35 protein-coding genes, 2 tRNA genes and 1 rRNA gene (1 of these 38 running past the window's edge) are annotated in these 57,671 nt (G+C 49.8%); 22 read left to right on the top strand and 16 right to left on the bottom strand.

Annotated features, from left to right (window positions below):
• A 16S ribosomal RNA gene (locus H164_RS0111295) occupies positions 1 to 58 on the bottom strand; its annotated part reaches 315 nt to the left of the window's first position; the annotation flags it as partial.
• A gap of 592 nt (positions 59 to 650) precedes the next feature.
• Between H164_RS0111295 and H164_RS0111290 the strand changes: the two genes are divergently transcribed.
• Both H164_RS0111290 and H164_RS0111285 read left to right on the top strand, forming a co-directional pair.
• Positions 651 to 1,058: an energy transducer TonB gene (locus H164_RS0111290; RefSeq protein ID WP_019968717.1), complete on the top strand. Its 408-nt coding sequence runs from the start codon at positions 651 to 653 to the stop codon at positions 1,056 to 1,058.
• A 5-nt stretch (positions 1,059 to 1,063) separates the two neighbouring features.
• Positions 1,064 to 2,647, top strand: coding sequence for a tetratricopeptide repeat protein (locus H164_RS0111285; RefSeq protein ID WP_019968716.1), 1,584 nt, complete (start codon positions 1,064 to 1,066; stop codon positions 2,645 to 2,647).
• Between the two features lie 417 nt (positions 2,648 to 3,064).
• Here H164_RS0111285 and H164_RS0111280 read toward each other — a convergent pair whose 3' ends face one another.
• Positions 3,065 to 3,340 (bottom strand): HU family DNA-binding protein, encoded by a 276-nt coding sequence (locus tag H164_RS0111280; protein ID WP_008565848.1) that lies wholly within the window; start codon positions 3,338 to 3,340, stop codon positions 3,065 to 3,067.
• A 217-nt stretch (positions 3,341 to 3,557) separates the two neighbouring features.
• On the opposite strand from H164_RS0111280, the gene H164_RS0111275 reads away from it, so the two are divergent.
• The 4 genes from H164_RS0111275 (at position 3,558) to H164_RS0111260 (ending at position 10,023) form a co-directional block, all read left to right on the top strand.
• Complete coding sequence (locus H164_RS0111275; protein WP_019968715.1) at positions 3,558 to 4,517, top strand: rhomboid family intramembrane serine protease; 960 nt, start codon at positions 3,558 to 3,560, stop codon at positions 4,515 to 4,517.
• Between the two features lie 11 nt (positions 4,518 to 4,528).
• The gene (locus H164_RS0111270; protein WP_019968714.1) at positions 4,529 to 5,620 is read left to right on the top strand and encodes an endonuclease/exonuclease/phosphatase family protein; all 1,092 of its coding nucleotides are present in this window, start codon (positions 4,529 to 4,531) and stop codon (positions 5,618 to 5,620) included.
• A gap of 128 nt (positions 5,621 to 5,748) precedes the next feature.
• On the top strand, positions 5,749 to 8,745 hold the full coding sequence (gene secDF / locus H164_RS0111265; RefSeq protein WP_025830207.1) for a protein translocase subunit SecDF: 2,997 nt from the start codon (positions 5,749 to 5,751) through the stop codon (positions 8,743 to 8,745).
• 675 nt (positions 8,746 to 9,420) lie between these two features.
• Positions 9,421 to 10,023, top strand: a complete 603-nt coding sequence (locus H164_RS0111260; RefSeq protein ID WP_019968712.1) for an HU family DNA-binding protein — start codon at positions 9,421 to 9,423, stop codon at positions 10,021 to 10,023.
• A 102-nt stretch (positions 10,024 to 10,125) separates the two neighbouring features.
• Here H164_RS0111260 and H164_RS0111255 read toward each other — a convergent pair whose 3' ends face one another.
• The 4 genes from H164_RS0111255 to H164_RS0111240 form a co-directional block, all read right to left on the bottom strand.
• Positions 10,126 to 12,084, bottom strand: coding sequence for an alpha-L-arabinofuranosidase C-terminal domain-containing protein (locus H164_RS0111255; protein WP_019968711.1), 1,959 nt, complete (start codon positions 12,082 to 12,084; stop codon positions 10,126 to 10,128).
• A gap of 99 nt (positions 12,085 to 12,183) precedes the next feature.
• The gene (locus H164_RS0111250) at positions 12,184 to 15,369 is read right to left on the bottom strand and encodes a glycoside hydrolase family 2 TIM barrel-domain containing protein (protein ID WP_026356350.1); all 3,186 of its coding nucleotides are present in this window, start codon (positions 15,367 to 15,369) and stop codon (positions 12,184 to 12,186) included.
• 370 nt (positions 15,370 to 15,739) lie between these two features.
• On the bottom strand, positions 15,740 to 17,209 hold the full coding sequence (locus tag H164_RS0111245) for a DUF438 domain-containing protein (protein WP_019968709.1): 1,470 nt from the start codon (positions 17,207 to 17,209) through the stop codon (positions 15,740 to 15,742).
• A 19-nt stretch (positions 17,210 to 17,228) separates the two neighbouring features.
• On the bottom strand, positions 17,229 to 17,462 hold the full coding sequence (locus tag H164_RS0111240; protein ID WP_019968708.1) for a YecH family metal-binding protein: 234 nt from the start codon (positions 17,460 to 17,462) through the stop codon (positions 17,229 to 17,231).
• Positions 17,463 to 17,768: 306 nt separating this feature from the next.
• On the opposite strand from H164_RS0111240, the gene H164_RS0111235 reads away from it, so the two are divergent.
• From H164_RS0111235 to H164_RS15600, 5 genes are all read left to right on the top strand, one after another.
• Complete coding sequence (locus tag H164_RS0111235; protein WP_019968707.1) at positions 17,769 to 18,089, top strand: hypothetical protein; 321 nt, start codon at positions 17,769 to 17,771, stop codon at positions 18,087 to 18,089.
• 131 nt (positions 18,090 to 18,220) lie between these two features.
• Entirely contained in the window at positions 18,221 to 20,335 is a 2,115-nt protein-coding gene (locus H164_RS0111230; protein ID WP_019968706.1) for a TonB-dependent receptor, read from the top strand.
• Between the two features lie 15 nt (positions 20,336 to 20,350).
• The gene (locus H164_RS0111225; protein WP_019968705.1) at positions 20,351 to 21,991 is read left to right on the top strand and encodes a hypothetical protein; all 1,641 of its coding nucleotides are present in this window, start codon (positions 20,351 to 20,353) and stop codon (positions 21,989 to 21,991) included.
• A 197-nt stretch (positions 21,992 to 22,188) separates the two neighbouring features.
• Entirely contained in the window at positions 22,189 to 23,835 is a 1,647-nt protein-coding gene (locus tag H164_RS0111220; protein WP_019968704.1) for a glycoside hydrolase family 43 protein, read from the top strand.
• Positions 23,836 to 23,974: 139 nt separating this feature from the next.
• Positions 23,975 to 24,208: a hypothetical protein gene (locus H164_RS15600; RefSeq protein WP_154652153.1), complete on the top strand. Its 234-nt coding sequence runs from the start codon at positions 23,975 to 23,977 to the stop codon at positions 24,206 to 24,208.
• Between the two features lie 216 nt (positions 24,209 to 24,424).
• Here the strand turns inward: H164_RS15600 and H164_RS0111215 are convergent, their stop codons facing one another.
• The 9 genes from H164_RS0111215 to H164_RS0111175 all read right to left on the bottom strand — a co-directional run bounded on the left by H164_RS0111215 (position 24,425) and on the right by H164_RS0111175 (position 36,719).
• Positions 24,425 to 25,966 (bottom strand): YifB family Mg chelatase-like AAA ATPase, encoded by a 1,542-nt coding sequence (locus H164_RS0111215; RefSeq protein ID WP_019968703.1) that lies wholly within the window; start codon positions 25,964 to 25,966, stop codon positions 24,425 to 24,427.
• Between the two features lie 48 nt (positions 25,967 to 26,014).
• Complete coding sequence (locus tag H164_RS0111210) at positions 26,015 to 27,007, bottom strand: DUF4369 domain-containing protein (protein ID WP_019968702.1); 993 nt, start codon at positions 27,005 to 27,007, stop codon at positions 26,015 to 26,017.
• Positions 27,004 to 28,677: a tetratricopeptide repeat protein gene (locus tag H164_RS0111205; RefSeq protein ID WP_019968701.1), complete on the bottom strand. Its 1,674-nt coding sequence runs from the start codon at positions 28,675 to 28,677 to the stop codon at positions 27,004 to 27,006. Before H164_RS0111205 ends, H164_RS0111210 begins: the two co-directional genes overlap by 4 nt.
• A 26-nt stretch (positions 28,678 to 28,703) precedes the next feature.
• Positions 28,704 to 28,789: transfer RNA gene (locus tag H164_RS0111200), tRNA-Leu, on the bottom strand.
• A 23-nt stretch (positions 28,790 to 28,812) separates the two neighbouring features.
• Positions 28,813 to 28,885, bottom strand: a tRNA-Gly gene (locus tag H164_RS0111195).
• 689 nt (positions 28,886 to 29,574) lie between these two features.
• Positions 29,575 to 30,696 (bottom strand): DUF5115 domain-containing protein, encoded by a 1,122-nt coding sequence (locus H164_RS0111190; protein WP_019968700.1) that lies wholly within the window; start codon positions 30,694 to 30,696, stop codon positions 29,575 to 29,577.
• Positions 30,697 to 30,758: 62 nt separating this feature from the next.
• Positions 30,759 to 31,967: a SusF/SusE family outer membrane protein gene (locus tag H164_RS0111185; RefSeq protein ID WP_019968699.1), complete on the bottom strand. Its 1,209-nt coding sequence runs from the start codon at positions 31,965 to 31,967 to the stop codon at positions 30,759 to 30,761.
• Between the two features lie 35 nt (positions 31,968 to 32,002).
• Complete coding sequence (locus H164_RS0111180; protein WP_025830203.1) at positions 32,003 to 33,613, bottom strand: RagB/SusD family nutrient uptake outer membrane protein; 1,611 nt, start codon at positions 33,611 to 33,613, stop codon at positions 32,003 to 32,005.
• Between the two features lie 16 nt (positions 33,614 to 33,629).
• Positions 33,630 to 36,719, bottom strand: coding sequence for a SusC/RagA family TonB-linked outer membrane protein (locus H164_RS0111175; protein ID WP_019968697.1), 3,090 nt, complete (start codon positions 36,717 to 36,719; stop codon positions 33,630 to 33,632).
• Positions 36,720 to 37,005: 286 nt separating this feature from the next.
• Between H164_RS0111175 and H164_RS0111170 the strand changes: the two genes are divergently transcribed.
• The 10 genes from H164_RS0111170 (at position 37,006) to H164_RS0111125 (ending at position 54,355) form a co-directional block, all read left to right on the top strand.
• Complete coding sequence (locus H164_RS0111170) at positions 37,006 to 38,031, top strand: LacI family DNA-binding transcriptional regulator (protein ID WP_019968696.1); 1,026 nt, start codon at positions 37,006 to 37,008, stop codon at positions 38,029 to 38,031.
• 200 nt (positions 38,032 to 38,231) lie between these two features.
• Positions 38,232 to 39,575 carry an MFS transporter gene (locus H164_RS0111165; protein ID WP_019968695.1) on the top strand — a complete coding sequence of 448 codons (1,344 nt, stop codon included), beginning with the start codon at positions 38,232 to 38,234 and terminating at the stop codon, positions 39,573 to 39,575.
• 528 nt (positions 39,576 to 40,103) lie between these two features.
• Positions 40,104 to 41,927: a CocE/NonD family hydrolase gene (locus tag H164_RS0111160; RefSeq protein WP_025830202.1), complete on the top strand. Its 1,824-nt coding sequence runs from the start codon at positions 40,104 to 40,106 to the stop codon at positions 41,925 to 41,927.
• Between the two features lie 54 nt (positions 41,928 to 41,981).
• Positions 41,982 to 43,544 carry a DUF6377 domain-containing protein gene (locus tag H164_RS0111155; RefSeq protein WP_154652154.1) on the top strand — a complete coding sequence of 521 codons (1,563 nt, stop codon included), beginning with the start codon at positions 41,982 to 41,984 and terminating at the stop codon, positions 43,542 to 43,544.
• A 227-nt stretch (positions 43,545 to 43,771) separates the two neighbouring features.
• Entirely contained in the window at positions 43,772 to 44,767 is a 996-nt protein-coding gene (locus tag H164_RS0111150; protein ID WP_036873038.1) for a BACON domain-containing protein, read from the top strand.
• Between the two features lie 113 nt (positions 44,768 to 44,880).
• The gene (locus tag H164_RS0111145; RefSeq protein WP_019968691.1) at positions 44,881 to 46,353 is read left to right on the top strand and encodes a BACON domain-containing protein; all 1,473 of its coding nucleotides are present in this window, start codon (positions 44,881 to 44,883) and stop codon (positions 46,351 to 46,353) included.
• The gene (locus H164_RS0111140) at positions 46,346 to 49,327 is read left to right on the top strand and encodes a SusC/RagA family TonB-linked outer membrane protein (RefSeq protein ID WP_019968690.1); all 2,982 of its coding nucleotides are present in this window, start codon (positions 46,346 to 46,348) and stop codon (positions 49,325 to 49,327) included. Before H164_RS0111145 ends, H164_RS0111140 begins: the two co-directional genes overlap by 8 nt.
• A 20-nt stretch (positions 49,328 to 49,347) precedes the next feature.
• A complete protein-coding gene (locus tag H164_RS0111135) occupies positions 49,348 to 50,991 on the top strand; it encodes a RagB/SusD family nutrient uptake outer membrane protein (RefSeq protein WP_019968689.1) in 1,644 nt (547 codons plus the stop codon).
• Between the two features lie 40 nt (positions 50,992 to 51,031).
• Positions 51,032 to 52,582, top strand: a complete 1,551-nt coding sequence (locus H164_RS0111130; RefSeq protein ID WP_019968688.1) for a calcineurin-like phosphoesterase C-terminal domain-containing protein — start codon at positions 51,032 to 51,034, stop codon at positions 52,580 to 52,582.
• Positions 52,583 to 52,609: 27 nt separating this feature from the next.
• Positions 52,610 to 54,355, top strand: coding sequence for an alpha-amylase family glycosyl hydrolase (locus H164_RS0111125; protein WP_019968687.1), 1,746 nt, complete (start codon positions 52,610 to 52,612; stop codon positions 54,353 to 54,355).
• Between the two features lie 1,069 nt (positions 54,356 to 55,424).
• On the opposite strand, the gene H164_RS0111115 is transcribed toward H164_RS0111125, so the two are convergent.
• Positions 55,425 to 56,048, bottom strand: coding sequence for a DUF6563 family protein (locus H164_RS0111115; protein ID WP_238315257.1), 624 nt, complete (start codon positions 56,046 to 56,048; stop codon positions 55,425 to 55,427).
• A 295-nt stretch (positions 56,049 to 56,343) separates the two neighbouring features.
• Between H164_RS0111115 and H164_RS0111110 the strand changes: the two genes are divergently transcribed.
• Positions 56,344 to 57,630 (top strand): IS1380-like element ISBf12 family transposase, encoded by a 1,287-nt coding sequence (locus H164_RS0111110; RefSeq protein ID WP_026356349.1) that lies wholly within the window; start codon positions 56,344 to 56,346, stop codon positions 57,628 to 57,630.
• Positions 57,631 to 57,671: the final 41 nt, after the last annotated feature.

Below are 57,671 nucleotides of genomic sequence, written 5' to 3'. Positions count from 1 at the left end.
GCATGTGTTAAGCCTGTAGCTAGCGTTCATCCTGAGCCAGGATCAAACTCTCCATTGTAAAAATAGAAATCATAAGGTAAAATGCCAAAGAATAAAAAGCATGAATACTCCTACTCTCCCAATCTACCTCAAGTTAATCTGTCCAGAACGAATTCCTTCACTTAGTATCGAAGTCTAAAGCAAAACCTTTCCAAAATAATTGAACGGCTCGTTTCTTCTACCCAAGGTACGCACCCGAAAAGGCACGTACCTCGCTTCTTGTACTACTTCTCTGTTTATCTTAAATCCTATCAAAGAACGATGTTTCTATGATTGGCAAAAAGCCTTAACAAGACTTCCGCCTTGCTCTTGGAATTCTATAATCAACTTTAATAATTACGATTTCTTCCTGAAAGCGTTTGCAAAGGTATATATATTTTTTCAATCTACAAACATTTTAGAGATTATTTTTCAAAAAAACTCATTTTATATTGCTTTATAGCCTAAATTGCCAAGTTGGAACAATGGTATAGGCACGCAAATCGAAAAGAAAAAACAAGGACTTGTGTAAACCTGTGTAACGATTTACTTGACAGAAAACGCTGAAATTACTACTTTTGCATCGTCATGACAAGTAACATTAATTATAAAACCATCAATTTGAAAAGACAATGAAAACAAAAGCAACAATGAAAACCCTATTGACAATGCTCCTGATGACGCTCTGTTTCATAACAGCCGAGGCGAAAACGCAGGGAAAAGGTAAGGTGTATGACATCGTAGATGTGATGCCCAGCTTTCCGGGAGGCATGCAAGAGATGATGAATTTCCTTCTCACAAACGTGCAATATCCCAAGAAAGCTGAAAAGAAAGGCATAGAAGGAAGATGTATCGTGCGCTTCATCGTCGAGAAAAACGGCAGCATCTCCAACGTCAAAGTCGTGAGATCCGTGCACCCTTTGCTTGATGCCGAGGCCGTGAGAGTGGTGAATAGCATGCCAAAATGGACGCCCGGCAAGCGGGACGGAAAGCCGGTAAGGGTGAAATTCAACATACCCGTGCAGTTCAAACTCAAATAAGAACCATGCGAAAAGCTCTTTTCGGGCTGACAATTGCGCTCTTTTTTGCGGGCTGCTCCACGCGGAGCACCCGCAATCCGCTTCTCGCGCGCATCGACAGTCTGCAACGTATCGACCCCGACGCAGCGTTCAACCGCCTCTACGAGGGCAAGATAAGACTCGAATCTGCCGAAGACACGGTCTTTTACAACCTACTTTGCTGTGAGACTTACCTGCAGAAACCACTCTCTTTCCAAACGAATTCCCTTCCCAACCAACTCATCACGTACTATAAAAACCATGGGACACGCGCCCTGCTCTCGCGTGCTTATCTCTGCAAAAGCATCAACCAATACAAGCACGGCAACTATAAAGACGCACTCGCCAATGCCATTGCAGCCCAAGAAACCGCAGACAAGCAAGATGACTACCCCTATTGCAGGCTCCAACTCACCTTGGGCAACATCAATCTTGACAACGGTTGCTACCAACTGGCACTGCGGCAATTCCGCGAAGCACGCAAGGCCGCCCTCCGGTTCGACCGCAATCCCACGCTCATCGCACGGTGTTACCTCTTGGAAAGCAAGGCCCATAAGCGGTTAAACCATGTAGACAGCACCGTGAAATGCCTCAAACTCACGTTGCCTTTCATCAATAAAACCGACCCAAGCACCTATGCCGAGATACTGACAAGCCTTGGCGAGTGGTATTTCGACCGTGGGGATTACGCCCAATCCGGTGCTTATCTCGCCCGAGCCTACCCTTTTGACTACACTTACCGCACGGCTATGGCCATCGGAAACCTGTGGCAACACCGCAGAAACACGGCCATGGCAGCGGACTATTGGTACAAGGCAGCCAACTCAAACGAGCATGATATTCGCATGGCCGCCCTCGATTCGCTCCTGAAAATCAAGCCCGGAAACACGTTCCTGCTCCAAGAATACCACCGTGCCACAAAGGAATCGCCCAGCATCAACACCGACGAAATAGCCCGACTGCAGTCAGATTTCGAACAAAACGCCCTGCAGAAACGTGCTTATCAGCGCATCTCGGTGCTGCTCCTCGTCATCATCCTGCTGATGGTGGCAGCTTTCGTCGGCCGTCGCTACTATATAAATAAGGTGAAAAGGCTCTATCGCAACCTCAACAACGTCAATGCACGCTACGTGCACGACCTTGAAGCCTACCGATGGGCCAAAAATGAAATCAGCCGACTGGAAAAACGCATTGCAGATTATCAAGATGACCGGAAAGCTCCTGAGAAATGGAACATCGAAAACGAGATGCTGGCCACCGATTGCGTCATCACGCTGCACCGTCTCGCCTCGCGTGGCCGCCAAGCGCCTGAAAACAATCGCCAAGAACTCTATCAACTTGTTGCCAACCACGACCCTTCGCTGATGAAAACACTCCATCAAAGCCACCTGAACGAGAAAGAACGGCTCGTCTGCCTGCTCATTCGCTTGCGATTTATCCCCAGTGAGCTGTCTGTTCTGCTTGGAATCAGTCCGCAAAACGTGACCAACATGCGGCAACGTCTCCTGCAAAAGCTCTTCCATGCGCAGGGAGGAGCAAAGGATTTCGATGAACGCATCAGAAGTCTTTAACGACCAAGCCTTCAAGTTTTGATTTCGTTGGAAACTCGTTTCAGTCCAAATAAAATTAGGCATAACCATATTGCGTTTCAATCTCAGTCATTTCACCGTGCAACCTCAGCCATTTTACACGATGAAATGGGCCACTTTGCACGCTAAAATGACTGACATTGAAACGCAAAGTGTAAGTCGTTGAATTTCAGTTCGAATGCATGTAGGGACGCACGGCTCGTGCGTCCGCCCAAACTACCATGTGCTTATATTTCCATTCCAATGGAGCGGACCCACGAACCGTGTGTCCCTACACTGCCATTATGACTATATTATCTCGCAATACGGTTGAAACAAAACGGCAAATAAAAACGGGTCGCCAATGGGGGAAACCCATTGACGAACCCGTTTCGTTTAATCTATAATAAATCTTTACAATTATTTGTTCACTGCATCAGACAATTCAGCACCTGCCTTGAACTTTGCAACCTTCTTAGCTGCAATCTTAATCTTCTGCTTTGTAGCAGGATTGATACCCTCACGAGCTGGACGTTTGTTCACACTGAATGTGCCGAAGCCTACAAGCTGGATTTTGTCACCTGCAACGAGCGCCTTCTTGATGGCTGTGGTTGTTGCGTCCAATGCCTTTTTTGCGTCTGCCTTGGTCAGATTTGCACCTGCGGCGATCTTCTCGATCAATTCTGTTTTGTTCATAATTCAGTTAAATTAAAATGATTAATTGTTGAAAAATTGTTTATTGATTTGGCAAATATAGGCTATTCCTTTCAGAAAACAAAACAAAAAAGGAAAAAAAGTAAGATAAAAAGCAAAAAACGGCATGAATAAGCCTGTTTTAAGGCGAATTAAACAATATTTTTCGTATTTTTGTGCCCAATAACATCAAACATAGAACGATTAGAAACGATTACGAATGAGACGTATTCCGACAATAACAAAGAACCTGCTCATCATCAACGTGCTTGCATTTTTGATGATGTATGCATTGAGAACGGTGAGCTTTTCGGGCGCAGGTCCCGTCGACCTGAACGACATCTTCGGGTTACACTTCTTCATGGCACCCGATTTCCGCCTTTATCAGCTCGTCACCTACATGTTCATGCATGCCAGTCTGGAGCATATTTTCTTCAACATGTTTGCCCTATGGATGTTCGGCATGGTGGTTGAGAACGTATGGGGGCCGAAGAAGTTCCTCTTTTATTACATTGCATGCGGCATCGGGGCTGGTTTGTTCCAAGAAGCAGCCCAGTTTTGTTCGTTCTATCTCACGGTTGCGTCGCAATATCCTTCACTTTCCCTCGCGCAACTGCCCGAGGTGGCCCGTCATCTGGGCGATGCCCTGAACAGTTGGACCACGGTGGGGGCTTCGGGAGCCGTCTATGCCATCTTGTTGGCCTTCGGTATGACGTTTCCCAACGAGCGGCTGTTCATCATTCCCATTCCCATACCCATCAAAGCCAAATGGTTCGTGATGATTTATGCTGGGATTGAGCTCTTCTCGGCCATGTCCACCACCAACGACAACGTGGCCCACTTGGCCCATCTGGGCGGAATGGTCGTCGGTTTCTTCCTGATACGCTATTGGCGAAGCCACCCCGGAGCCGGATACGACCGTTCGGGCGGACAACAGTTCTTCGACAATTTAAAACGACGCTGGGATAACCGGGCACATCGCAACGAATTCGGGCACACCGGGACGCAAAACAACGGGAACGCCTACAACAATCGGCAGCAAGATTGGGACTATAACCGCCGGGAACGCGAAGATCAGGCCGAAGTAGACCTGATTCTCGACAAAATACGCAAGAGTGGTTACGATAGTCTCACGGCCGAAGAGAAGCGAAAGCTCTTCGACAGCAGCAAACGGCATTGACAAAGAGGCGTATGTTGCGTGGCATCAAGCGGTTTACCTTGCAAATCGTGGCCGGAGCCAATCTGGCTACTATCCTCATGATGACGTTCGTGGGCTTCTCCGACCGCTTTAATCCGGTGAAACATCAGCTGTTGGCCAATGTTGGCTTGTTGTTTCCCGTGTTCCTCGTCCTCAATTTCGGCTTTCTGCTCTTTTGGCTTTGCGTCAAGAAGAAGGGCGTATGGCTTCCCGTCGTGGGCTATTTGGTGTGCTATATGCCCGTCAGAGCCTACATTCCTTTCAATGTTCCGCACGATATTCCCAAGGATGCCATCAAAGTGATATCTTATAATGTGTGGAGCTTTGCCGGTTGGGAGCGACATGCTGACGGTAAGTTCCCTATTCTTGAATATATCAAGACACAGAAGGCGGATATCCTGTGCTTGCAGGAGGCCATGACCTACGAAATCGGGCAGGCTCGCGTGAATGCTGTGCTTGACAAGCTCTATCCTTACAAAGATACGCTGAAAGTTTCGCCCACAAGCGACTGCATAGCCATCTATAGCAGGTTCCCTATCCTCTCGCATGAGCGCATCGTCTACCCTTCACGGGGCAACCTCAGCGGTGCTTTTGAGGTGAAAATCGGCCGCGACACGGTCATTGTGGTCAACAATCACCTTGAAACAACCGGGCTTTCGAGCGAAGACAAACGCGAGTTCAAGCAGATGGTCAAGGGCGATTTGCCCACTCCGGAAGCCAAGCGAATGTCCTACAAGCTGGTGGATAAGCTCGGAGAAGCCTCGGCTAAGCGGGCTGTTCAGGCCGATGCCGTGGCCCGATATGTCAGCAAGCACGAGGGGCGCAGCATCATTCTCTGCGGCGACTTCAACGACAGCCCCATCTCATACGCCCGGCACACCATCGCTAAAGGGCTTACCGACTGCTACATTGCCAGCGGGAATGGCCCCGGAATTAGCTATCATAAGGGCGGAATGTATGTGCGCATCGACCATATCATGTGCTCCGATGACTGGCAACCTTACGCCTGTAAAGTGGACCGCAGCATCAAAGAATCCGACCATTACCCCATTATCTGCTGGCTGAAAAAGCAAGGAAAACAGTAAAAATTGTATATTTCACGCGCATAAATTTCATTTACTGCAAGAAAATTTGTATTTTTGCACGTCTATATACGATAGGTGAAGCTTTCGTATTGCGCAGCGAAAAACAATTATCAATAACAAATAAAAAAATGCAAAACAAAGGAATTGTAATTTGTACAGCCGTCCTTCTGACGCTTGCAAGCATTTTCTATCTTTCATTCTCGTTTGCCACACGCTACTATGACAGCGAGGCTGCAAAGCTCAAAGACCCTATTGCACAGCAGGATTACAAGGATTCTGTGAAGTATCTCGGGATTTATTCTTATCAGAAATGCTTGGAAACCCAGATTGGTCTGGGACTTGACCTCAAAGGCGGCATGAACGTTATCCTCGAAGTGTCTGTTCCCGACGTGCTCGAAACGCTGGCCGACCACAAGACCGACCCTGCTTTCACCAAGTCAATGAAGGAAGCTCGCGCTGAAGAGGAGACGAGTCAGAGTGATTTTATCTCGCTTTTCGTGAAGTATTATCATCAGAATGCACCGGGACACCGCCTCGCCGAGCTCTTTGCCACACAGCAGTTGCAAGGCAAGGTCAATCCTCAAAGTTCTGATTCTGAGGTAGAGAAAGTGCTCCGCGAGGAAGTTCAGGCAGCCATCGACAACTCTTTCAATGTCGTCCGCACCCGTATTGACAAGTTCGGTGTCGTTCAGCCCAACATTCAAAAGCTTGAAGGACAAACCGGCCGCATTATGGTTGAGATGCCGGGTATCAAGGAACCTGAACGCATGCGCAAGCTTTTGCAGGGTAGTGCGAACCTCGAATTCTGGGAAACCTACAACGCCGAGGAGATTATTCCTTATCTGCAGCAACTCGACAGTCGCTTGGCTAACGGCGAAACAACGGAGACGACCGACAGCACGGCTACCGAAACAAAGGCAAAACCAGCTGAAAAGCCGGCTAAGTTCAAGATAAAGAACGCCGACAAGAACGACGTTGCCAAGACAAGCAACGCACAAATGGAGGCTGCCAAGAAGCAACACCCGCTCTTGGCCATGCTGCAAACCACCGGACAGAACTCTCTTGCCCTCGTTGGTTACGCCAGCGTGCGCGACACGGCAGCCATCAGCAAACTCATCTACGGGCCGGTAGCCAAGCAAGTGCTGCCCTCCGACGTGAAATTGCTGTGGAGTGCCACGCCCGAAGACGGCATTCAGGCCAAGAACATCTTCGGGCTTTATGCCATCAAGGTCACATCTAACAACGGACAGGCACCGCTACAGGGCGACGTTGTAACCGACGCCAAGGACGAATTCAACCACGTGACGGGGCAACCCGAGGTCAATATGACCATGAACACCGAGGGAGCACGCCGCTGGGCAGCCCTCACGAAGGCCAATATCGGCAAAGCCATCGCCATTGTTCTTGACAATGCGGTCTATTCCGCACCGCGTGTGAACGGCGAAATCGACGGCGGTTCAAGCTCCATCTCGGGCAACTTCACCGTTGAAATGACCAAAGACCTTGCCAACACGCTGAAGTCGGGCCGCATGCCTGCGCCTGCCCGCATCGTTCAGGAAGAGGTTGTAGGCCCCACGCTCGGCGCCGCTTCCATTCAGCAAGGCATCATTTCGTTCGTCATTGCGTTCGTGCTGCTGATTATCTACATGGTGTTGATGTACAACTTCATACCGGGAATGATTGCCAATGCGGCACTTATCATCAACGTCTTCTTCACATTGGGCATTCTAACCTCGTTCCAAGCCGCGCTTACCATGTCGGGTATTGCAGGTATGGTGCTGTCGTTGGGTACGGCAGTCGATGCCAACGTGCTCATTTATGAGCGCATCAAGGAGGAACTCCGGGCGGGAAAAGGCATGAAACAAGCCGTCGCCGCGGGCTACGGCAACGCTTTCTCGGCCATATTCGACTCCAACCTGACCTCACTCATCACGGGTGTCATTCTCTATGTCTTCGGAACGGGACCCATTCAAGGCTTCGCTACCACGTGGATCATCGGTATCGTATGCTCGTTCTTCAGTGCCGTGTTCCTCACCCGCTTGGTTTATGAACACCAACTCAACAAAGACCGTTGGCAGAACCTGAAGTACTGGACCGGCATCAGCAAGAACCTCATGCAGGATAAGAACTACAAGTTCATGTCAATGTACAAGAGCACGTTCGGCATTGTTATCATTCTTTCCGCCGTGTTCATCGGAAGTTTCTTCGTACGCGGACTAGCACAGAGCATCGACTTCACGGGAGGCCGCAACTACGTCGTGCAGTTCGAGAAGTCAACCCAGCCCGAACAGGTGCGCGAAGTGCTCAGAACAATCTTCCCGAATGCCACGACGAGCGCGCTCTCGCTGGGTACCGACAACAAGACCATACGCATTTCGACCAACTACAAGATTGAGTCCAACAACCCGGCCGTAGACAACGAAGCCGAGAACATGCTCTATCAAGGCTTGAAGAAAGCCGGACTCGTCAGCCAGAAGAGCCTCGAGACGTTCAAGAACCCCGACCTTCGCGCCGGCGGCTCCATCATCAGCAGTTCGAAGGTAGGCCCCTCAGTGGCCAAAGACGTCACCTACGGCGCCATCATCAGCGTCATCATCGCGCTGGCAGCCATCTTCCTCTACATCTTGGTGCGCTTCCGCAACGTAGCCTTCTCGCTCGGCTCAACGATAGCCCTCGCTTTCGACGCGCTGACGGTCATCGGACTGTTCTCGCTCCTGCAAGGCATGCTGCCGTTCTCGCTTGAAATCGACCAAACCTTCATCGGAGCCGTGCTCACGGTCATCGGTTACTCCATCAACGACAAGGTGGTGGTCTTCGACCGTATCCGCGAGAACTTCAAACTCCACCCGAAACAGGACATTCAGACGCTCTTCAACGACTCCATCAACCAGACCTTGGCCCGCACCATCAACACTTCGTTCTCGACGCTGATTGTGTTGCTCGTCATTCTCTTCTTGGGCGGCAAGAGCATCCAGCCGTTTGCCTTCGCCATGACAATGGGCGTAGTCTTCGGAACACTCTCCTCCATCTTCATCGCCTCGCCCATCGCCTACCTCTTCATGGGCCGCAGCATCGAAGACCGCCGCTTGAACGAGGCAGCATTGGAGACCGCCGAAGCAAAATAAATCTCAAAGCTATATGATAGCATAAGATTAGTGAAGCAAAATAAATCTCAAAGGTATATTATATAATAAGGTGTAAGCCCCACGCCGGGCTTTACACACAACTGAAAAGGCAGGCCGGGGAACATTCCCCGGCCGCTTTTTTGCATGTAGGCATTCGAACGCGGCGCCACAACCAATACCGAGCGCCTACTTCTCCCCGCTTTTTGCATGTAGGGACGCACGGTCCGTGCGTCCGCTCAACACGGTCGACGCGTAAAGGTTGCCGAATAAACGGGCAATCCGAGCGGACGCATGCGCCGTTCGCCCCTGCTCCGAGTAGGTTTTAAGCCGCATCGTCCCACAACTACGTGTGAATGCACACGCTGTTCGCCTTTCCGAACGGACCGTTTCCCCCACTCTTTGGAAATATTAAAGCAGAATAAAAAGAAGATTAAAGGCGAATCATTTTGTTTCTTACGTAACTTTAATTATCTTTGCAATAGAGAAAATAATTTATCTCCGTGGAGAAAAATATTTTTCTCTACAGAGAAAACTTCTTATCTCCATACAGATAAATATTTTTCTCCACGGAGATAATTCAACGGAGATAGAAGGAAAAGGATAGGAGACCCTAAGAGAAATGTGTTTCCTCCCTAAAGGAATAATCATAAACAAGCTTTCATCAAACAGAAGACTATGGCAGTACCTTACAAACTATTGAAGACAAACGGGCGGATTGCGCACAGCAGAGCTTTCCGGGCCGTGATTAAAGAGCATGAAACGGTGGGGCTCAAACGGATAGCCCGACTAATTGAAAAGGCTACGGCAATGACCGTGGCCGACATCGTGGGCACGCTCGATGCCTTGACGTATGAGCTGGGCGAGCAGCTGATGCAGGGCAACCGCGTGTATCTGCCCGGACTGGGCTACTTCTCGCTGGCGGTGAAGGGCGAACTCTACGAAAATCCGAAGACGCACAAGTTCAGATTGCGCAACCCTTACGTGCGGACAGTGAACTTCAGGCCTGAGAAAGGGCTGATGAGAACGCTGCGGGAGACAAGCTTTGAGAACGTGACTTATCGGACGAAACCGCACGCCTTGCCCACGGAAGCAGAGGTAGAGGCTGCGCTCAAAAGGCTTTTTGCCGAGTCGGTCTGTATCTTTGTGGGCGACCTTCGGGCCGAGTTACACCTCTCGTCGACTGTGGCTTATCGGCTTGCACGCCGACTTGAGGCCGAAGGACGGCTGCGGAATGTGGGTTCGCCTTATAGAAAAGTGTTCGTGGACGGGAAGGCTTAGGCTTCCGTGCGCTGCGCAAGGCGGAAAAAAGCTGCCCATCAACCGGACGAGCGTCGGGAGATGGGCAGTTTGTGTTTGGCGGAATGCTGTCGGAGGGCGGTTTCAGAACCTGTAGACGGCGAAGGTTTTTGCCGGTATCGTCGCATGGAGTACGTTGCCGGAGGCCTCGATGTCGGTGGTTTGCGGCACGATGCGGGTTTTGTTGTCGAGCGTGTTCGTTGCGCGGGGGTCGCTGCTGTGGAGCGTGGTGAGACGGCCTTTGCCGAGACGTTTCAGGTTCGTAAAGGTGATGTCGACGCGCTGTTCCTTGTCGCCTGCATTGACTATCTTCACGATGTAGCCTTTCGTTGTCTTGTCGTATGCGGCCGAGGCGTAGAGCTTTTCATGGCCTTCGACGGGTTTTCCTCCTTCGGTGAGGTTCAGAATATGCGTGCCTCGGTTCGTGGCATAGAGCATCTGGACGTACCAATTGACCGTGCGGACGCTCTCGAGGTTGTTGAACCAGATGAGGTCGGGGCGCCATTGCCAGCCGTCGACGTGGGCGAAGAGGGGCGCATAGGTGGCCTGATGGACTATATCGGCGTTGCGTTCGAGGCCGGTCATGAATGCTGCTTCGGCAAGTGCGGCCTCGAAGTTGTTCATGGCCACAGTGGGTTGCTTGCCGAGCCGGGGAACGTGGGCGGCATATTCGCCTGCGAAGACCTTTGGGCCCTTGCGGTCGTAGGCGTCGTAACGGGAGGCGTTGTTCAAGAACCATTCGGGCGGCATGTAATAGTGCTCGTCTACGAGGTCGACGTTGAGCCTGCGCATCTGTTCCCAGCCATAGTCGAAGTCTTTTCCGCTTGCCGAAGGACCTGACGAGCCGCATATCTTGATGTCGGGATACTTTGCGCGGAGCTGTTTCACAAAGCGTTCGAGCCGTTCGGGGTAAAGCGGTCCCCATTGCTCGTTGCCTATGCCGATTTGTTTGAGGTTGAAGGGAGCGGGATGCCCCATTTCGGCGCGAAGACTGCCCCATTTGCTTGTGACGGGACCGTTGGCAAAGTCGATGAGGTCGAGTGCATCGTCGATGTAAGGCTGCAGGTCGTCCACGGCAACATGTGCGTTCTTATCGTTATCGGCGTTCTGAAACTGGCAGGCAAGGCCGCAACTCAAGACCGGAAGCGGCTCGGCTCCGATTCTTTCGGCAAGGAGGAAGAACTCGTAGAAGCCTAAACCGAGCGTCTGATAGTAGTTGGGGAACAGGCGATGGGGGAAGGTATAATTCCAACGGTTCTCGTTCAAGGGGCGGTTTTCTGCGGGTCCGACGGTGTTCTTCCATTGATAGCGCGTGGCGAGGTCGGTGCCTTCGACGATGCAACCGCCCGGGAAACGGAAGATGCCGGGGTGCAGGTCGGCCAAGTCTTTCACAAGGTCGGCGCGCATGCCGTGCCAATTGTCTTCGGGTATCAGGCTCACGTGGTCGATATCGACCGACTCTCCGGGCATGAGGAAGATACGCAGCAAGCCTTTCTCAACGGTTTTCTTGGATATGAGCGTTGCCGTGTGCTTCTGCCATTTGTTGTTTGTCACGGTGATGGTGTCGCGGCAGATGGGTTGGTTGCCTTCGTCGACAAGTTCTATGCGGAACTTTGCCTCTTTACCTTGCAAGGTGTGCAAACGAGCGTAGACCGTGAAGTCGTAACACATATCTTTTTTGAGTCCCATACCGAAGAAACCTCGGTTCTCAAGTCCCGTTTGTTTCTCGCGGTGTCCTGAAGGAGCAAGCGTGACGTAATGGGGGTTGCGGTCGAAAGCGGGTTTCAAGTCGCTCACGGTGACGTCGCCGAAAGTGTTCCAACCCATCAGTCGGTCGGGGAACTCAAACGAACGGTTCTCCACCATCTCGGCATAAAGGCCGCCGTCTGCCCCGAAGTTGATGTCTTCGAAGAAGATACCGTACATCGTGGGCTGTATCATCGGCCCGGGTTTCGTGTTGATGGTAAACTGATGTTGCGCGTTGACGCCTACTGCGGCCAGTGCCGTCAATAGTAAAGTTGTCAAGATTTTCTTTGTCTTCATTTGAGGTTGTTGTTAAAGAAACGGTGTTATGCTTGCAAAAATAAGGAAATCCACCCCCAAGGAGGTGGATTTTATGAGTTAAAAGGTGGATATTCGGAGTTATTCTACACGGGGACGCAGCAAGAACTCAAAGCTGCGGTCTTTATAAGAAAGGCGGTAGGGCCTCAAAGGCCACGAGCCCCAGCTGTCGGTTCCGCCCAATCCGCACTGTTCTTTGTCTATACAAAGGTTGGTAAATGGCGACTTAGGCACTTGATAGCTGTGGCGTTGGTGCTTCTTCTGTCCTTCGTCGAGGTCGGCAATGGCGTAGTGGAGAGCAGACATGGAGAGGTCGCCCGACAGGCCATGGATTTCAATTCCCGTGCCCGAGGCATTGGTTTGCTGCCACCACTTGATGTCTTGTTTCGTGCCAGTCTCCTGTGGACGGATGTAAGGGAAGAACTGTTGGTCGGCTGTTTGCTTATAGATGCCGATACGTGCAAATGCCTTGCGGTCGCTGTAGTTCTCTATCGGGCCACGGCCGAAATAGCGGCTCTGCTCCATGTCGTAGGGAAGCTGCATCACCATTCCGAAGCGCAACATGTCGCTGACTTTCGCCTCTTTGTCGGTTATAAGCTGCATTCTTACGTTCAGTTCGCCGCCAGCGAAGACGGTATAGGTCAGTTTCAGCTGCGCTTTCACGGCCGGCATGTCGTATATTGCGGTGACAACCGGGTCTTCAACGCCCTTGCCACGCTTAACCATTTGCGTGGTCAGCGACAAAAGATTCATTTCGGGACTGCACCAAGCAGCCAACTTCTTTTGGAATTCCGCGCCCATATCGTTATCTGTGACGGCACGCCAGAAGTTTGCCTTCAAACTTCCGCCGTCGGCAATCAGCTTGTTGCCTGCCGCTTCGTATTGTGTCAGCCATCCTGTCGCACGGTCGAAGCCGAGTTGGAAGTCTTTCCCAACAATGCGGAGCGTAGACTCGTTCTTTTTGTCGATGATCTTCACCTTCACGGGTAACGGCTCGTACATGGCATGTTCAACAAGGGCATCTGACATGAATTGTTGATGTGCAACAACCTGTCCTTTAGCCATGAGTGGCTCGGCTTCTTTCAGTTGATAGTCTACATTCAGATACATCAATCGGCTTGACTTTTCATCGAATGGCAACTGAATTTCAACTGTTTGCTGTGGCTGAACATTCAATTCTTCAATGTTTCCTGATGCAAGTTCCTGTCCGTATTCATCCAAAGCAGTCCACTTCAAGCGGTAGTTGCTGAGGTCACGGAAGAAGTATTCGTTCTTGATTCGTATCTTTCCGGCATCCAAGTCTACAGGCTCTGTCCATATATCTTGATACTGATAAGCCACTTCATAGGCGTGAGGATTGAGCTGACGGTCGGGACCTATGATGCCATTGCAGTTGAAGTTGTTGTCTGATGGGTCGTAGTTGTTGTAGTCACCACCGTAACAATACTCCTCTTGATTGCCTGTTCCGGGCTCCAACGAAGCTGCTTTTGCCTCGTAATCTGCCAACATTCGACCCGCTTTATAGTCGGGTTTGCGGTGCAATCCTTGGTCAACAAAGTCCCAATCGAAGCCTCCTTGGAACTTCGGATAGCGTCGAACAAGCTGCCAATATTCCGCAAGATTGCCTCCAGAATTACCCATTGTGTGATTGTATTCGCATTGAATAAGCGGCATGGTTTTCGTAGAATCAAGGCAGTACCTCTCACACTCTTTCACCGAATAATACATCGGACAGAAGATATCCGAAGCCTTTTCGCCACCCCAAATGGCCCGTTCATATTGCACAGGACGCGACGGATCTTGTTGCTTTACCCATGCGTAGGCCTTCACAAAGTGGTCGCAATGCTTGCTTTCATTGCCCAAACTCCACACGATAATGCTGGGGTGATTGAAGTGCATCGACACGTTATGCTGATTACGCTCCATGACGGGCGTGGCAAACATCGGGTCGGTCATCTTCGAATCCTTGCCATAGCCAAAGCCATGACTCTCTTGATTAGACTCTGAAACCACGTAAAGTCCATACTCATCACACAGGTCATACCAGCGTGGATCATCGGGATAGTGACACGTTCTGACGGCATTGATGTTCAGACGTTTCATGATTTTGATGTCTTGTATCATGCGTTCAGTGCTCACAACGTAGCCTCCATCGGGGTCCATCTCGTGGCGGTCGGCTCCTTTGACGAGTATCGGCTGACCGTTAACCAGCAGCTGTGAATTCTTGATTTCAACCTTTCGGAAGCCCACTTTCTGTGTGATAACCTCCTTTATCTGGCGCTTTTGGTTTTTCACCGTAGCCACCAGCGTATATAAATAAGGTGTCTCTGCCGTCCATTTCTTCACGTTTCGTACCACAAAATGCACGTTGCCTCTTTGTCGTCCCTTGAAGTTTGACTCGGTTTTCACCACTGCAATGCCATTTGCATTCAGCAGTTCAAAGTCGATAATCGGGTTACCTTTCGCCGTAACGGCAATCATTGCGTCGCCATCTGTGTATTGGTTTGTGAGGTCAGGTGTAATGCGTAAGTCATCAATATGCACGTTATTGTCGCGTGAATAAAGGTAGCATTCGCGCGCAACTCCGCTCAAACGCCAAAAGTCTTGGTCCTCACTATAAGAGCCATCGCACCAACGGAACGTTTGAAAAGCAATGAGGTTCTCGCCCGGTTTCAAGTATTTCGTGATGTCAAACTCGGCAGCTACCTTGCTGTCTTCAGTGTAACCAACATATTGTCCGTTGACCCAGAGATACATGTTCGACGTAACCGAACCGAAATGTGCTATAATCTGCCGACCGTTCCATGTATTCGGGAGCGTAATCACACGGCGATAGCTGCCCACATGGTTGTCTTTCACGGGAACTTCGGGGGGATTGTCCTTGAAATGGCCGCGCCAAGCGAAGCCTATATTCAGATAGACCGGGTCGCCATAACCGTTGAGTTCCCAACAAGCCGGAACGGCCATCCGTCCCCACGAAGCATCGTCGAACGCAGGCCGAAAAAAGTCGGTAGGTCGCTCATCGGCATTGGCCACCCAGCGGAACTTCCAGTCTCCTTCGAGCGAAAGATAGTTGTCAGAAAGGGTTTTGTCGCCCTTCAACGCCTTGTCTTTGGTTTCGAAAGCAAAGAAACTCGTGTGCAACGGAAAGCGGTTCACCTCGTTAACGGCGCAGTCGTGCCACTCGGTGAACGTAGGTTGCTGCTGGGCCCGGCTGCATAAGAAGCCTGCCAAAGCAAGCATTACCATCAAAAAATTCTTATTCATGTATCGATTGTTTGAAGTTTCTATAGGTATCTCAGCTGTGTGGCAAAGATAAACAAAAAAAACTTCACCTGCAAATAAACGCATGCAAAACAGGAAAAACGGTCATATCGGTTTTTCATATCAGCCATATTGCACGGTAAAATGGGCCATATTGCACGGCGAAATGGGTGAGATTACCGTGCAAAATGGGTGAGATTGAAACGCAAAGTGTAAGTCGTTGGTTATCACTGCGCCCGAGATGACGAACCGCTCGAACTTATGTAGGGACGCACGGTTCGTGCGTCCGCTCCAACAAACACGTGCGTTTGCTCCTGCAACCGTGTATACGGACGCTCATTCCCATGTGAGCGGACGCCCGAATGCCATGCACTTATCTTAAAAAATGCTGCTTGGCGAACTCCATATCCTGCACCACTTCGACCGTTCCCACGTAGTTTCCGGCCTTATCGCGCACAGCCATGTAGTTAACGAGCATCGTTCGGCCCAGCTTCTCCATCCACATCTGCACCTGATCGCGCTTACCCGACCGCAAATCGTCAATGATGCTACGCACCATAGGCTCTATCTTTGGCGGATGACAACTAAAGACTTCGCGGTCAATAGCCATTGAAGGACGTTTCAAAACCTTGGGACCTTCGTTGAAATAACGGTTGATGTTGTCGGCATCAACAAAGGTTATTTCGAGCGGAATCGTGTTGAGCATGGCCGTCAATTGGGCCAAAGTGAGGTGTCCACCGGGCATAACTATCTCGCCTTCTCGGCCATTTGGCGTCTCATTACGCTCGGCTTCGGCCCACACGAGCGGCTCCACACCGAGGCAAACCGCATAATCCTTGCCGTCGCGATAGATATGTTGCCACTCCGCCTGCGTGAAGTTGGCCGCGCAAATGGGCAACAGAATGTTGTTCTCCTTATAAATCATCTCCTTTGCACGGGTCAGAACAGCCTGCAATCTGCCCCACCATAGCTCGTCATGCACCGACTTTCGCGCAAGAATTCCCATCTCGTTGCGTATCTCATCATCGATGGTCCACATCACTTGTGAGGGGCCACTGATGTCATATTTCACCTTTAGATGCGGATAAAGCAGGTCACCTTTCTTGGCATAATGAATGGCTATCTCGCGCAATCGCGGCAACAATGCGGCCACTTGCTCACGGTCTTCGAGACCGAATGCCTCGTTGAGCAACGCTTCCATAGCCGCGTTCTCGCGCATGAGGGTCTGAATGGGATGCCCATCGATACGTGACAGGTCGGCCGCCCGCCCACTGTTGGCCTCGGCCATGGCGTGGATAGCGTCGTGATTGTGCGCATGTCCGGCTCCACTATGGCTCCCGGAAGTTTGTTCTTCGCCTGTTGCACCATGGAAAAGACCCGAATGAACGTCGCAAAGTCGCTGCACCTCTTCCAAAGGAACACCTTCTGCCATCAGTTCCTGCTCGGCCTGCATAATCTCAGAAGCCTCAACCTGACTGAAGTTCTCGGCAAATTCCTTGCGCACCTGCTCCAAGTCTTCGCCCTCGCCAAGCCGTTTTAAATAGCTTTTCAGGCGATTTGTGCGGTCGGCATGGGTCTCTTCGGGGGCCGATACGGGCGATGCAGACTGCGGAGCCTCGCCTTCCAACTCGAAACCATGGGCCATCAAGGTCGTCACAATGGTTGTCATATCGATGCCACGCATGGCAGCTCCCTTGGGAATCGTGACCAGTTTGCCTACCGAGTTGAGCAAGAACTTCTTCGTGATGTCGCTGAATCCGAGGCCCACCATGATGTCGATGAGTTCCGGATATTGCTTCGTGAGGTCGTAGACCGACCTACTTAAATCGAGTTTCTTTCCCATAAGGTCTTCCTTCGCAGCTTTAATGGTTACACATGCGCCCCAAATTCACCGTGAAACCTCCGTCAGGCGTGGACATGAACTTATCGCGATCGGCCAAGAAATTAACGAGTTCGGCAGCGTCAAGGTCCTCTGCAGAGCACGTGCAGAAGCGTTCTTCGGCCCCGAATTTGGCAATAATTGCATCAACAAGCTCCTGTTTTGAAGCGTAACTGTGTCCCTCCATCATGTGGAGAACTTCGTGTCCGTGTGTCATAATCTGTTTCTTTTAGATGTTATTATTGGGTGCAAAGATAGGAAAACGGCTCCCTATGAAGGGTAACATATGTGACGAAAGGGCGGGTTTTATTGTATTTTAACAGAAGAAAAGGGCGACATGGCTATTCAGTGATAGTAACATGGCCCTGCATTTCACCACCGCTGGACAGCCTGTTAACGCGCGTTAAATCTACTTATAAACTTAGAAAGCATGGTGAAAGATAGCATCTTTTTGCCTAATTTTACCGCGAATATATCGATTGCAACGTGATTTAGGCTATTGATATCAGGCATAAGGACAGAGATGAAAGCAAGACAAACGATAAAATGTATCTATGCTTGGACACTGATTGCAGTGTTCACATCGGTGCTTGCACTCAAAGCTGTCCATTTCCATGACACAAGTTACCACGGACAGGCAAAGGTTTCGGCCGGTCATCAGGCCTCCGTCGGACAGCTTTGTAGCGTCTGTGAATTCACGATGCACGAAGCCGCAGCGGTCAAGACCACCGTTTTTGTGCCCATTACTGTGGTGAAATGGGTCGTTCGTCCTACCAAATCCGAACAAATCGTTTATCAGACTGTTGCGTCCGTCAACAGCCATTCTCCCCCTACGGTGGGCTGATTCCCTTTTTATATAATAAGGTATAGGTGTGCACAGACGCAAGTGTGCGCAGTCATGCCGTAGCTTATAGGTGCCTTTTTCTACCGTTTTGTGGGTAGAAAAGGCGCAACAGAATTTCAAATTTACAAGATATGATGCTCAATTTTAAGTCAGGCATCCGTCGGCTGATACCCGTTTTCGGCGTATATATGGTCGGTTGTATGCCTATAGGGGCACAAGATATGAGCCCCAAAAAGCCCGTTCACGACTCCATTTGCCTGCATGAAGTCGTGGTAACCGCCCAACGTTCGGTGTTGGGAGCCAATCATGTGGGCAGTCAAATCGGCCAAACGGCCATCACGGGTGCCATGGGTCGCTCGCTTGGGTCACTGCTCGAAGGAGTCAGCGGCATGAGTTCTATCCAGACAGGTACGATAGTTTCGAAGCCCGTTATCCATGGAATGTATGGCAACCGCATTCTTATGGTGAGCAATGGGGCGCGACTTACGGGACAACAATGGGGGGCCGACCATGCCCCGGAGGTTGATAAGAACAGCTATAGCGATATAGAAGTGGTAAAAGGAGCAGAAGCTGTGAAGTATGGCTCAGAGGCTCTTGGCGGTATTATCCTCATGCAACAGTCGCCTTTGCCCTATGATAGCGGTCTACATGGCATGCTTTCGGCTCTCTATGGCACGAATGGAAGGCGTTTAGGTGCGTCGGGTTACGTTGAAAATTCATTCAAATGGCATGGCGATTGGGCATGGCGTTTGCATGCAAACACAGAGAACGGAGGTGACAGAAGCACTGCCCATTACCTGCTGAACAACACAGGTTTGCGCGAGAACGACCTCTCTTTGACGCTTGGTTACAGGCATCAGGCGTGGCGTTTTGAGGCCGGTTACAGTTTGTTTGCACAGAAACTGGGCGTCATGCAGAGTGCGCAGATGGGCAATGAACAGTTGCTCGAGGAGCGCATTAGGCTTGGTCGGCCCGTCTATTTTACCCCCTTCAGCCGGCACATCGGCTATCCTTTTCAGCAAATCAGCCATCAGACGGTTTTCTTCAAAGCCTTTTATGACCACCCGAACTTGGGGAATTTCTCTTGGCAATCGACCTTTCAGCAAGACGATCGCCGCGAAAACCGAATTCGACGCATGAACCATTCGGACATTCCGACGGTCAGTCTGCACCTCCGTTCACTGCAAAATGCACTGACATGGAGCAAGGCTTACCGGCGATGGCTGAGTGAAGCAGGTGCTCAACTCCTTGCCACCGACAACCATAATGAGCGCGGAACGGGTGTGGTGCCTATCATTCCCAATTACACAGAGGTGGCTTTTGGGCTCTATGCTTTGCAGAAATACACGGCCGACCGCTGGGGATTGGAAGGCGGAATGCGCCTCGATGGCCAGCAGACCAAGGCCGATGGCTATGATTGGACGGGCACACGATATGGCGGAAAGCGCAACTTTACGAACTTCACTTACAGCATCGGGGGTCACTATCACATTGATTCTCACCTCAAACTTACATCACATTTCGGTGCAGCATGGCGTGCTCCGCATGTCTATGAGCTTTATAGTAACGGCAATGAACTAAGCTCTGGCATGTTTGTTAAGGGTGATTCAACGCTCCGATCTGAGCAGAGTTACAAGTGGATTACATCGATAAAGTATGCCGATAGTCGCTGTTCTGTACAGCTTGATGGCTATCTTCAGTGGATAAGGAACTATATTTATGACCAGCCAACGGGCAAGAATATCGTCGTGGTGTCGGGTGCCTATCCCGTGTTTCAGTACAGACAGACGCGCGCTTTCTTCCGAGGTATCGACTTGGATGCCCACATTCGGCCCGTTCCGTCGCTCGACTACCATCTTGTTTCGGCTATGATTTGGGCACAAGAGCAGTCTACCCATAACTATCTTCCTTACATTCCGAGTTTCCGACTGACCCACTCTTTGGCATGGTCGCTGCCGTTTTGCCGATCGCTGTCGCCAAGAATCAGCATCAGTCACCGCTATGTGGCCAAGCAGACGCGCTTTAATCCCGCTACGGATTTGGTTGCTTTCACGCCTGATGCCTACCATCTCGTGGGCTTCGAAGCCGATGTTTCGGTGCCTTTCAGCGAGGGACAATCGTTAAAAGTGAGCCTGATGGGCGACAACATCTTCAACCGCGAATACAAAGAATACACCAATCGCAGCCGCTATTACGCCCATGACATGGGGCGAGATATACGCTGTATCATTACATGGAACTTTTAATTAAAACATAAAACGATGAAAACAAAGAATTTTTTCAATGGCTTTTTGCTTGCCATGAGTGTTTTCCTGATAGGCATCATCGTGGGTTGCAACCCCGAACAGCCGGAAAATGAGAAGAACAACAAGTTGCACGAAGATCCCGTGCGGGCCGTCTTTACGTTGCAGGAAGGCACGCTTAATGGTGCCGGGAAGTTTGATGCAACGCCGAAGATGGCTGATTTCAAGGCCTCGGCTGCCCCTGCACAGGTGATAGAATGGCAGACGACGGCCGGCAAGGGCTGGCACGTAACGAGTCCGACGACGGCATTCAATGTGAAGAACAGCGTGGACAACCCTTCCACGGTCTACCTTTTAAAAATGGAATACTACAACGACAAGGGCGAAATGATGAACAGTCAGTTCTTCAACCTCGGTCAGGATAAGATCCATCAGCACTTCTTTCAGATGTACAAACAGGTGGAATACGAAGGCAAGATGAGCTCCGTCCGTGTCACAGACAAGGCAGAATTGCCCTATGACTACCGCTATGCCGACGAGTTGAACGGCAGTTTTATCGGCGAAACCAACCCGATGGGCTTCCAAGGGTTCATTAAATTCGTGAAGCCGGGCCGTCGTTTTGAACTCTCAGTAGACCTGCTTCACGCCGCTGAAAGCAAGTTCGGAGCCGACGGAAAGCCTTCTCCTTTCTACAATCCTGCACCAAAATTGGTCAGCACGGGGCAGTGGGACATCAACGTAAAGCTGCCCATTGTAATTGATGGTCAAGCAGAAGGCAACGAAGGGCTCGATGCTTCGCTCTTCAAACCGGCCAAAGCTGTGATCGAAATCTACAACGGACACCTGCACGGACCGCGTGCCTTCCATCAGAACCCCACGCCGAAAGAGCTCAAATATATGGGAAAGAACTACAAACTGACCTACACTTTGGAAGGCGGGAAGTGGGTTGCTGACGCGCAAAATGCCCCATGTGTCAACCTTATGGGCAGTGACCAAGACCATTATGTGTCGGCTTTCGTCATTCATTATTACGACAAATCGGGTAACGATATCACCTCGCAAATCGCCGAAAATGGCGAAGATCGGCACTATCAACACTTCTTCCTTGTCGACAATATCCGTCCTTCATACGGCGGAAAGAAGGAAGATACCGACAAGAACTCTACCGCATTCTTCAACTATCTCTACTGCGATACGAGCCCATGGAACAAGACCAACCATTTCGACGGGGCCAAATTCACAGGCGAAAAGAATCCCATCGGCGTGAAAGGTTACTTCAAGTTCCTGCGCACCCACAAGCGTTTCGACCTTGAAATCTGCCTGATGCGTGCCCGATGCTCCAAGTTCATAGACGACAAGGCAAGCGGTTTCTGCGAACCAACCAGCCGACAATGGAACGACGAAGCATGGATGCCGACCATCAAAGTGCCGATGAATATCTACATGGACAGCGACGAACGCGAACTCGAATCCAAGGTTTTGGAGGCCGACCTGACTAAAATCAGCAATGACGAGAAGGACTATTCGCAGAAAGATTTGGTGTCCATTCGCTCGTTGATGGAGGCTTTCGGCTTGAAAGACATCAAGACTGCCGTCCTTGAATTCTGGTGGAACCTGCACGGAGAGAGTAAACACAGCGACGCCGGCTTCTGGTTTTAGCGGAAACACCCCAGTCCCAACCCCTCTAATACCCACTCCCTACCCTTCCCAAAGGGAGGGGAGCGGGGGCTTGCGGGGGTGAATGAACGGACAACCAACTGGGAATTCTTGACAAGCCATGCAAAGATTATAAGACAGAAAGCCATGGTCAGACGGCAGAAATTCCGTATATTTGCCTTTGAAAACCTAAAAAGCAAATGAAAAATAACCTCAAAAGCATCGTGTTCCTCATGCTATTAGCTTGCATGTCGGGTCATGCAGGGGCACAAAAACGGCCGTTCAAGACCGTCAAGCGACCTAAAATGAAGACCGAAACCACGCAAACCATCGACACGGCACACTTCTTCACGAACCCCGTATTGTGGACCGACGTGCCCGACCCAGACGTGATTCGCGTGGGAGATGACTTCTATATGGTGACTACCACGATGCACCTGATGCCCGGAGCGCCCATCATGCACTCGCGAGACCTTGTGAATTGGAAGACCATTGGCTATATCTTCGACCGCTTGACCGACTCTCCAAGGTACGACATGCAGGACGGTACCGTCTATGGGCGGGGGCAATGGGCCACTTCGCTCAAGTATCATGGCGGAAAGTTCTATGCACTTTTCTCGCCCAACGACAGTCCCGGAGGCGACACCTATATCTATAGTGCGACCCAACCCGAAGGGAAATGGACGCTCGTTTCACGCCTCCCCCACTTCCATGACGCCTCGCTTTTCTTCGACGATGACGGCCGTGCCTACGTTATTTACGCCACGGGAGAGCTGTGCGAGCTGACTTCCGACCTCAAAGGCGTGAAGGAAGGCTCTCACGCTAAGCTTTTCGAGCGCGACAAAGAGGAGAACGGACTCTTGGAAGGCAGCCGAATGGTGAAGCACAATGGGCAATACTATCTGCTCATGATCTCGTGGATAGCGGGCCATCCACGCCGCGAAGTGTGCTACAGGGCCTCGAATATCCACGGTCCTTATGAGAAACGGGTCATCTTAGAGACCGATTTCGACGGCTTCGGAGGCGTAGGTCAGGGCACAATCATAGACACTAAAGACGGCCGTTGGTATGGTTTAATCTTCCAAGACCGCGGGGGAATAGGTCGCGTTCTGACCCTCGAAGACTGCCAATGGAGCGACGGTTGGCCCATGTTGGGCGATGAACAAGGACGCGTGCCCAAGGTGATGCGCAAGCCCATTCAAGGATATCCCGCCACAAGCATCGTGAGCAGCGACGACTTCAACGGCCGAATGAGCCTCGACTGGCAGTGGAACCACAACCCCATCGACACGGCTTGGACGCTGACCGAACGGCCGGGGTGGTTGCGACTCAAGACAAGTCGCATCGTCGACGACCTCTATGAAGCGCCGAACACGCTGTCGCAACGCCTCATGGGGCCCGTGAGCGATGGCTATGTGCGCATGGACGTGAGCCACATGAAGCCGGGCGACCGGGCAGGGATAGCCGCCTTCAACGGCGATTCGGGTGTGCTCACGGTCTATTGTGCGGACAAAACAAAGCACCTTATGCTGACAGACGAAAGCGTTCAACTGAGTGAAGACACTAAGACTGTTACGGGCATCGATTGTAAGTTCGTGCTCAAAGAGCCAATCCCCGTCAAATCAAACATCATCTACCTGCGCATGACGGCCGACTTTGTGAAAGGTCGCGATACGGCCCGCTTCTTCTACAGCTTCGACGGCCGAAGATGGCAGCCTGTCGGTGATAATTACAAGATGCGGTTCGACTATCGTCGCTTCTTCATGGGCACGCGTTTCGCCATCTTCAACTATGCCACGGAGGAGAAGGGTGGCTGGGTGGACATCGACGCCTACCGAATGAGATGAGGAAAAAGCTGCGCCGGGCACGGAATATACTTCCGTAGAGTACAACTTATACTTTCGTGGGGCACAACTTATACTTCCGTAGTGCACAACTTATACTTCCGTCAAAACCGATATCCGGTCATCTTCCCACAAAACGCCATTGAAAGCAAGCCTCGTTCTGCCCATCATCGGCCGCTCAAGCGACAAAGTCATACGCGGTCGGCTGGACCAAAGCAAGGCATATCATTGGAGGAGGCGCACAAACCGTGCGTCTCCTCCGTCCTTTTTGAGCGAGCGAGCCGACCGAAATGAGGACCTCCGTTTGCCAACCATGAGCGCCTTGCACATGATGGCTACGGACAAGCAGAACTCCTCTCGCAATCCTCGCTCTTGATAAACGTAGTTTTCACCCTCGATATATAAGGCATATCGAATTATCTACCCGATGATAAATATTTCTCATCGGGTAGAGACGAATTTCTCTTCGGGTAGATAAATATTTATCATCGGGTAGATAATTCGCAAACCCTTATATAAAGGCAATGAACATCATTCGTGGAGGCGCGGTGTTTCCTGCCTTTTGGTTGGCTTGTTGCAAGCCCGAGTGTCCCTATCTTTCAGCCCAATCGCCCCTATCCAGCTGACGATAGCTGATGGCCTCGGCCAAATGGTCGGACGTGACGGCAGGAGAAGCGGCCAAATCTGCAATGGTTCGGGCCACTTTCAGAATGCGACTGTAGGCCCGGGCCGACAAGGATAGGCGCTCCATGGCCATACGCAACATGGCAATGCCGGCCTCATCGGGTTCGGCATACGTGTGAATCATGCGCTCGGACATCTGGGCATTGCAGTGAACGGCCTTGACGTTGCGGAACCGTTCGGTCTGGATTTCACGTGCACGAATGACACGTTGGCGGATAGCCTCGCTCGGTTCGCCCGGCGAAACCTTGCTGATATCCTTGAAAGGTACGGGAGTTATCTCGCATTGAATGTCGATACGGTCGAGCAACGGACCTGAAATCTTGTTCATATAGTGCTGGATTTGGCCCGGTGTACAGACGCAATGGTGAGTCGGGTCGCCGTAATATCCGCACGGACAAGGGTTCATACTGGCCACGAACATGAATGAACAAGGGAACTCAATGTTGTATTTTGCGCGGCTGATTGTAATCTTTCTGTCTTCCAACGGCTGCCGAAGTACCTCCAAAGTGTGCTTGTTGAACTCGGGAAGTTCGTCGCAGAAGAGCACGCCGTTGTGGGCCAATGATATCTCACCCGGCATGGGATTGGCACCTCCGCCCACGAGTGCGACCTCGGAAATCGTGTGATGTGGCGAGCGGAAAGGGCGTTGGTTGATGAGCGAAGTGCCCGTGCCCAACTTGCCGGCAATGCTGTGTATCTGGGTGGTTTCAAGGCTTTCGGAGAGCGAAAGGGGCGGAAGTATCGAGGGAAGTCGCTTGGCCATCATCGATTTTCCGCTGCCCGGAGGTCCCACCATGATGAGGTTATGCCCGCCGGCGGCTGCAACTTCGAGTGCACGCTTCACGTTTTCCTGCCCTCGGACATCGCTGAAGTCGAAGTCGAACAGTGTCTGCTGCTCGTAAAACTCCTTTCGCGTGTCGATAACCACGGGTGCAAAGGCCTCCGTTCCCGTGAGGAACTTGATGACATCGACAATGCTTTCCATGCCATAGACCTCGAGATTGTTCACCACGGCCGCCTCTCTGACGTTGTCTTTCGGCACAATCAGTCCCTTGAAATGCTCGGCCCGCGCCTTGATGGCAATGGGAAGGGCGCCTTTGACGGGCTGCAACCGACCGTCAAGCCCCAGCTCTCCGACCATCATATAGCGGTCAAGACCGTCTGCCTGTATGCTTCCTCCGGCAGAAAGCAGGGCAATTGCCAACGGAAGGTCAAAGCTGCTGCCCTCCTTTTTCAGGTCGGCCGGTGCCATGTTCACGGTGATATCGGCCTTCGGAAACTTGTAACCGCAGTACAAAAGGGCTGCGGCAATGCGGTCACGGCCCTCTTGTACGGCTTTATCCCCCAGTCCCGTGAGGTGGTAAACCACGCCGGGATTCATGCTTACCTCAATGGTAATGGTGGTCACTTCGAGTCCGTTTACGGCGGCACAATAGGTTTTTACGAGCATGGTATTCGTGGTTTAAGGTTGTTTTTCAGATCGGGAAGCAGTCTATTTTCAGTGCATCTTCTCCAATCGGTTCATCAGGTCGTCGGTCGAAAGGCCGCGGGCCACGACGCGTCCGTGCTGCAAAAGCAGGTTATCGGGCACGGCCGTAAGACCCAACTTGCGCACCAACGGACTCTCGAAGAGCCTTTCGTCGCAGACGATAGCCCAGTCGATGCCTCGGTTCTCGAGCCCTTTCAGGCACTCTTTGCGGTCGGCATCGAGGCAAATCCCCAGCACTTGGGGCTTTCCGTCGGCACTGTTAGCGCGGTCGTTCAGGCGTTGTTGCAGTTCAATACTTTCATAACTCCACGTGGCCCACGTGTAAACAACGGCCACGGGAGCCGAGGAAAGCGAGGCCGAAGAGACGTGCTTGCCGTTGACATCGGTGGCCGTGAATGCGGGAAGCGTGCCGAATGAGGCTTCCGTCAAGGGCTTTGTCTGAACCAAAAGCCGGTTCAGATAGGCATTGCGTGGCTGATGAGACTGCAGAGAAAGGAGCAAACGATAGGCTTGTTTGTAGTCGGGTTGCGGTTTACGCAGCAGATATTTGCTGACCAAATAGGGGCCGACGGGCGACTCGGCATGGTCGGAAACGAACAAACCCACATGCTTTTCAATCTCCGGAGGCGAGGCATTAGCTATCGCATGACGGAACTTCGTCATCAGTTCGTTGTCATCACTGCCCGTGATTTCAAGCTCTTTCAGATGCGAAGCGTCTCCCTTGATGTCGATGGATTTGCCGGGTTGGGCAAAAACGGGCTGTTCGGAGAAGTTCGGAAAGACCACCACGAGCAGGCATTCCCGCTCACATGGGATTTCATAAGAGAAGCGTCCGCCCTCCACTTTAATAGTATCCAAGCCTTCGATGCCCCCATCCGGGCTGTAAACATAAAACTCACCCTGATTTAAGTTCGTGAGTCTACCGTCTATTTCGAAGTGATGACGGTCGGTACCACAAGCAACTAAAATCAGCGTGAGTAGCAGTAAACAGAGTTTCTTCATCGATTTACCTTGGCAAATTCAAGGTCGTTCTTGGCATATTCGGCCAAAGACGGGTCCTTGCGCAGTGCATCTTTCAGATAGGTTGCGGCTGCATTGTTCTTTCCCTGCCGGGCATTGAGCACGGCAAAGAGGTAAAGCGTGAGTGCATTGGGGGCCTTGATGGCCTTCAATGTCTGCTCGGCAGCCGCGTAGTTCTTGTTGAGCAGCTGTGCCAAGGCCGCACTGTTGTTGTTGTTATAAAGCTCGTCCGTAGCGTTGGCATAGTTGCCTCGGGCGATATTCAAGTTGCCAAGGATCTCATCAAAGCCGTTAGCTTCGGTGGCATCTGCCAATGCATGCTCGGCTTTGTCAACCTGTCCGTGAGTCAAGAAGATGTAAGCTTTGTTGGCATAAGCCTCAGGTGCCTTGCGATTGACCCGCAAAGCCTTTTCCAAATAGGCGTTGGCCGTAGCCTCATCGCCTTGGTTCAGTGCCAATGCGGCAAGGTTGTTGTAGGCCCGATAGTCCTTGTTATAAAGTTCGGTTGCCTTCTGATAGATGCCTTTCTTGGCCTTTACGTCATTCGTGAGCGATGCTGCATAGAGCAATTCTTCAAGACTCAGCTTCGCAGGGTCGGCTGCATACTGCTGCTGAATTTGCTCATCGCTGCGACCAACTACCTGATAATTGATGATCAGACGGCTGCGACGGAGTTCCGGAAGAATGCCATCAGCCAACTCACGGAAGGCTTCGCTCATGTTACGGATTTGCTGTTCGCGCTCCTGCGGGTCTTTATACATCGACAATACACGCAGGATAACGTCCTTATCCTGAATGTTGCTGGCCTTAACCAGCTTCATAAAGCCTTCCCAGTCCTGTGCCGTATAGTGGGCATCGATGTCGGTTTTGAGCTTTGTTCCCTTGAGTTGCTGTTTCACATAGCCCTCACTGACGTCCTGACGCTTGCCGGCCAACTTGTCATTAAAGGCGAAACCGCCTTCCGGAGAAGCGTAGGCTTGCACCTCAACATTCTTGATAGCCAGCTTTTCGCGGTCGGCATTGATGCGCTTGAGCATGCTGACGAACTCCTGCACACTGTTGTTTTTGAGTTCGCTGCTGCGCAGATTGGCTTGGTTGATGAGGAACTTCACGTTGGCCTCTTGCTTCTTATCGATCACTCTTTGGAACGAATCGAGGGCCAAACAAGCTCCTTCATGCCGGATAGCCTCGCGATAAAGCTCGGCAGTGGCAATCACTCCCGTAGCCACTTTGACCGCGGGCACCTCGACTTTCGACTTACCGAGATAGGCGTCGAAGGCCAGATACATGTCGCTCTTCTGCATTGCGGGCACGTAATCGAACGTGGTTTTCATCGTATAACGGCCACCGAGACGATAGGAAATGGTTTTGTTGTTGCCCATAACCTTTTCACCTTGGAAGGTCATGGGCTGCCCCTTGGCCACTTGTCCGCCCGCATAGTGGAGTTCGGGCACCACGGTAACCGTGGCTTTCTTGTTCATGTATTTCTCGGGGAACTGACCTTCAACGGTAGCCGTGACCTTTCCGCCGGTCACCTCAAGCGGATTGGGCGTAACGGAAAAGTTATCGGCAGACAGTTTGCCTAATTTCGAGCACGATGTCATCAGAAACAACGAGCAACCGAATAGCGTAAGAATGTGGTTTGTGCGCATAAGTGTGAATTAAATTAAAGGAAATGTGCCGCGAGCGGGACTCGAACCCGCACAGCCATTACTGGCCAAGGGATTTTAAGTCCCTCGTGTCTACCAATTCCACCATTGCGGCTTGGGTGCTAAATGATTGAAATGAGCGGAAAACGGGACTCGGACCCGCGACCCCGACCTTGGCAAGGTCGTGCTCTACCAACTGAGCTATTCCCGCAAAGCATGTGATGCAAAGGTAAAAGTAAATATCCGAACAACCAAACATTTGAGTTCTTTTATTCTTGAAAAAATGTCAAAAGGAGCCGTTATCATGGATATTTCCCGCCAAACGAAGTGATGTATTCCGCAAAAACGGGTGGCGTGTGTTGGAAATGTAGGAACGCACGGCTCGTACGTCCGCTCAACATGGTTGACAAGCAGGCGGGGTTACGAGTGGACAAGTGGGCAGTAAACGATTGTAAACGGGCCGCTTCTCAATTCCATTCAAGAGCTATTGAAAATCAACTACTTGCACCCAGCTTTCCAATCTCAGCCATATTGCCGTGCAATATGGCCCATTTTAGCGTCCAATCTCACCCATTTTACCGCACAATATGGCTGAGATTGGAGAGTAGGGACGCACGGCTCGTGCGTCCGCTCAACACGGTTGACACGTAAGATGAGTGAACAAGGGGACGAGTGGAGGACAATCAACCGGAAAACAGGCCATTGGAGCGGACGCACGAGCCGTGCGTCCCTACATACCACGCAACAATTAATTTGTCAAATCCGTTTATTTGTTAACGAAAACCATAACAGAAGCGGACGCATGCGTCGTACGTCCCTACTTTTATCTATGCAAAACGGTCCTCGGAAAGTAGTTCCGAGGACCGTTCAAGCTTGGTTTAACGGCTTATCAGGCCGTGGTTATTTCTTCGTGAAAACCACTTTGCAGGCTCCTTCATAAGAAAGGGTGAGCTGAACTTTGTAGGTTCCGGCCGCAACATTGAGGTTTTTACCGTTATTGGACGTCAAGTCATCAAACGCTTCTGGGCTGTCATTGCCGCCCCAAGAGAGGCTCCAATCGTGGTTGGCCCGCAGTTTCAGCGCGCCACTCTTGCCAAGTTGCACGTTATCGCGCTCCCAAACACCGGTCGAAACATTGTAAGTAAGGTCGATATCCGTGCTCCATCCGTCGTTACTGAAGTCGCCGATGAGCGACACTGTGTTGATTTTCGTGAGCGAATATGTGCCTTTTTCCGCGCCTTTCTCCAGCACAATGTTCATTTTGTAGAACCCTGCTCCGGGGTTGGGGCAGCTTGTTCCCGACGCATTGTCGGCAATCTTGCCGGGCGAAACATACTCAAGGTCGTTGCTATTATTGGCTGCATTGGGACGGAATTTGAATGCTCCGTTGAGATAAGCATAGCCTTCAAAGTTGCCATCGAAGTCGGGACCGCGCAGTGCATGCGCCGTGTTCCAACCGCTTTCGGCCCCGATTTCATAGAAGAATTCAGGGAATGCGTTCTTCACCAGATTGATTTTGCAGGTGATGTCGGCCGTTTTCGTGAAGCTTTCTCCCTCGACTACGCGGATGGTATCGGCCACCGTGACGGGCACATCGCGCACAACATCGCTCTTACCATACAGGGCGATGACGGCAGTTTTCAGGTCATTGGCACTCACTTTGCCCGCGGCATTGGCCTCAATCACGCGCTGTTTGGTCTTTGCGGCATTGTGAATAGTGGCCGCCAAACGCTGAACAGCAACGGCAGAAGAGGCCGTTATGGAAGGCTTGAACTCTTGGTTGCGGCTCTGATAGCCGCGGGATTTCTGTGCAGAAGAGGCCGTTATGGAGGGCTTGAACAGCTGAACGGAGTCGCTCTTTACGCTGTTATAGTCGATAGCGGCAGCCGCAGTGGCAGCAAACGAGACCGTTCTTGCGGGCTCTTGCGGGTTGGACTGCGGTGCAGCCCAGTCGGTATAATCGTCGGAACAAGCCGTCAGTGCAGTCACGGCCAGCCCCATCAAGACAAATGTTTTTTTCATATTCGGATGCTATTTGGCCGGGGAAGCGGCAAAGGTTGCCCTCCCCCGACGTTTGATAAAACTTATTTCAAGAAATAATATTGCCCGGTGATATCGTTGAAGAATACGGTATATTTGCCCGGTTCGACGACCGTGATGCGTGCGGTGCCGCCTTTCACGCCCGTTCCATAGGGGAAGTCGCTCGCACTCCACGTGTCGGTCAGTGCCCCGTTGGCTGCAAATTGCAACTGATGGCCTGTGTCCAACGTGACAGTTGCCGTCCAATCGTGGTTCTCAACGCCTGCGGCCGTGGTGCATTTCTTCATAAAATTGGCCGTCGGATCCCAGCCGCTGCCCGGCTGATAGCTGCCCGGCATAGCCATCTTTGCATAAAGAGGCATCGTTGTTGCAGTGAGTTTCTTAATCGTGCACGCGTGAGTTTTGGTGTTCAACGTGATGGAATAGTAGCCAGCTTGGTCAATCTTGATGTTCCCGGGGTCGCTTCCTCCATCGCGATATTTGGTACCTAACGGTGAGCCATCGCTGCAAATGCCTTTGTCCCAGCTGCCAAGTTTCTCGATAATCTTGAATTCTGCGTTTGCAGGGAAGTAGCCTGTGTAGCCTATAGTGCCTGTTCCTGTGTTCACATCATACTCTTCTCCGGCCAGAGGAAGCAGTGGAATCATCGACACACCGACTGCATCTTCGCTATTACCCCATTTTCCGTTGGCGATACAATTACCCGTCATGTACCACAAAACGGGTGCATGGTCTTTCACTTCCACGTAATATGGAGCGACGGTGAGGGTGACAACGTTCGACGAAATGGTGTCTCCGGCATACGAAGCCACGCAGCGTGCATAGACTTTTTGGGTGGCAGGGACCTTCCCCTCTTCCCATTTTGCAATCATTTCAAGCCCCCGTGCAATCTTTGCGGCATTCACTTGGGCCTTGCAAATGTTGTAAACATCTTCGATGGTCGTGTAGTCTGCAATTGTTTTTCCGCTCTTATCGGCCCGTGCCTTCGTGGTGGAAACCTTCCAAGAGTTGTTCAATGAGAACTCGATCTGGTAGTTTGCCACGGCAGGGAAACCGTAATCGGGCTGCGACCACGAGAAGTTGATGGCCGAAGACGAGGCCAAATCGATGGTTGAAGACGCGTAGACAGGCGTGTTCAAACTGAATGTTGTCGGCGATTGTACCGTGGGATTCGAGTCACGGTCGTCGCTGCATGCGGCCAAAGCCAGCAGGCTAAACAACAACAAGACTGAAGATTTTATGATATTTTTCATTGTTCTGTCGTTTTATTCCTATTCAATCATGACATTTAATAGTCGGGGTTCTGCTTGATAGCACCCTTTACATAGGCCGAAGGAATGGCAAATATGTTCTTGCTTGCAGGGAAATTGCGTCCCTCTTTGATGCCTCCTTTGTAGCTCCAGTTGTAGTTTACATCGCCACCGAAGCGTCCGAAGCGAATCAAAGTGGGCCTGCGGATACCTTCGAAGTAGAACTCCCGGCTCCATTCGTCGCACAAATCGGAGAGCGTGTAGCTTGTCTTTGTCTCGGCATTGGCACGTGCACGCAGGGTATTCACGGCTGCAATACCGTCAGGAGTCAGTCGGTTTCCGTTGCTGCGAGCTGTTGCTTCAGCATAAATAAGATAGGCTTCGGCCTTTCTGAAGAAGAAGAAATCGGCATCGGAGAAGGTCAAATCGTGGCCAGCGGAGCCGTCGGTCTTGAAGTTAACGAACTTGGCTGTAGCGAAACCATCAGTGAATTTGCCGTTAACTCCCTTTCCGTTGTCGAGCGTTCTGTCTTTTCCGTCGAAGATGGCACGGTCATCATGGGCCGCAGCTGGCATGTCTGTGCAGGCCAAATTGGGTGCATCGTTGTTGGGAAAGAAGCGTTTCAGCAAGTCAGTACGGCAGCGATTGCCACCCCAGTTCTGTCCGCTCAGTCCGTTAACAGCACTTGCGTCGTGGCGATTGGCGTGCATATTGTCATCGAAAGCAGACGCCGTCAGGAAGGTTGTCGTGCCCCATGAGGTGGTGGTCAGACCGTCTTGCAGGACAGAGAAGATGCTTTCATAGGCTGCATCAGTCTCTCCATTGTCGCCCATGAACAGCATTTGATAGGCACTCCAGCCGTTTTTGCCAACCGTGTTGAGCCGATAAGGAGAGTCCATCACCTTCTTTGCATACTCGGCAGCCTTGGCCCATTGCGGCGTTCCGGTGTAAACTTGAGCGTTCAAGTATAGCCGTGCGAGCAGCATCCACGCTGCAGCCTTGTCAACCCGCCCGTAGTTAGCGTCGGAAGACTTCTTGGGTTGTGCGGCCGAAAGGGCCGGTTCGATAGCAAGGAGTTCCTTAACTATCCAGTCGTAAGCCTCTGCACGCGTCTTCATCGTAGGCGTTGTGAGGGTTTCGGCAAATGGAATATTCCCGAAAGCATCCATCAACAGATAGTATTCCAAGGCGCGGACAAAGCGTATTTCGGCTGTCATGGCAGCATTATAATCGCTTTCTTTGGCCAGATAGTCGTTGCAATAGGTGATTCCGGTGGTTAAACGTGCGAAGTAACCATTGAGCATCGGGTGGCTGGCATCATAGGTATTATAGTCGAATTGCTCGACACCGGCATCGCTCCAGTGGCACATTGCCTCGTCGGTCGTCAGCTCATTGGAGTTCCACATCTGCCGGATAAACCCGGTGGTACCGCCATCTAAGCCATCGATATCACAGTCTCCGTTGGCTCCGCCATTGCCTGCAACACCGAGATTTGCATAACATTTATTGAAAAGTGCGGCTGCACTCACTTCCGGTTTGACGTTGGGATCGATGGGAGTAACGTCCAAATCGCCCACACAAGAGACCGTTATCCCTGACGAAAGCAACAGGATTGCCGAGGGAATGATATGTTTAAGATATTTATTCATGACTTTATTTTTAGGGTTAGAAGTTCAGGTTGACACCGAAAATCATTGAGAAAGCACGCGGATACATGTTATCATCATAGCCATTATAGACTTCGGGATCCAGTCCGTCGTACTTGGTTATGGTGAAGACATTGCTTGCCGTAGCATAAAGACGGCCGTTGATGCCTTTGTAGCTGCCTGTCTTAAAGAGGTTGAAGCTATATCCAAGGGTGATATTATCGCATTTCAGGAAGCTTGCATTCTTCACCCAGTAGTCGGTAACGGTGTTTTTGGTGTCGTCGGTGATGAAACCGCGTGCCACAGCAGCCGAAGTTGTGTTGACCAATCGGCTTTGTGACCAGATACCATTGGCGCTTACATTCTTGAAACTCTGTGCAACGCCGTTGTAAACATAGTTTCCGATGCTGGCACGCAGACCGAAGCCGAGGTCCCATCTCTTGTATTCAAGGCGTGAAGACAAGCCCATGATGACCGGAGCCGCAGGGCTCTTGTAGAAGTATCTGTCGGCATCGGTGATTTTTCCGTCACGGTTTCGGTCGACAACTGCGCCCTCGATGGGGTTCCCGTTCTTGTCATACACCTGCTGATAGACATAGAATGAGTTGGCCGGATGGCCCACTTGATTGTATTCAAGGTTCTTGTCCGTACCTATTTTTATGTCGGTATTGGGCACAGGAGAGCCGTCGCTGCTCACTCCGGACAGGTTGGTTATCTTGTTCTTGTTGTAAGTTAGGTTGTAATCCAAGGTCCAAAACCAGTCCTTTGTCTGTATGGCTTTCCAGCTAACCGTGGCTTCGAAGCCCGTATTCGACAGGTCGCCGATGTTCTGCCAAGCCTGATTTCGGAAGGAAGACAGCACCATCACGGGGGCATAGTTCAGCAAATCGGTCGTCTTTCTGTAGTACCAATCCAACGTACCGCTTAGCCTTTGGTCCATAATGCCCCAGTCAATGCCGACGTTATACGTTGTGGTTGTCTCCCATTTCAGGTCGGGTGTGAAGTTATTTGGACGGTAAAGAGTACCGTCACCCACCAACGGATAGAAGCTATCTGTGCCCGTATTGATCGAGTAAGTGGGTATCCAAGCATAGTCACTCTTTACATCTTGCTGACCGGTTTTACCCCAACCCAATCGCAATTTAAGGTCGGACAGCCAGCTTGCCGGCTTCAACCAATTCTCTTGATTGACCTTCCATGCAAACGCAAACGACGGGAATACGGACCAATGGTCTTTGAATCGCGACGAACCATCATCGCGAACGGTGGCCGTTATGTAGTAACGATCCATCAAACTCCAGTTGGCTCTGCCGAAGAAAGACACCAGATAGTTCTCTGTTGCAAACTCATAAGGCGTGTGAGGACGGGCAGTATTGCGCAGTGGTTTACCGTTCTTATCGTTCGTTGTGATGGTCGATGAGTAGTAACCGATGTAATCGTTGTCTTTGGTATTATAGAAATGCTGCCACTCATAGCCGCCCATGATGTCGAAATGGTTCTTGAGTTTATCGTTAAAATCATGGAAATATTGGGCATACATGCTCAAAGAGAGGTTGCGCTTCAAGATAGTTTCATAGCCATAACTACCGTAATAGATGAATTGAGGCGATGCCGGAGAAGCGTTTCTGTGCTGTGTTCCCTTTGCAACGTCGGCTCCTAAGGTGGCATGCAAGTGCAAGTCTTCGAAGCCATGTACCTTATAATCAATGTCAGCGCTACCGATAAACTCGCGGCTATAAGCACTTTCTCGGCGCGTATTCAGCACGGCAAGCGGGTTCATCAGCTGGCCGGTACTGTTGAAAGAGAATGGCCAAGCATCTTTATCGTCGTCGATTCCACTCGTTGTCCACTCGAAATAGCCACCGAAGTTATTCAATGTCTTTGCCATATCGTTGCCAAATAGCGCACGATGATAGGCTGATGTGTAGCGATAAGGGTCTTGCGTCGGATCCATTCTGACCGCGTTGGAGATGGCAGCCTTGTCGGCAAACACGCTATGGGCATACATTCCCTTACCATTAAGGTTCAATGTCAGGTGGTCATTCAGGAAAGACGGGTTCAGGTTTACGGCTCCTGTGACACGTTCAAAACTTGATGTCTTAACGATACCTTGCTGCTTGGTGTAGCCAACCGACACGCGATAGGGCACGTCAAAGGCCGAACCTGACACCGTGACATTGTGGTCATGGCCCAAACCGGTGCGCAAAATCTCCTTTTGCCAATCGGTGTTTGCCGTGCCAAGCGCCTTATATGGGTCGCTGTTTTCGCCGAATAGATTGCGCACAAACGTGCGGTATTCATCGGCTTCCATCACGTCTAAGGTCTTCTTATGGGTGCTCAAGGTGAAGTTCCCGCTGTAGGAAACCTGCGGAGCCTGCCCTTTCCGCCCCCTTTTCGTGGTGATAATGATAACACCATTCGAGCCACGCGAACCATAGATGGCCGTTGCCGATGCGTCTTTCAGCACATTGAAGCTCTCAATGTCCTGCGGGTTGATGCTTGAAAGGATATTCGAGACACCCTTCACACCCGTATTATCAATAGGAACATTGTCGATAACAATCAACGGATCGTTGGAAGCATTCAGCGAAGAGCCGCCACGAATGCGCATCGTTGCTGCTCCACCGGGCGTTCCGTCATTGCTGGTGACGCTCACACCGGCCACTTTTCCCGAGATCATGTCCTGCGGGTTCACCACGAGGCCCTTGTTCTTGCTGTCGGGTTTCAATGCCGACACAGAGCCGGTCAGGTCTGATTTCTTCGCAACACCATAGCCGATGACCACCACTTCGTTCAAGGTTTTGTTGTCATCTTCGAGAGTTATCGTAAGGTTTTCAGCCGCAGTCACTTTCTTAGGAGCCATTCCTACATAGGTAACTGTGATTTCTGTGCCTTTAGGAACATTGATTGTGTAGTTTCCATCGAGGTCGGTCACGCCCACAGGCTTACCATTTGCCATGATCGTGGCACCGATGATAGGCTCTCCGGAAGCATCTTTGACATGACCTTTGACAGTTCCTGACTGTGCAAAGACCGCTGCCGAAAGGAACAAACCACCAGCGATGGCCCAGCCCCTTAGCGGCAATTTGAATTTTACCTGCTTCATCATTTGCTTTGATTGTTAAGTTAACGTTAATATATTGGTTCAGTTTTCGTCATTTAGGTCAACCCTTTTGTGTCGTATTTGCTTAGGTTTTCGTGTTCATGCCATGCTATATTGCACCAAGGTTGATGCTACAAAAGTAGTTCACTTCACCTTACGTTGTAATATTTTAACGTTAAATCTGCTCTTTAATAAATGCAAACGTTTGCGCAATCTTTTGCAAATTAAATGTTGTTTTCTAAAATAAAATTTAGTAGTTTTGCATATCTTTGCTGCATAACTGACGTGAACCATGAAAGAATCTGCGCCTATAACAATGAAAGACATAGCTCGGGAGCTTGGCGTTTCTGTAGCTACGGTGTCTCGTGCGCTCAAAGACAGTCCGCGCATCAGCATGGAAAAGCGCACAAGAATCAAGGCTTTTGCACAAGAACATAACTTCTTTCCCAACGTCATTGCAGAGAGTTTGCGCAACAGTCGCACGAAACCTGTGAAGCTTATCGGAGTCATTATACCTCAGTTAACGCATTTTTATTTCTCCTCAATCCTTAGCGGTATCGAAGAAGAAGCATCTGCCCGGGGATACAGAATCATGGTGGCACAGAGCAATGAAAGGTATGAACGCGAGGTGGAAATATGCAAATCGTTCTCTGAGAACAAAGCTTGTGGCATCATTGTTTCGCAAGCCAAGAACACAACCAAGTACGAACACTTCAGCAATCTCATGGATCGTGGCGTGCCAGTTGTGTTCTATGACCGCATTTGCACAGGCATTAATTGCAGCAGAGTGGTTGTAGATGACTACATGGGTGCCTACACTGCGGTGAACCATCTCATTGGAACGGGGTGCAAAAAGATAGCTTTCTACGGCACTCCCATGAAGCTCGAGATTACGAAAAACCGTTATAACGGCTATCATGATGCCTTGGTGAACAACGGATTAAAGCCCGAAGAGCGGTTCATCAAACACTGTGACAACCGTGCAGATGCCGAACAAATCACGCCCGAATTGCTGAACGAGGGCGACCATCCAGATGCTTTCTTCGCCGTGAATGACGATACAGCCATCGGAATCCTCTACACAGCGAAGCGCATGGGCTTCGATGTTCCGCGGGATATCAGCATCTGTGGCTTTACAAACGGGGAGAGGGCGATAGCCTGCGACCCCATGCTTACGACCGTAGAGCAGCGCGGTTTCGTCGTTGGAGAGGAGGCCGCGAACATCTTGATTGGTCAGGTTGAAGGCTCGATTCCTTCAGACAAAGTCGAAAAACGCGTGGTAAGAACTCGCCTGATCGTGAGGGGAACAACGCGATGACTTTGAATCTTGACCTTTAATCTTTGAAGTTTGACCTTTGAACATTGAACCTTATGATATGACTTGAACAAAAGAAAGGAATAAAAATATGGAAAGGAAATATACAAATCTAAAAACAAAGACAACATGTCATAAAGGTCAATGTTCAAAGTTCAAAGCGAATAAAAGTTCAAACATCAATCTTCAAAGTTCAAACACCAATGTTCAACGTTCAAAGTAAACAAAAACCCGACATGAAGTTCTGGGGATTGTGGAACCTCAGCTTCGGTTTTTTCGGCGTACAGATAGCCTACGCCCTGCAAAGTGCAAACATTTCGCGCATCTTTGCCACGCTCGGTGCCGACCCACACAGTCTGAGTTACTTCTGGATTCTGCCACCGTTGATGGGTATTCTCGTGCAACCCGTGGTCGGAACACTGAGCGACAAGACGTGGTGTCGCTTCGGTCGCCGCATACCTTATTTGTTCATAGGAGCCGCTATCGCCGTACTCGTGATGTGTCTGCTGCCAAATGCCGGTTCATTCGGACTGGGATTGAGTGCCGCAATGACCTTTGGTCTGGTCTCACTGATGTTCCTTGACACCAGCATCAACATGGCCATGCAACCCTTTAAGATGCTTGTCGGCGACATGGTCAACGAAAAACAAAAGGCCTTGGCCTACAGTATTCAGAGCTTTCTTTGCAATGCCGGCAGTGTAGCGGGCTTCGTTTTCCCCTACTTCTTCACTGCCATTGGCGTGGCAATCACGGCAGCTCCGGGCGTTGTTCCAGACTCCGTGATTTGGTCTTTCTATATCGGAGCGGCCATATTGATACTATGTGTGCTCTATACCACGGTCAAAGTGAAGGAGTGGAACCCCGAGGAATACGCTCAATACAACAGCGTTGACGAGGCCGAAGAGCCCGAATTGGAGGAGAAAAGCAACTGGATTACCCTGTTGAAAAAGGCACCTACCACCTTCTGGCGCGTGGGATTGGTGCAGTTCTTCTGTTGGGCTGCCTTCATGTATATGTGGACCTACACCAACGGAGCCATTGCCGACACTTGTTGGGGCGTTGACATGATGTCGCCCGAAGCCACATCCACCAAGGCATATCAGGTGGCCGGAAACTGGGTCGGCATTCTTTATGCCGTCCAAGCCATCGGAAGTGTAATCTGGGCTATGGTGCTTCCGCAGTTCAAAAACCGGAAATTGGGTTATGGTTTGAGCCTTGTGCTCGGCGGAATCGGCTTCGCCTTGGTGCCGTTCATCAGTCATCCGTATGTTCAGTTCATTGCTTTCGTGCTCATCGGTTGCGCTTGGGCGGCCATGTTGGCCATGCCTTTCACCTTCGTTACCAATGCCCTTCAGGGCTATGGGCACATGGGTGCCTACCTTGGATTGTTCAACGGAACCATCTGTATGCCCCAAATCATCGCGGCAATCTGCGGTGGTAGCATTCTCACATTGGTAGGTTCGAACCAGACCAACATGATGTTTGTGGCTGCCGCTTGCCTGCTGTTGGGTGCCATTAGCGTGACGGCAATCAAAGGAAAGCAGTAAATACTTTTCATGTCAATGTGCAACAGATTGCGAAATCCGCAACCTTTGCATGCAGGGAGGGGTCATATAGCCCCTCCTTTTTCCGTTCTGTGCCGCAAGACGCATCACATCGCCGGCCTATCTCAGCCATTTCACCATGCAACCTCAGCCATATTGCACGGTAAAATGGCTGAGATTAGCACGTAATATGGCTGAGATTGGAATACAAAGTACAAGTTGTTGATTATCAATAGGAAAAACACAAAAACCATTTGAACGAATGTAGGAACGCACGGCTCGTGCATCCGCTCAAACAGCTGTACACATTCACTTGGCATTCACCCGGAACGGACGCACGAACCGTACGTCCCTACCCCGCTATGTCTGTCGCTCATATCTCAATTCCAGCCATATTGCAAGGCAAAATGGCTAAGGTTGAAACGCATGGTCCATGCAGATGAATTCGCATTGACTGCTATAATCCCGCTTGGGGAATTTCTTTATATGTTTGTTTTTTTGTATTTTTGCATCGATTGAAAGCATAAAATAATGAAAGTGAAACGGATTTCATTGAGATACACCGCGTTATGTTTCGCAATGCTAAGCATGACGCTTCATGTGAAAGGGCAGGTTGCCGAGACATATACCAAGCGCGAGGTGATGATTTCCATGCGCGACGGCGCGAAACTCTACACGGCCGTGTATGAACCAAAGGACAACTCGCGGCGACACCCTATACTCATGTTTCGCACACCCTATGGTTGCAGACCCTATGGAGAGTCTTTCAGCGGGGCAATCGAGGGGGAATTGGCACATTATGTGGCCCGGCAATACATCATCGTTCAGCAAGATGTGCGCGGAAGATACATGAGCGAGGGCGAATACGAGAATGTGCGTCCGGTGGTGTTGCAGCCCGGAGAGCGTGCCAACGATGTCACCGACGCCTACGATACGGCCGAGTGGTTGGTCAAAAACACATGGAATAACGGTTCGATAGGGCTCACGGGCAATTCCTATTTGGGCTATTATGCGCTCACGGCCGCCCTTTGTAAGCATCCGGCCATCAAGGCCGTGTGTCCCGAAGCACCCATCGGTGACTGGTTCATGGGCGACGATGTGCACCATAACGGGGCGCTGATGCTGACGGATGCCTTTCGTTTTCTTTGGGGATTCGGGCGTTATCGCCCCAAACCTTCACTGAAAGTGGAGGGCTTGAAACCCTATTATTTCACCGATGAGTATTCGTTTTTTCTCCGCACGGCAACCATTGGCGGGCTGTCGGCCTTGCAACGCGACTCGTTGCCCTTTTGGAATGCCATGCTCGAGCACCCCGATTACGATGAATGGTGGCAGCAGAGGAGTCCAATCCAAGCATACAAGGCAATCGATATACCCGTGATGGTGGTCGGCGGACTGTTTGATGCCGAAAACCTTTACGGCACATGGAGCAGCTATAAGGCTTTGGCCACACGCCAAAAGGCCCCGCTATACTTGTTGATTGGGCCTTGGAGGCACGGAGGCTGGCATGCCAAGGGGGCAAACAGGCTGGGAGAGATGTCGTTTGGTCATGAAGACCTGAGCGAACGGTTCCGCTCCATGCAGCAGCGCTTCTTCGATTACTACCTCGACCATGTGGGAACGATAGACTTTCCGCCCGTAACGCTGTTCTTTACCGGTGAGAACAGTTGGCGCACCTTTGCCAAACTGCCTGCCGAGAAGACTGTTCTCACGCCGATATATCTGCACAAAGGCGGTGCATTGCGCTTTGAAAAGCCACGCGAAAAGCTGTCGTACACCCAGTATCTGTCGGACCCTGCGCACCCCGTTCCTTATACCAATCGGATTGATAGGAACAGAGATGCCGCCTATATGGTGGAAGACCAGCGTTTCGCGTCGCGTCGCAACGACGTGATTTGCTTCTCCACGCCGTCCTTGACAGAAGCTTTGACCCTGTGCGGACCGATAGAAATAGACCTAAGTACCAGCATATCGACCACCGATGCCGACTATATTGTCAAGCTGATTGACGTGTTTCCCGACGAAGACAACAAACAAGCGGGCTATGAGATGCTCGTCAGGGGCGACATCATGCGTGGACGCTATCGCAACAGCTTCACAAAGCCCGAGCCTTTTGTGCCAAATAAGATGGCACGTGTCAGGTTCTCGCTGGCTGATGTGGCACATACATTCCCGAAAGGTCACCGCATCATGGTGCAAATACAAAGCTCGTGGTTCCCCTTGGCCGACCGTAATCCGCAGCAGTTCGTGAATATCTATCGCTGCAGGCTGGGCGATTTCGTGCCGACGACAGTGCGTATCTTCCATGATGCCACGCATGCTTCGAAGCTGATATTGCCGGTGTTGAGGCCATAATTCCCCATGTATGCTCCTTTACCCATGACATTCATAACGTATAGAATATTCTTTATGCTGCTGCTTCTTGCCCTTTGCGCGGGCGGAAGGGCAGACAATCTTTCGCAATTGTATCGCGAACTCGACCAAGCCATAGCCGAGTCGCCTTCTGTTGTCGCTGCCAAAGAACGCAAGTTGCAGCGGCTGCGCGACGCATATCATCGGGCACGACGCCCCGAACAGCAGTATGCAGCAGCCTTTGCACTGTACGCAGAGAACAAGGCCTATCAGAACGACTCGGCCATTCATTATCTCAGGCGATGTATGGCTATTGCTTCGAAGGGCGGAGACATAGCCCGTGCAAGTCTGTGTAACGAACTTATCGCCGAGTGTTGCGCCCGTGTGGGCTATTATGCAGAGGCCATTACGTTGCTCAACGATATACCTCCGCTATCGGTTCGCACGCCCAAAGAACGCTATCACTACCACAAAGCCTGCTATTTTGCCTACGAAGAGATGGCAAACCATTCGAATTTGGCCGATACTAAACGGATTTATTCCGAAAAGGCACACAGCCATCGCGACGCGTTGTTTGCATACGGAACACCAAACGACGATGATTACCGAATGACTGAAGAGAAAATGGCTATCGGAGCGGGCGACTTTGCACGGGCACTGCGCCTGAACAACGCTTGGTTGAAGGCCATACCTGCAAGCTCGCATCAGGTTGCCATCGTTTATTTCTACCGTTATCAGATATACCATCAAACCCATCGCGAGGCCGAAGCCATCCCGTGCCTCATCAAGTCGGCCATTATTGATGTGCGCAATGGTGTGATGGACCAAGCCTCGTTGCTGTTCTTGTCGCGTTATCTGCAAAAGAAAGGCGAAAAAGAGCGGTCGTTTCGATACGTACATTTTGCATGGCAATGCAACAAACACTTCAACACTCGTAGACGAACGTGGACCTTTTCGCCCCTCTTGTCAATGATCGACAGCAACTATCAGCAGCAGATACGAAGGTCTAACACCTACCTCAGCATGGCATTATGTGCCATGGGCGTGTTGTTCTTATTGCTTCTTTTGCTGTTTTTCTATCTTTATCGGCAAAAAAAACGGCTACATCAGCTCAATGCAAGCCTGCAAACTGCCAACCAAAGTCTGAACGATGCCAATCGCATTAAAGAGGAGTATATCGGCCGTTTCCTGAATAGTTGCAACACATATGTGAACAAGTTGGATAAGTTCCGGCAGGAGGTGAACCGCCAATTGAAGAACGGTAAACAGAAAGAACTGTACGAACAAACCCGGACAACCGAGCTTAAAACCCGCGAACTGAACGAACTTTATGCTCAGTTCGACGCCACTTTCCTTTCACTTTTCCCTCGTTTTATCGACGAGTTCAATGCGATGCTCGTGCCCGAAGCCCGTGTTTTCAGAAAAGACAAAGACCGATTGACAACCGAACTGCGCATATTTGCACTCATACGATTGGGCATTGACGACAGCAGAAAGATAGCCGAGTTCTTGCATTGCTCTATCCATACCATCTATAATTACCGCGCAAGGTTTCGTGCTGCTACGCTTATTGATAAGGAATTGTTTGCACAACGCCTGCGAGAAATAGGTAGGATGTAGGCCAAATTGCCCCGGTTGGCATTTATATGGCATTTATATTTTTAACAATGATGGCTTTTTATAAAAGCTTGAATATAAAAGGGTTGTTGCTTTTCAGCATCGTTATGTGTTTACTTTTTATGGATAAGGGGTTTTAAGACCGCTGTTTTTTTACCATCTTTGTATGTCGCTTTCGGATATGAAGCGGCAAACAAGCTATTGATCGTTTAAAACCTAAAAATAATGAGATGAAAAACTGGAAAACGAAAAAGGTAGCCTTTGTGTGTTCAAGTCCAACACGTCATGTGTCTACACTTGCACGACAGGGTGTGTTATTGTTGTGTGGCTTGTCCATCATTGCTTGTAGCATGGACGATAAGGCCGACGAAGCCGTGCCAAGGCTTAAAGTTACGCCTGCAGTAATAGAGATAGACAAGACCGGAACACTTGCCGATGGCAGTCAAGCCACCTTTCAAGTGACGGCCAACAAGGGTTATGGCATCACGAGTAACCAAACGTGGTTGCGTGTAGACAAGCCGCAAGGTGCAGGATGGGCCATTGTGACCATTGTGGCCGATGAAAATCAGAGCAACAGCATTCGTGTTGGGAACTTCACAGTAGAAAGTCATGGATTACAAGAAACGGTTATGGTGAGGCAGACCCTTCAAGATCCGGCCGAGGAAGCCAAGTTGCGTACCTTTTATTCAGAGAACTTCGACTGGGCCAAGCCCTTTGCGAAACCTAACTCCGACCCCGTTGCGGCCGGGGCAGGCAATAGCAATCGTACAAGTGTAACCGATGAAAAGCTGAAAGCCGTATGGGCCGCCACAGGATTAACCGATTGGAATGTGGCAAAGAATTGCATCAGCGCTTATGCACATTACATTCACTTCAATTCGAACGGATATTATGACAGTGGTGTCGTTCTACCGGCCTTATCCATGACCGATACGGCCAATGCCTCACTCACGTTTGCCACTTGTTCCGATGGCGGTGGCCCGGATATCGTTCCTCTCGTCGTGGAAATAACGGAAGGTGCAGGCTCTCTTTCGGCCGACGACCCCAATGTGAAGTGTAGTGAAGTGATGTATCCCAACAACACGTGGGCTTGGAACCCAATGGAAGTGAAAGTCTATGGGCTCAGTGCGACGACACGGCTTGCCATTCATACGGCAGGAGGTGGTAAAAACAAATATTGCCGTTGGTTTCTTGACGACATAAAATTGAAAGAATTCAAAAAGTAAAGCTTAAATTAGAACACCAAATGAAGAAAACACAGCATATAAAATACGCCATATTGCATGGTTGCTTGGCTCTGTTGGTTAGCGTATGGTCGGGTTGTTCGTCTGAAACGAATATGGATGCATTCATCTCGGCTTCAGAAAGCGATATCGAATTGCAGTACGATGGTTTGACAAAGGCAGGGCAACCGGGTATGTTCGAATTGGGAGCCAACGACAATTGGCAAATCGTTTCGAAGCCCGATTGGGTGCAGGTCAGTCATGCCCAAGGCAGTAGGGGGCGTATAACGATTAGCGTTACCGGGACCAAGAACCTAACCGGACATGACAGAGTGGGCTACATTGAATTGGAATTAGCCAACGGCAAGCCCGCACAAGTTTCGGTATTCCAGCATCGTCTGAAGGAGAACCTGCAGCTAACGCCCCAAGAATTTTCGTTAAACATTTTGGGGCTGACCGATAAGGGTGTGTCGCCCGTGTTGAAACTGAAAAGCAATTATCCATGGAAGATGGTGCTAACAGAGCAAGAACGCTGGATAACTCCATCAATAATGGAGGGCGAAGCAGGCGAAGCGGAGATTACACTCACCGTAGAAGCTAACTTGACCAAGGCACAACGCACGGCTACGATTGTGATTCAGGCCGGCGAGATATCGCAGAAGGTGCGGGTTACGCAGGGAGCTGAGGCTTTGAAGCTTTCTGCAACGTCGTTGCAATTGGCAAAAGCAGGCATCACAACCATTGATGGCATGCAACCTGTTATCAACATTTTGGCAGTGGAAGCATGGACGGTGAAAGCGAAGCCAACGTGGATTACCTGTTCGCCCACGCAGGGTCTGGCAGGGAATACGGTAATGCGCATAACGGCAACTGCCAATTCAGGGAAGCCGCGTAATGGCGAAGTGATATTGGTCTCGGCACATGGTGTGGAGGAAACCATTGCATTGTCGCAAGACGGAGAACAAGGGTTGCAACCCGACGATAAGCCTGTGGGACATGTTTACTTTCAGGAAAGTTTCGATTGGGCACATCAAGTGGCTCTGTTATATCCCAATTTATGTCAAGACCAAGTGGGAAGCGTGAACGGCTCTCAGTCTAAGACCATTCCTGTTCATGGGGCGGAGTTCACTGCGGTAAAAGCCGAATTCGAGAAAAAGCTCAATGATGTTAACCCGGCTGGTAATTGTTTGTATGCAGCCGATGGATATATCAAGATGGGCAGAAAGAATAATCAGACGGGCGTTATGCTCCATAATCCGCTTTCTTCGATAGCAACGGGCAAGATGGCAAACGTAGAACTGTCTTTCGATATTGCTAAAAACGGTACCGATAACGTTACCGTTACCGTAGAGATAGAAGGCGACGGTAGGGTCGTTGGTGGCGAAACGCCCTTGTTGAGTGCTGCGTTCGCACCCATAAACAATGCTGATAAAACGAAGAATTGGCAATGGAATAGCCACAAAGTGACTATCAAAGGAGTCACGGCAAATACGAAAATAATCATTCGTTCTACGCAATGGAAGACTTCGGGCTATCACCGTTGGTTCTTGGATAACATCAAACTGACTCGCGTAAACATAAATGGATAAGAAAACTATGGCAAAATATAAAACAATTCAAACGGTGAGCCTCCATAAAATAATATGTATCGTGTGGCTATGCCTGTTATCTATAAATGCATTTGCCGACCGCGTGAAAGTCTCTGGGACCGTGACCGACGAGAAAGGAGAGCCTATCATGGGTGCGTCGGTTGTGGAAATGGGCACGACAAATGGTGTTACAACCAACGTAGACGGCCTTTTCAGTATGGAAATAGACGATAAAGGCAAGTTTCAAGTAAGTTATGTCGGCTTTGCATCCCAAACGTTTAAAGTTGAGAAAAAGCGTTCGTTCAAGGTGATATTGGTGGAAGATGCCAAGATGTTGAAGGATGTTGTTGTGGTGGGTTATGGTACCATGGAGAAGAAACGCGTTACTTCTTCTATCACATCCATCAAAGGAGATAACCTTATCTCGGGTTTAGGCGGCTCTACCATTGCCACAGCCTTGCAAGGGAAAGTGTCCGGACTCACCATATCGGGCAGTGCCAGTCCGAATGCCTCCAATGGTTATCAGTTACGTGGCGTAGCTTCGGTCAATGCAGGGAAAGGTCCGTTGGTGATTATTGACGGTATTCCTGGCGGAGACCTTCGGGCCATTAATCAAGAAGATGTTGAATCAATCGATGTATTGAAAGATGCTTCGGCAGGTGCCATTTATGGTACGCGCGCTGCAGCTGGTGTGATACTCGTCACCACGAAGCAAGCCCAAGAAGGCAAGGTGAAGGTAACATACAATAGTGAATTGTCGGTAGAAGGCGTGCGCAAGCATCTTGATATGCTGTCGTCTAAAGAGTATATAGAGTATGGTCTGGGGCAAGACTATGGCTACGATACCGATTGGTATAAGTCGCTTACACGTGATACACCTTTCTCGCAACGACATACTTTGACTGCAAGTGGTGGCAACAAGGCATTGCAACTCTATTCTTCACTGATGTATCAAGACATGAAAGGCATTGTGATTGGTGATGGCCGCACCGATTATTCGGCACGATTGAACGGTCGATACCGGTTGTTTGATGGTAAAGCCGAACTGACAATGAAGTTACAAGTACGGCAAACCGACCGTGACAGACGTAACAGTTCTAACTCTTTTCAAGAAGCCCTTATGCTTAATCCGACGATACCTTTGATGGATCCTAATCGTCCTACGAAGTACAATGTCAACACTCTTGGTTTCTCCGGTACGACATGGAATCCTGTTGCCGATATAGAATTGCAAGACTATAAGGGAACAGACAAGTGGCTGTTGGGCGATGCAACCCTTAAGATTAACCTCCTTGAAGGTCTTTCTGTGCAAGGAACAATGGCCATAGACCAGCGCGAATACCAAAGTTATAACTATTATTCACAAGACCATCTCTGGAGTATCACTTCGAATAAGCGTGGCAAGGCCGATCATTCTTTTTCTAAAACGTGGAACAAAACCTTCGAAAGCTATGCTTCGTATATTCATGAGTTCAACAACACACATCGTGTTGACGGTGTATTAGGATGGAGCTTTTATGAAACGAACGGTGAGAGCTTCAGTATGAGTAACGCTAACTTCACGGTCGACGGTATTGGTCCTTGGGATATGAGTGCCGGTACTGATCTCAGCGATGGCTATGCAAGTATGGGGTCGCATAAGCAACCTCGCGAGCGATTGCTGTCGTTCTTCGGTCGTGCCAATTATGGTTATAACGACCTTTATATGGCAACCCTGAGCTATCGACGTGAAGGAAGTTCGAGGTTTGGCAAGAATAACAGATGGGGAAACTTCTGGTCTGTGTCGGCCGGTTGGCGCATCAGCAAGGAGAAATTCATGCAAAATATAGCATTTATAAACGACTTAAAGCTAAGGGTTGGTTATGGTGTGACGGGCAATAATGACTTTGGAAACGGCTATACTGTCCGTACTTATAAGAGTAATGACCTATGGCCCACAAACGGGATATGGCAACCGGGCTACGGTTCTACACGTAACATCAACCCCGATCTGAAATGGGAAGAAAAGAAAGAGTTTGACGTGGGACTCGATTTCTCTCTGTTTGGCAATCGCATCTACGGAAAATTCGATTACTATCATCGTCGTGTTGATGACATGCTCTTTGAAGTTCCCGCATCGATGCCGCCAATGGTCTATCCAACGATTATGAAAAACGTAGGCACGCTCATCAATACGGGCTGGGAAGCCGAACTCTCCGGCAATGTGTTTGTCGGTAAAAAGTTCAATTGGACATCAACAATCCGTGCATCACATAACACCACGAGGATTAAGAACCTTGGCGACTCGGAGTCTTATCTCTATGGCGATGCTTTCCCGCAGTCGATGGGCTATGCCTCAAAGATAGTGAACAATGCGCGGATAGGCCAGTTTTGGCTCTTCAAATATGCCGGTTTGGATGCAAACGGGAAGTGGCTTATCTACGACAAAGACGGTAATGTGGTTCCGGCACGCAATGGTGGCGTGAATAATCTGGTTGATGTCAACAAGCATTATGTGGGCAATGCCATTCCGAAATTGATACTCTCTTGGGACAATAATTTTACTTATGGTGCTTTCGATTTTGGAATATCGTTGCGTTCGTGGATAAAGTTCGACGTGTTTAGTCAGCTCAATCTCTATCATGGATTAAAGAGTGCATCGTCTGATAACGTGCTGCGCATAGCCTACACTGACAATAAGGAAATCAACGACACACGTATTACGTCAGACTATTTCCTCTCAGACGGTACGTTCTTAAAGATTGATGCCATCACTTTGGGCTATACGCTCAAAGCTTCGAAATTTAATAAGTATGTATCGCGTGCGCGTTTTTATCTCACATTGCGCGATGTGGCTTGCTTCACCAACTATAACGGCTACAATCCGGAGGTGAACATCAACGGTCTTTTCCCTGGTTTTGAATACGTACGTAGTTCGTACACCACCTATCCGCAAACCATTCATTGCACGCTTGGCATGCAGTTAACATTCTAACTTCTTTTTATATATCGAATATGAAAGCAAAAAGTATCCTTATCATCATCTGCTCTTCCTTGCTCAGCGCATGCGACCTGAGCGAGAAATTCTATTCCAGCGTGACTCCGGATACCTTTATCACGCGCCCAGAGAATACATACGCCATCCTTTCTCGCCCCTTTACGCACTGGAAATGGTATATAGGGGCCGACAGATGGTATCTGCAGGAGTTGACATCTGATGAAATGACGTGCCCGACTCGTGGCAGTGATTTCTACAATAACGGAGAATACATTCGTTTACAAGAACATACGTGGGCACCAACCGACCGTTTCATCACCAACACCTATAATGGAACTGTGGGTGGAATAGCCCGTGCACTCGAGGCCTATGAGGACCTTAGCGCAGTAAACTACACGGCTATCGGTATGAACGAACAGGCAAAACAAGACCAGCTCAATCAGCTTAATGCCATCATCGCTTATTTCTACATGCGCGGACTCGACTACTTTGGAGGAATGCCCATTTATCGCTCGGTGAACGATGGCGTTGTGGGGCGCTCGACGGCCAAGCAAACCTTCGAATATATAGAGCAACTTCTGCAAAAGGCCATTCCGCACCTCACTAAGCGAACATCGCTAAATCAAAGCCAAGATGGTTACATCAAGCAAGGTGCTGCAGCTGCGATGCTGGCCCAGCTATATTTCAACGCCAAAAGCTACATAGGTGAAGAGCACTTCGAGGCTTGTGCGAAAATTTGTAAGGACTTGCTTGCAGGAACTTACGGCACATACGCATTAGACAACACTTGGTATGGACCACACGGCTTTGATAACGATAAATCGCCCGAAGCCATTTGGAACGTACCTTCAGAGAACTCGAAGGTGGAGTGGAATTGGTATTACCGCTACTTCTACCATGGTAATTCACGAGTCTACTTCAACGTGTCATTCCCTGCGTCTTGCTTCAACGGTTTCTGTCTGACACCATCGCGCGAGAACGCCCATTCGGGAGTGTACACACGCTGGAAGTTGGGTAACACTTACGAGAAATTCAACGATGCCGACCTGCGTAAGCAACCTTATGTCTACTTAGGAGGTAAACGTTATCGCGGAATGTTTTGCGTAGGTGACCAGACCAATCCGCAAACAGGACAGCATGTGGTGGGCGTGACCGACAAATCGGGACAGCCTTTGATTTTCCACGACTACATCAACGTGAAGGGAACGCATTCCGACATGCTTGCCGGGTCAGAAGATTCGGGCATCAGATTGGTAAAAGCACCTATTCCAAACCAAACGGACATCGACCTGCTTTGGAATCCCGATTGCCCTGTTATCCGCCTTACGGAAATCTATTACATGCTGGCTGAATGCTATTGGCGAACCGGTAAAAAAGCCGAAGCAGCCCAACTGATTAACACCGTTCGCAAACGCAATTTCAATCATAATATCGACCCCAATCCCGTCCCCGATGACTTTGATGCCTATCGTTTGGCAGACGAGTGGATGATAGAGTTCTTGGGCGAGGGCAGAAGGCGTACCGACCTTATACGCTTGGGGCTTTGGTCTACCGAAGACTGGTGGGCGCATACCGCTTCAGATGCTACCAAAAACTTGTTTCCTCTTCCGGCCGAGGCCTTTGTAGCAAACAAGAAGTTGAAACAGAATCCCGGATACTAAACGGGAACCTCAGTATAATTATTCATCATATCATTGACCTATGTACAAGAATATAAGATATATATATGCCATCCTGCTGCTATTGGGACTCTTCTCGTGTGCAGACAATAATGTGGCAGTGCGTTCCGGATTGGAAAACAGTGAATTGACCATTCGTCATAAACCCGGTATGAACGTTGTGGGCTATGTCACTGTTGACGGAAAACCTCGTTCGGGCGTTGTTGTGAGCGATGGAGTGAATGTTGTTGTCACCGACGAAAAGGGCGAATATCAAATGCGTTCCGTGGGTAGGCAGCATGTGTTCGTGTCTGTTCCAGCCGATTGTGAGATACCTGTAGAGAACAAAATGCCAAAAATTTACAAGACATTGACCTTCACCGACGCTGTCATTCAGATGAATTTCGACTTGAAAGCGCGTCCGAAGCTGTCCAAATTCAAACTCTTGACTCTTGCCGACGTGCAAATAGGCGATGCTGAAGACGTACGCCGACTGCGCGAAGAGGTGATGGGCAATATCAGTTCGTATGCCCAATCGCTGTCCGGTCCGGTGTATGGCATATCTTTGGGCGACATTGTTTGGAATGTTCCGGCGCTTTACCCCACCTATATCGAGCAGGTAACCCGCACGGGAGTCCCCACGTTTTCAGTCATAGGCAACCACGACCACAACGAAAAGGTGAAGAACGACACCGAGTCGGACAAGGAATATCGCGATGCTCTCGGCCCTACTTATTATTCGTGCAACATCGGCGATTGGCATATTGTGGCCCTCGATGACATACTTTACAGCGGTGTTCATGGCCGAAATGATTACAGTGGCACCATTACACAACAGCAACTCGACTGGCTTAAAAAGGATTTGGCCTACGTGGATAAGGATAAGTCTATCCTCATTGGCGTACATATCCCCACTTCGCGCAGGACATCGGGAACGCATGTGTCTAACAACAAGGCCTTATACGACTTGGTGAAAGACTACCATCGGGTCGAAATCCTTTCGGGACACACCCACAACAACTTCACCACCACCATCGCACCCAACATACGCGAGACCACGTTTGGGGCTGTGATGGGTGCCTTTTGGAATGGGAAAATCTGCAATGATGGTAGTCCGCGCGGCTTTGCCGTACTGGAATTCGAAGGCAACGAACTGACGAACGAGTATTATATGGGCAGTGATACCGACCGAAATTATCAGATAGAGGTCTATGTTCCCGGAGATGCCACCTTCCGATGGGGGCGTGTCAACGAGCCGATCAAAACGCCGTTTGACGCCCGTCCCTTGGTAACCGACATGGAAAGGGTATTGGTAAACGTATTCAACTGGCACACCGACTGGACCGTAGAGCTGAAAGAAGACGATGGTGCATGGACACCCCTGACCAATAACGCCAAATGGCTCGACCCCGAAGCCGTGAGAACCTTACAATATAGCAACAGTTGGGAGAAACGGCCGTCGGCCGAACCTGAGGAGAACAACGATCATATGTTCGTATATTATCCAAAGAGCCAGTCATGGAAGCAAATCAGCGTGCGGGCAACCGACCCTTACGGGAACGTCTATACCAAAACCGCAAACCATCCTAAATAATTTCTTACGACAAACAACACTTAACACATGAACAAAAAAACTATCATCGCGGCGGCATTGGCCTCTTTCATGTCCTTTGCAGTCCATGCACAAGTGGCAAACAATCCGCAATGGCTGGACAATGCCATCTTTTATCAGATTTATCCCAGCTCATATATGGACTCCGATGGCAATGGCATAGGCGACCTTCCGGGCATCGTTTCGAAGCTCGATTATATTAAATCGCTCGGCATCACGGCCATTTGGCTGAACCCGGTGTTTGAGTCGGGCTGGTTCGATGGCGGTTATGACGTGATTGACTTTTACAAAATCGACCCGCGCTTTGGCACCAACACCGATATGGTTAAGCTGATAGACGAGGCCCATCGCCGTGGAATAAAGGTGTGTCTTGACCTTGTTGCAGGCCACACGAGTGATAAATCGCCTTGGTTCAGGGACTGTTCCACGGGCGACCGCAACAGTCGCTATGCCGACTATTACATTTGGACGGACAGCATCAGCCCGAAAGAGCAGCAAAAGATTGTTGTGCGCCATCAAGCAGCAAATCCCGCGTCCAGCACTTACGGGCGTTATGTCGAAGCCAATGCGCCCCGTGGAAAGTATTATGAAAAGAACTTCTTTGAATGCCAGCCTGCACTCAATTACGGTTTCGCCAATCCCGACCCGGCTCATCCTTGGGAACAGCCCGTTGATGCACCCGGTCCGCAGGCAGTGCGAAGAGAACTGAAGAACATCATCGCCTTTTGGTTCGACAAGGGTATAGACGGCTTCAGGGTAGACATGGCTTCTTCCTTGATTAAGAACGATAAAGGAAAGAAGGCGGTATCGAAACTGTGGAACGAGATGCGTGCGTGGAAGGACAAGCATTATCCGCACTGTGTGTTCATCTCTGAATGGAGCAATCCCGAACAGGCCATTCCCGCAGGTTTCAATGTCGATTTTATGATGCAGTTTGGCCTCAAGGGCTATGGCTCGCTGTTCTTTTCGCGCGATACGCCGTGGGGAAAGCGTGGTTATAAGCCCGAGAATGAGAAAGAATACCGCTTCTGCTATTTCGACCGCGACGGCAAAGGTAGCCCGAAGGAGTTCACCGAGAACTACGGACACGCTTATAACGCCACCAAATCGTTGGGCTATATCGCCCTGCCCACGGCCAATCACGATTTCCAACGCCCCAATATCGGTACGCGCAACACCCCCGAACAGCTGAAAGTGGCCATGACCTTCTTCTTGACCATGCCCGGGGTTCCCTTTATTTATTATGGCGACGAAATCGGAATGAAGTATCAAATGGACTTGCCTAATAAGGAAGGAAGCAACAACCGAGCCGGCACACGCACACCCATGCAATGGACAAAGGGCGAAACGGCAGGCTTTTCTTCTTGCACGCCCGCGCAACTTTACCTGCCCGTCGATACCGAAAACGGACGCATCACGGTGGAAGCACAGCTGAAAGACCCTGCTTCGCTGCTTCATTACACGCGCCGACTGACCGCTTTGCGCCACCAACAGGCGGCACTTCGTGGCAATGGCGAGTGGACATTGCTGAACAAAGACGGACAGAACTACCCGCTTGTGTATCAACGTTCCAACCAAGGCGAAACCATTGTCGTCGCTATCAACCCCGCACGGTTCAAAACGAAGGCTGTCATTCCGCACACAGGGACATTGCACAAGCTGCTCGAAACGGGAAAGACAGCCGTGAAACAAGCTAACACGGGTGACGAACTACGGCTCGATGGCTTCTCTGCCGTCGTGTACAAGGTGGAGTGACGCGCTCCTCTCCTTCCGGGCCTTGCCAAAGCTGCCCATATTGCACTGTGAAATGACTGATAGGACACACGGCTCGAATGCATGTAGGGACTTGTGGTTCGTTCGTACGCTCCTTGTTTCAGTTGACAGTTAGCGAGTAAACGGGTGAACAAGTTGATTGCTTATATGCATGTAGGGACGCACGGTTCGTGCGTCCGCTTCTTGTTTCAGTTGACCGTTAGCAAGTAAACGGGTGAACAAGTTGATTGCTTATGTGCATGTAGGGACGTGCGGTTCGTGCGTCCGCTCCTTGTTTCAGTTGACCGTTAGCGAGTAAACGAGTGAATAGTTGATTGCTTATGTGCATGTAGGGACGCACGGCTCGTGCGTCCGTTCAAACTACCATGCATTTAAGTCTCCCTTCACCTTGAACGGACGCACGGGCCGTGCGTCCCTACTCGCAATCCCGGCCATATTGACTTGCAACCTCACCCATATTGTGCCGTTATTTCACCCATTTTGCGCCGTTGTTCCAGCCATTTTGCACGCCAATATAGGCCATATTGTCTTGCTTGCCCCGACATTCAAATTTACCCAAGCCTTATACCGCTTCTCCCAAGTGAAATAGCATGCGAGCCCATGAATGTGTTTTTCTATCCTGTCCTATGCAAAGATACAAAATTTTGCAAGCGATTGCAAGTCCTTTCCAATTTATTTTGCAAACCGGCTGACCAACAACGCACTTTACGCCCTAAAAATAAACCGGCGACGGCGACGGAAATAAAAAACCATCTTGAGAAAAAATGACGACGACGGCGGCGACGCTTTCAGTTTCTTTCTATCGTCGTCTTTCTTTTCTCTTGTTCTTGTTCTTTGTTCTTAGGAAGAGTAACCGACTGATTATCAAGGTTCCCATTTGTTAATTTATTTAAACTTCTGTTTGACTTTTCATTTTTCGTCAAACAATTAAGGAATTTTAACTATTTGTAAAAACATAAAAACCGGTTCAATTATCAAACACTAACAGCATAGCTCATCAGAGGCTATTGGTAACGACAAACAGTCATTAGCCCTACATCTGTTTGGGATTTTACCGAAAAAGATTAGCTCGTTTTAGTAATGGCAAAATTATGCCCTCAAAGTTGCGTTCATATCTGTCGATTTTACTGTATTCATCAAACAAATCATCATGCCCCACAAGAAGCTCTTTCAACACATCATTCTTTATCCTCACGACTTTGTTTACCCCCGGTGTGAAAAGATAACAAACGTAATTACTGCGAATGTTCTCAGTAGCCGCCAACATCATTGTCGCCCCCATGAGTCCTCCCATAACACCCATGCTGGAAGCCCCTCCCATTTTTGACACGTCATAGTAAGTTATGACGTATCGCCCGTCTTTTAAAGGATATGCCCGTGCAAAATCACGCCCCATAGCTCCTACCAAACCAATACGAAGAGACCGTAAATTAAGCATAAACGTACTATCGCATTTAACAGCAAGCGCCTTTTTCCCAATTTCCTTTCTTACAGACTTCTTTTGTAATAAAAAATATAGCTCCGTGGTCGCCTTTTTTTCACCATTCGCATCTTTTACAAAGGCAGGTTCGTCCACCTGAAGCTCCGACCAACGATTGTTTATAAGGTCTTCATGAGAAATGCAATATTGAATAACATGGGGAAGCAATACCGTATCAGGGGCTTCTGCTTTCATTATGAATGCATTAAAAACAAATGTAAGAACTGCGGACAAACGAAAGAATGGAAGACTATAATTCATATATCTGGAAACTTATTAAATGGTTTATTACAATATCAGGTGACGAACAAAACCAGCACCCAAGCACAAATGTATATAATAAATTTCTAATTTACCTTAATTCCGCAACACTATTATAAATTAAACTTTTTAAGTACCTGAGCAACAAAAAGTCGCTCAGGATTTTGCCATGTCAGAATTTTCACTTATCTTAGTGTTGCAAAAAAAACAAGAGAATCCGACGATAGACATGGCGAAGATACAAATTAAATCTGAGAGACTCACTCCTTTTGGGGGATTATTTTCAATCATGGAGCAATTTGACTCCACATTATCATCTGTAATCGACTCAACCCTCGGTCTAAGGTGTAGATTGTTCGGTTATCAGTACAGCGAAATCATCCGTTCTCTTATGAGTATCTACTTCTGTGGCGGTTCATGTATTGAGGATGTCACTACTCATTTGATGAACCACCTCTCGCTTCATCCGACACTTCGCACTTGTAGCTCTGATACTATCCTCAGAGCGATAAAGGAGTTGACGCAAGAAAACATTTCATACACATCAGATATGGGCAAGACCTACGATTTCAATACGGCTGACACTCTCAATACTTTATTGCTCAATTGTATATTTGCTTCTGGCCAACTGAAAGAGGGTGAGATGTATGATGTTTATTTCGACCATCAGTTCATAGAGACAGAGAAGTATGATGCAAAGCCTACATACAAGAAGTTCCTTGGTTATCGCCCTGGCGTGGCGGTTATTGGCGATTTGATAGTCGGTATAGAGAATAGCGATGGTAACACAAATGTTCGTTTCCATCAGAAGGACACGCTGAAGAGGTTCTTTGAGAGATTTGAGCAGAATGGGCTCACTATCAATCGCTTCAGGGCTGATTGTGGATCATGTTCCGAGGAAATCGTGGAGGAAATAGAAAAACACTGCAAGTCCTTCTATATCCGTGCTAACCGATGCAGTTCGATCTACAATGACACCTTTGCTCTCAAAGGCTGGAAAACAGAGGAAATCAATGGCATTGAGTTTGAATTGAACTCCATCCTTGTTGAGAAGTGGAAAGGTAAGGCATATCGACTTGTGATTCAAAGACAGAAACGGATGGATGGTGTGCAGGATTTTTGGGAAGGAGAATACACATACCGTTGTATTCTGACTAACGACTATGATTCTTCCGTAAGAGAAATTGTCGAGTTCTATAACCTTCGTGGAGGAAAGGAACGTATCTTCGATGATATGAACAATGGTTTCGGGTGGAACAGATTGCCCAGATCCTTCATGGCAGAGAACACGGTGTTCCTTCTTCTTACAGCACTTATCCGTAACTTTTACAAGGCCATTATTCAAAGACTTGACGTAAAGAAGTTCGGACTCAATGCAACAAGTCGCATAAAAGCGTTTGTCTTCAGGTTTATCTCTGTACCAGCCAAGTGGATCAGGACATCAAGGCGGTATGTGCTGAATATCTATACCTGTAATAATGCTTACGCAGATGTTTTCCAGACTGATTTTGGATAATGCCTACAACTTATGGGAATGATATTGTGTATTGCCTCAAG

Origin of the sequence: Segatella maculosa DSM 19339 = JCM 15638 (genome assembly GCF_000382385.1) — a bacterium.
GTDB lineage: Bacteria > Bacteroidota > Bacteroidia > Bacteroidales > Bacteroidaceae > Prevotella > Prevotella maculosa.
This window is presented reverse-complemented; position numbering and strand designations above follow the sequence as displayed.

What these genes read in the sequence shown, in the direction of transcription:
- H164_RS0111210 (WP_019968702.1), bottom strand. Translation starts at nt 27,007, where the DNA reads ATGAAGAAACTCTGTTTACTGCTACTCACGCTGATTTTAGTTGCTTGT.
- H164_RS0111270 (WP_019968714.1), top strand. Translation starts at nt 4,529, where the DNA reads ATGTTGCGTGGCATCAAGCGGTTTACCTTGCAAATCGTGGCCGGAGCC.
- H164_RS0111170 (WP_019968696.1), top strand. Translation starts at nt 37,006, where the DNA reads ATGAAAGAATCTGCGCCTATAACAATGAAAGACATAGCTCGGGAGCTT.
- H164_RS0111145 (WP_019968691.1), top strand. Translation starts at nt 44,881, where the DNA reads ATGGATGCATTCATCTCGGCTTCAGAAAGCGATATCGAATTGCAGTAC.
- H164_RS0111110 (WP_026356349.1), top strand. Translation starts at nt 56,344, where the DNA reads ATGGCGAAGATACAAATTAAATCTGAGAGACTCACTCCTTTTGGGGGA.
- H164_RS0111205 (WP_019968701.1), bottom strand. Translation starts at nt 28,677, where the DNA reads ATGCGCACAAACCACATTCTTACGCTATTCGGTTGCTCGTTGTTTCTG.
- H164_RS0111255 (WP_019968711.1), bottom strand. Translation starts at nt 12,084, where the DNA reads ATGAAGACAAAGAAAATCTTGACAACTTTACTATTGACGGCACTGGCC.
- H164_RS0111245 (WP_019968709.1), bottom strand. Translation starts at nt 17,209, where the DNA reads ATGGGAAAGAAACTCGATTTAAGTAGGTCGGTCTACGACCTCACGAAG.
- H164_RS0111290 (WP_019968717.1), top strand. Translation starts at nt 651, where the DNA reads ATGAAAACAAAAGCAACAATGAAAACCCTATTGACAATGCTCCTGATG.
- H164_RS0111165 (WP_019968695.1), top strand. Translation starts at nt 38,232, where the DNA reads ATGTTCAACGTTCAAAGTAAACAAAAACCCGACATGAAGTTCTGGGGA.
- H164_RS0111250 (WP_026356350.1), bottom strand. Translation starts at nt 15,369, where the DNA reads ATGAATAAGAATTTTTTGATGGTAATGCTTGCTTTGGCAGGCTTCTTA.
- H164_RS0111140 (WP_019968690.1), top strand. Translation starts at nt 46,346, where the DNA reads ATGGATAAGAAAACTATGGCAAAATATAAAACAATTCAAACGGTGAGC.
- H164_RS0111180 (WP_025830203.1), bottom strand. Translation starts at nt 33,613, where the DNA reads ATGAATAAATATCTTAAACATATCATTCCCTCGGCAATCCTGTTGCTT.
- H164_RS0111190 (WP_019968700.1), bottom strand. Translation starts at nt 30,696, where the DNA reads ATGAAAAAAACATTTGTCTTGATGGGGCTGGCCGTGACTGCACTGACG.
- H164_RS0111260 (WP_019968712.1), top strand. Translation starts at nt 9,421, where the DNA reads ATGGCAGTACCTTACAAACTATTGAAGACAAACGGGCGGATTGCGCAC.
- H164_RS0111175 (WP_019968697.1), bottom strand. Translation starts at nt 36,719, where the DNA reads ATGATGAAGCAGGTAAAATTCAAATTGCCGCTAAGGGGCTGGGCCATC.
- H164_RS0111160 (WP_025830202.1), top strand. Translation starts at nt 40,104, where the DNA reads ATGAAAGTGAAACGGATTTCATTGAGATACACCGCGTTATGTTTCGCA.
- H164_RS0111285 (WP_019968716.1), top strand. Translation starts at nt 1,064, where the DNA reads ATGCGAAAAGCTCTTTTCGGGCTGACAATTGCGCTCTTTTTTGCGGGC.
- H164_RS0111130 (WP_019968688.1), top strand. Translation starts at nt 51,032, where the DNA reads ATGTACAAGAATATAAGATATATATATGCCATCCTGCTGCTATTGGGA.
- H164_RS0111115 (WP_238315257.1), bottom strand. Translation starts at nt 56,048, where the DNA reads ATGAAAGCAGAAGCCCCTGATACGGTATTGCTTCCCCATGTTATTCAA.
- H164_RS0111150 (WP_036873038.1), top strand. Translation starts at nt 43,772, where the DNA reads ATGAAAAACTGGAAAACGAAAAAGGTAGCCTTTGTGTGTTCAAGTCCA.
- H164_RS0111235 (WP_019968707.1), top strand. Translation starts at nt 17,769, where the DNA reads ATGAAAGCAAGACAAACGATAAAATGTATCTATGCTTGGACACTGATT.
- H164_RS0111215 (WP_019968703.1), bottom strand. Translation starts at nt 25,966, where the DNA reads ATGCTCGTAAAAACCTATTGTGCCGCCGTAAACGGACTCGAAGTGACC.
- H164_RS0111280 (WP_008565848.1), bottom strand. Translation starts at nt 3,340, where the DNA reads ATGAACAAAACAGAATTGATCGAGAAGATCGCCGCAGGTGCAAATCTG.
- H164_RS0111230 (WP_019968706.1), top strand. Translation starts at nt 18,221, where the DNA reads ATGATGCTCAATTTTAAGTCAGGCATCCGTCGGCTGATACCCGTTTTC.
- H164_RS0111125 (WP_019968687.1), top strand. Translation starts at nt 52,610, where the DNA reads ATGAACAAAAAAACTATCATCGCGGCGGCATTGGCCTCTTTCATGTCC.
- H164_RS0111240 (WP_019968708.1), bottom strand. Translation starts at nt 17,462, where the DNA reads ATGACACACGGACACGAAGTTCTCCACATGATGGAGGGACACAGTTAC.
- H164_RS0111155 (WP_154652154.1), top strand. Translation starts at nt 41,982, where the DNA reads ATGCTGCTGCTTCTTGCCCTTTGCGCGGGCGGAAGGGCAGACAATCTT.
- secDF (WP_025830207.1), top strand. Translation starts at nt 5,749, where the DNA reads ATGCAAAACAAAGGAATTGTAATTTGTACAGCCGTCCTTCTGACGCTT.
- H164_RS0111135 (WP_019968689.1), top strand. Translation starts at nt 49,348, where the DNA reads ATGAAAGCAAAAAGTATCCTTATCATCATCTGCTCTTCCTTGCTCAGC.
- H164_RS0111225 (WP_019968705.1), top strand. Translation starts at nt 20,351, where the DNA reads ATGAAAACAAAGAATTTTTTCAATGGCTTTTTGCTTGCCATGAGTGTT.
- H164_RS0111275 (WP_019968715.1), top strand. Translation starts at nt 3,558, where the DNA reads ATGAGACGTATTCCGACAATAACAAAGAACCTGCTCATCATCAACGTG.
- H164_RS0111220 (WP_019968704.1), top strand. Translation starts at nt 22,189, where the DNA reads ATGAAAAATAACCTCAAAAGCATCGTGTTCCTCATGCTATTAGCTTGC.
- H164_RS0111185 (WP_019968699.1), bottom strand. Translation starts at nt 31,967, where the DNA reads ATGAAAAATATCATAAAATCTTCAGTCTTGTTGTTGTTTAGCCTGCTG.